Origin of the sequence: Pedobacter sp. FW305-3-2-15-E-R2A2, from assembly GCF_038446955.1 — a bacterium.
In the GTDB taxonomy this organism is placed as follows: Bacteria; Bacteroidota; Bacteroidia; order Sphingobacteriales; family Sphingobacteriaceae; genus Pedobacter.
This window is the reverse complement of the sequence record NZ_CP151803.1, coordinates 6977477-7035147: the sequence shown is the minus strand read 5'-3', so window position 1 is coordinate 7035147 and position 57671 is coordinate 6977477. Positions and strand designations below refer to the sequence as shown.

General features: G+C 42.4%; 42 protein-coding genes, 4 tRNA genes and 7 rRNA genes (2 of these 53 running past the window's edge). 36 read left to right on the top strand and 17 right to left on the bottom strand.

What is annotated here, in order from left to right; genetic code table 11:
- From AAFF35_RS28670 to AAFF35_RS28660, 3 genes are all read right to left on the bottom strand, one after another.
- Nucleotides 1-298: the 5' portion of a transcriptional repressor gene (locus AAFF35_RS28670; RefSeq protein WP_342329867.1), read on the bottom strand. 32 nt of this gene lie to the left of the window's left edge; the window shows 298 of its 330 coding nt (coding positions 1-298); its start codon is at nucleotides 296-298; the stop codon falls past the left edge of the window.
- Between the two features lie 190 nt (nucleotides 299-488).
- Complete coding sequence (locus AAFF35_RS28665) at nucleotides 489-1148, bottom strand: hypothetical protein (protein ID WP_342329866.1); 660 nt, start codon at nucleotides 1146-1148, stop codon at nucleotides 489-491.
- Nucleotides 1149-1211: 63 nt separating this feature from the next.
- Nucleotides 1212-1763, bottom strand: coding sequence for an RNA polymerase sigma-70 factor (locus tag AAFF35_RS28660; RefSeq protein ID WP_342329865.1), 552 nt, complete (start codon nucleotides 1761-1763; stop codon nucleotides 1212-1214).
- A gap of 205 nt (nucleotides 1764-1968) precedes the next feature.
- On the opposite strand from AAFF35_RS28660, the gene AAFF35_RS28655 reads away from it, so the two are divergent.
- The 13 genes from AAFF35_RS28655 to AAFF35_RS28595 all read left to right on the top strand — a co-directional run bounded on the left by AAFF35_RS28655 (nucleotide 1969) and on the right by AAFF35_RS28595 (nucleotide 20445).
- On the top strand, nucleotides 1969-3216 hold the full coding sequence (locus AAFF35_RS28655; protein WP_342329864.1) for an HlyD family efflux transporter periplasmic adaptor subunit: 1248 nt from the start codon (nucleotides 1969-1971) through the stop codon (nucleotides 3214-3216).
- A 7-nt stretch (nucleotides 3217-3223) separates the two neighbouring features.
- Nucleotides 3224-4684, top strand: a complete 1461-nt coding sequence (locus AAFF35_RS28650) for a TolC family protein (protein ID WP_342329863.1) — start codon at nucleotides 3224-3226, stop codon at nucleotides 4682-4684.
- Between the two features lie 12 nt (nucleotides 4685-4696).
- Nucleotides 4697-5362, top strand: coding sequence for an ABC transporter ATP-binding protein (locus tag AAFF35_RS28645; protein ID WP_342329862.1), 666 nt, complete (start codon nucleotides 4697-4699; stop codon nucleotides 5360-5362).
- A gap of 11 nt (nucleotides 5363-5373) precedes the next feature.
- Nucleotides 5374-6615 carry an ABC transporter permease gene (locus tag AAFF35_RS28640; protein ID WP_342329860.1) on the top strand — a complete coding sequence of 414 codons (1242 nt, stop codon included), beginning with the start codon at nucleotides 5374-5376 and terminating at the stop codon, nucleotides 6613-6615.
- Nucleotides 6616-6627: 12 nt separating this feature from the next.
- Nucleotides 6628-7803: an ABC transporter permease gene (locus tag AAFF35_RS28635; RefSeq protein ID WP_342329859.1), complete on the top strand. Its 1176-nt coding sequence runs from the start codon at nucleotides 6628-6630 to the stop codon at nucleotides 7801-7803.
- A gap of 36 nt (nucleotides 7804-7839) precedes the next feature.
- Nucleotides 7840-9213 carry a sigma-54 dependent transcriptional regulator gene (locus AAFF35_RS28630; protein WP_342329858.1) on the top strand — a complete coding sequence of 458 codons (1374 nt, stop codon included), beginning with the start codon at nucleotides 7840-7842 and terminating at the stop codon, nucleotides 9211-9213.
- Between the two features lie 130 nt (nucleotides 9214-9343).
- Nucleotides 9344-10492: an ATP-binding protein gene (locus AAFF35_RS28625; RefSeq protein ID WP_342329857.1), complete on the top strand. Its 1149-nt coding sequence runs from the start codon at nucleotides 9344-9346 to the stop codon at nucleotides 10490-10492.
- Between the two features lie 141 nt (nucleotides 10493-10633).
- Nucleotides 10634-11686 carry a FecR family protein gene (locus AAFF35_RS28620; protein WP_342329856.1) on the top strand — a complete coding sequence of 351 codons (1053 nt, stop codon included), beginning with the start codon at nucleotides 10634-10636 and terminating at the stop codon, nucleotides 11684-11686.
- A 34-nt stretch (nucleotides 11687-11720) separates the two neighbouring features.
- Nucleotides 11721-15221 carry a SusC/RagA family TonB-linked outer membrane protein gene (locus tag AAFF35_RS28615; protein ID WP_342329855.1) on the top strand — a complete coding sequence of 1167 codons (3501 nt, stop codon included), beginning with the start codon at nucleotides 11721-11723 and terminating at the stop codon, nucleotides 15219-15221.
- Between the two features lie 26 nt (nucleotides 15222-15247).
- Nucleotides 15248-16843 (top strand): SusD/RagB family nutrient-binding outer membrane lipoprotein, encoded by a 1596-nt coding sequence (locus AAFF35_RS28610; RefSeq protein ID WP_342329854.1) that lies wholly within the window; start codon nucleotides 15248-15250, stop codon nucleotides 16841-16843.
- A gap of 17 nt (nucleotides 16844-16860) precedes the next feature.
- Nucleotides 16861-17856 (top strand): glycosyl hydrolase family 18 protein, encoded by a 996-nt coding sequence (locus tag AAFF35_RS28605; RefSeq protein ID WP_342329853.1) that lies wholly within the window; start codon nucleotides 16861-16863, stop codon nucleotides 17854-17856.
- Nucleotides 17857-17902: 46 nt separating this feature from the next.
- Complete coding sequence (locus tag AAFF35_RS28600) at nucleotides 17903-19246, top strand: glycosyl hydrolase family 18 protein (RefSeq protein ID WP_342329852.1); 1344 nt, start codon at nucleotides 17903-17905, stop codon at nucleotides 19244-19246.
- A gap of 2 nt (nucleotides 19247-19248) precedes the next feature.
- Nucleotides 19249-20445, top strand: coding sequence for a DUF5009 domain-containing protein (locus AAFF35_RS28595; protein ID WP_342329851.1), 1197 nt, complete (start codon nucleotides 19249-19251; stop codon nucleotides 20443-20445).
- Here AAFF35_RS28595 and AAFF35_RS28590 read toward each other — a convergent pair whose 3' ends face one another.
- Complete coding sequence (locus AAFF35_RS28590; protein ID WP_342329850.1) at nucleotides 20446-21027, bottom strand: sigma-70 family RNA polymerase sigma factor; 582 nt, start codon at nucleotides 21025-21027, stop codon at nucleotides 20446-20448.
- 77 nt (nucleotides 21028-21104) lie between these two features.
- Here AAFF35_RS28590 and AAFF35_RS28585 point away from each other — a divergent pair, with 77 nt between their 5' ends.
- Both AAFF35_RS28585 and AAFF35_RS28580 read left to right on the top strand, forming a co-directional pair.
- Entirely contained in the window at nucleotides 21105-21668 is a 564-nt protein-coding gene (locus AAFF35_RS28585) for a thiamine pyrophosphokinase (protein ID WP_342329848.1), read from the top strand.
- Nucleotides 21665-22159 carry a GNAT family N-acetyltransferase gene (locus AAFF35_RS28580; RefSeq protein ID WP_342329847.1) on the top strand — a complete coding sequence of 165 codons (495 nt, stop codon included), beginning with the start codon at nucleotides 21665-21667 and terminating at the stop codon, nucleotides 22157-22159. Before AAFF35_RS28585 ends, AAFF35_RS28580 begins: the two co-directional genes overlap by 4 nt.
- Before the next feature lie 3 nt (nucleotides 22160-22162).
- Here the strand turns inward: AAFF35_RS28580 and AAFF35_RS28575 are convergent, their stop codons facing one another.
- From AAFF35_RS28575 to AAFF35_RS28565, 3 genes are all read right to left on the bottom strand, one after another.
- Nucleotides 22163-25477 (bottom strand): PDZ domain-containing protein, encoded by a 3315-nt coding sequence (locus AAFF35_RS28575; protein WP_342329846.1) that lies wholly within the window; start codon nucleotides 25475-25477, stop codon nucleotides 22163-22165.
- Between the two features lie 18 nt (nucleotides 25478-25495).
- Nucleotides 25496-26803, bottom strand: a complete 1308-nt coding sequence (locus AAFF35_RS28570) for a M20/M25/M40 family metallo-hydrolase (RefSeq protein ID WP_342329845.1) — start codon at nucleotides 26801-26803, stop codon at nucleotides 25496-25498.
- Between the two features lie 275 nt (nucleotides 26804-27078).
- A complete protein-coding gene (locus AAFF35_RS28565; RefSeq protein WP_342329844.1) occupies nucleotides 27079-28179 on the bottom strand; it encodes a DUF4407 domain-containing protein in 1101 nt (366 codons plus the stop codon).
- Nucleotides 28180-28348: 169 nt separating this feature from the next.
- Between AAFF35_RS28565 and AAFF35_RS28560 the strand changes: the two genes are divergently transcribed.
- Entirely contained in the window at nucleotides 28349-28666 is a 318-nt protein-coding gene (locus AAFF35_RS28560; protein ID WP_342333386.1) for a rhodanese-like domain-containing protein, read from the top strand.
- Between the two features lie 3 nt (nucleotides 28667-28669).
- Nucleotides 28670-28873 (top strand): DUF6358 family protein, encoded by a 204-nt coding sequence (locus tag AAFF35_RS28555; protein ID WP_342329843.1) that lies wholly within the window; start codon nucleotides 28670-28672, stop codon nucleotides 28871-28873.
- Here AAFF35_RS28555 and AAFF35_RS28550 read toward each other — a convergent pair.
- A complete protein-coding gene (locus AAFF35_RS28550; RefSeq protein WP_342329842.1) occupies nucleotides 28845-29882 on the bottom strand; it encodes a dipeptide epimerase in 1038 nt (345 codons plus the stop codon). The two genes, AAFF35_RS28555 and AAFF35_RS28550, sit on opposite strands and share 29 nt — an antisense overlap.
- A gap of 84 nt (nucleotides 29883-29966) precedes the next feature.
- Between AAFF35_RS28550 and AAFF35_RS28545 the strand changes: the two genes are divergently transcribed.
- Nucleotides 29967-30935, top strand: coding sequence for a hypothetical protein (locus AAFF35_RS28545; RefSeq protein ID WP_342329841.1), 969 nt, complete (start codon nucleotides 29967-29969; stop codon nucleotides 30933-30935).
- Here the strand turns inward: AAFF35_RS28545 and AAFF35_RS28540 are convergent.
- The 3 genes from AAFF35_RS28540 to AAFF35_RS28530 are packed head-to-tail and all read right to left on the bottom strand — an operon-like array spanning nucleotide 30918 to nucleotide 34025.
- The gene (locus tag AAFF35_RS28540; protein ID WP_342329840.1) at nucleotides 30918-31532 is read right to left on the bottom strand and encodes a rhomboid family intramembrane serine protease; all 615 of its coding nucleotides are present in this window, start codon (nucleotides 31530-31532) and stop codon (nucleotides 30918-30920) included. The two genes, AAFF35_RS28545 and AAFF35_RS28540, sit on opposite strands and share 18 nt — an antisense overlap.
- A 2-nt stretch (nucleotides 31533-31534) precedes the next feature.
- Complete coding sequence (locus AAFF35_RS28535) at nucleotides 31535-33274, bottom strand: M14 family metallopeptidase (protein WP_342329839.1); 1740 nt, start codon at nucleotides 33272-33274, stop codon at nucleotides 31535-31537.
- 19 nt (nucleotides 33275-33293) lie between these two features.
- Nucleotides 33294-34025: an outer membrane beta-barrel protein gene (locus tag AAFF35_RS28530; RefSeq protein WP_342329838.1), complete on the bottom strand. Its 732-nt coding sequence runs from the start codon at nucleotides 34023-34025 to the stop codon at nucleotides 33294-33296.
- Between the two features lie 28 nt (nucleotides 34026-34053).
- Between AAFF35_RS28530 and pepT the strand changes: the two genes are divergently transcribed.
- Nucleotides 34054-35307: a peptidase T gene (pepT, locus tag AAFF35_RS28525; protein WP_342329837.1), complete on the top strand. Its 1254-nt coding sequence runs from the start codon at nucleotides 34054-34056 to the stop codon at nucleotides 35305-35307.
- A 54-nt stretch (nucleotides 35308-35361) separates the two neighbouring features.
- On the opposite strand, the gene AAFF35_RS28520 is transcribed toward pepT, so the two are convergent.
- Genes AAFF35_RS28520 through AAFF35_RS28510 form a run of 3 tightly spaced genes read right to left on the bottom strand, consistent with a single transcriptional unit; the run spans nucleotide 35362 to nucleotide 37686 of the window.
- The gene (locus AAFF35_RS28520) at nucleotides 35362-36045 is read right to left on the bottom strand and encodes a class I SAM-dependent methyltransferase (protein WP_342329836.1); all 684 of its coding nucleotides are present in this window, start codon (nucleotides 36043-36045) and stop codon (nucleotides 35362-35364) included.
- Nucleotides 36046-36073: 28 nt separating this feature from the next.
- Nucleotides 36074-37471 (bottom strand): MBL fold metallo-hydrolase, encoded by a 1398-nt coding sequence (locus tag AAFF35_RS28515; RefSeq protein ID WP_342329835.1) that lies wholly within the window; start codon nucleotides 37469-37471, stop codon nucleotides 36074-36076.
- Nucleotides 37472-37479: 8 nt separating this feature from the next.
- Nucleotides 37480-37686 (bottom strand): YtxH domain-containing protein, encoded by a 207-nt coding sequence (locus AAFF35_RS28510; protein WP_074611525.1) that lies wholly within the window; start codon nucleotides 37684-37686, stop codon nucleotides 37480-37482.
- Nucleotides 37687-37840: 154 nt separating this feature from the next.
- On the opposite strand from AAFF35_RS28510, the gene AAFF35_RS28505 reads away from it, so the two are divergent.
- The 5 genes from AAFF35_RS28505 to tsf all read left to right on the top strand — a co-directional run bounded on the left by AAFF35_RS28505 (nucleotide 37841) and on the right by tsf (nucleotide 41455).
- Nucleotides 37841-38200, top strand: a complete 360-nt coding sequence (locus tag AAFF35_RS28505) for a hypothetical protein (protein ID WP_342329834.1) — start codon at nucleotides 37841-37843, stop codon at nucleotides 38198-38200.
- Between the two features lie 624 nt (nucleotides 38201-38824).
- Nucleotides 38825-39268 carry a 50S ribosomal protein L13 gene (gene rplM, locus AAFF35_RS28500; protein ID WP_073237599.1) on the top strand — a complete coding sequence of 148 codons (444 nt, stop codon included), beginning with the start codon at nucleotides 38825-38827 and terminating at the stop codon, nucleotides 39266-39268.
- Between the two features lie 16 nt (nucleotides 39269-39284).
- Nucleotides 39285-39671, top strand: coding sequence for a 30S ribosomal protein S9 (gene rpsI / locus AAFF35_RS28495; protein WP_069378174.1), 387 nt, complete (start codon nucleotides 39285-39287; stop codon nucleotides 39669-39671).
- A 19-nt stretch (nucleotides 39672-39690) separates the two neighbouring features.
- Entirely contained in the window at nucleotides 39691-40515 is an 825-nt protein-coding gene (gene rpsB, locus AAFF35_RS28490; RefSeq protein WP_069378173.1) for a 30S ribosomal protein S2, read from the top strand.
- A gap of 100 nt (nucleotides 40516-40615) precedes the next feature.
- Complete coding sequence (gene tsf / locus AAFF35_RS28485) at nucleotides 40616-41455, top strand: translation elongation factor Ts (protein WP_074613149.1); 840 nt, start codon at nucleotides 40616-40618, stop codon at nucleotides 41453-41455.
- A gap of 232 nt (nucleotides 41456-41687) precedes the next feature.
- Here tsf and AAFF35_RS28480 read toward each other — a convergent pair whose 3' ends face one another.
- Nucleotides 41688-42722, bottom strand: a complete 1035-nt coding sequence (locus AAFF35_RS28480; protein WP_342329833.1) for a COX15/CtaA family protein — start codon at nucleotides 42720-42722, stop codon at nucleotides 41688-41690.
- A complete protein-coding gene (queD, locus tag AAFF35_RS28475; protein WP_342329832.1) occupies nucleotides 42712-43065 on the bottom strand; it encodes a 6-carboxytetrahydropterin synthase QueD in 354 nt (117 codons plus the stop codon). Before queD ends, AAFF35_RS28480 begins: the two co-directional genes overlap by 11 nt.
- A gap of 1142 nt (nucleotides 43066-44207) precedes the next feature.
- Between queD and AAFF35_RS28470 the strand changes: the two genes are divergently transcribed.
- The 5 genes from AAFF35_RS28470 to rrf (AAFF35_RS28450) all read left to right on the top strand — a co-directional run bounded on the left by AAFF35_RS28470 (nucleotide 44208) and on the right by rrf (AAFF35_RS28450) (nucleotide 49373).
- Nucleotides 44208-45729 (top strand): 16S ribosomal RNA (locus AAFF35_RS28470).
- Between the two features lie 175 nt (nucleotides 45730-45904).
- Nucleotides 45905-45979: transfer RNA gene (locus AAFF35_RS28465), tRNA-Ile, on the top strand.
- Between the two features lie 14 nt (nucleotides 45980-45993).
- Nucleotides 45994-46070, top strand: a tRNA-Ala gene (locus AAFF35_RS28460).
- A gap of 215 nt (nucleotides 46071-46285) precedes the next feature.
- Nucleotides 46286-49164 (top strand): 23S ribosomal RNA (locus AAFF35_RS28455).
- A gap of 97 nt (nucleotides 49165-49261) precedes the next feature.
- Nucleotides 49262-49373 (top strand): 5S ribosomal RNA (gene rrf, locus AAFF35_RS28450).
- Together the 16S, 23S and 5S rRNA genes with 2 tRNA genes alongside form the textbook arrangement of a ribosomal RNA operon.
- Nucleotides 49374-50080: 707 nt before the next feature.
- On the opposite strand, the gene AAFF35_RS28445 is transcribed toward rrf (AAFF35_RS28450), so the two are convergent.
- A complete protein-coding gene (locus AAFF35_RS28445; protein WP_342329831.1) occupies nucleotides 50081-50638 on the bottom strand; it encodes a histidine phosphatase family protein in 558 nt (185 codons plus the stop codon).
- A 984-nt stretch (nucleotides 50639-51622) separates the two neighbouring features.
- On the opposite strand from AAFF35_RS28445, the gene AAFF35_RS28440 reads away from it, so the two are divergent.
- The 7 genes from AAFF35_RS28440 to nagA all read left to right on the top strand — a co-directional run.
- A 16S ribosomal RNA gene (locus tag AAFF35_RS28440) occupies nucleotides 51623-53144 on the top strand.
- Between the two features lie 175 nt (nucleotides 53145-53319).
- Nucleotides 53320-53394: transfer RNA gene (locus AAFF35_RS28435), tRNA-Ile, on the top strand.
- Nucleotides 53395-53408: 14 nt separating this feature from the next.
- Nucleotides 53409-53485: transfer RNA gene (locus tag AAFF35_RS28430), tRNA-Ala, on the top strand.
- Between the two features lie 214 nt (nucleotides 53486-53699).
- Nucleotides 53700-56578: ribosomal RNA gene (locus tag AAFF35_RS28425) — 23S ribosomal RNA — on the top strand.
- 97 nt (nucleotides 56579-56675) lie between these two features.
- Nucleotides 56676-56787: ribosomal RNA gene (rrf, locus tag AAFF35_RS28420) — 5S ribosomal RNA — on the top strand.
- Between the two features lie 80 nt (nucleotides 56788-56867).
- Nucleotides 56868-56979 (top strand): 5S ribosomal RNA (gene rrf, locus AAFF35_RS28415).
- A 186-nt stretch (nucleotides 56980-57165) separates the two neighbouring features.
- Nucleotides 57166-57671, top strand: partial view of an N-acetylglucosamine-6-phosphate deacetylase gene (nagA, locus tag AAFF35_RS28410; protein ID WP_342329830.1) — the 5' end (the start) only. It continues 601 nt past the right edge of the window; 506 of the gene's 1107 nt are visible here — the first part of the coding sequence; its start codon is at nucleotides 57166-57168; its stop codon lies off the right edge, out of view.

The following is a 57671-nucleotide window of genomic DNA, read 5'->3' as shown; positions in this document are numbered from 1 at the left end:
CGCCCTCCAGTCTTTGCTTCTCCAGGAGGCCACAACGGTGAAACCTATTTAGACAAAGTTGTACCGTGGCAATACTGATTTTTACGCCTTCCCTTTTAAGGGTCATCCAAAGTTCTTCGGTATTGATAACTACTTGTTCCGTATAGAGAAACTCGAGTAATAAGCGATCAAATGGAGTTAGATAGGATCCTTTTGCCTTTTCTGCTCTTAAAAATACCTGTGCTAAGGTATCGATATTGCAATCATTTTGATCAACACCTATCTCTTCTTCCGGTAAATTTAATTGTTCATTCTTCATATTCAATCCAGCTCTTATATACTATTATCATGAGCGGCGATTTTCCCCTATATTATTTATAATAAATTTAAATAATTGACCTATATGAAAAAATAATACCTGCATTGATACTATTATGTATCATAAACAAGCAGAACGATATTGTTGTTAGATCGTTTAGGAAATAATGCGCCCGGATTGAATGTATTACTTAAAGCAGATCAAAATCGTTCTTCAGGTTCACCACCAAGGCTGGGGGCATATCCATAAGTACATGGTTCTCTATGACCAGAAGTTTGTCTTTTTTTAGGGGGTAATAGGCAAGGAGGTATTTCTGTCCTTTTTTCAGACAGATCTTTTTGCTGATTTGATGTCCGTCGGGTGCGGTATATAGTAATTGAGTATATTTATCCTGAGTAGAGGTGTTGCTGAGCATCATATTGCCCGAAAGCTGGATATCGATGTCATTATCTATTTGACTTTGCATCCTTACTTTACTATTTGTTCCCAGTTTCATCAGCAGGCCTTCGAATTCTTTTTCTAAAAAAGGTTGAGCACTGTCAGATTGAAAGACCATTTGTTGATTAGAATGAAGCGTTTGCTTTTGGGAGAAAATCAGGAGTGCGCTGATCAACACTAAGCTCGCAGCCACAGATCCCCATAGTGTATGCATTTTATATTTATGGAAACGGTCCTGCTTTTTATTTTCTTGTTGAATCTGGAGCCAGATACGGGAGTCGGAACCTTCTTCGATGTTGATTTCGGCAAGATCATCATCTTCATCCGCACCCTCAAGCCACTGCTGATAAGCGATCCATTCTTCTTTCGAAGCGTCGCCTGATAAGCATTTTTTTAGTGTTTCCGGGTTCATAATTATGGATTGTTATTATAATATTATCATGATAAGGGCTTATCCCCTATGTATTTAGATCATTTAACTGATAGGATATTGTTCCAGCCCTTTGCGTATGAATTTTAAAGCTTTAGTGAGTTGATTTTCTACTGTTTTTTCAGAAATCAAGAGGTTTAAAGCAATTTCGCGATTATTAAGTCCTTCATTACGACTGAGTTCATAAACGGTTTTACAGCGCTGAGGAAGCAAGTTAACCAGCTTGTCAATTTCGGCTCTCAAAAAAGTATATAATATTTGCTCTTCCGTATGGGAATCAGTGTTGTTTTGCCTGCTTAGCAATTCATCCATTTTCTTCGTCTTTCGGATTTCATCACTATAGCTTCTTGCAATCCGGAAACGGACGGCACGGACCAGATAGTTTTCTACCGTTTCTTCTTCTAATAGAATCGTATCTTTTCGCTGCCAAATGGAGGTGAAAACTTCTTGCACAAGTCCTTCCGCACGGTAAACATCCCCCAGGTATTTATAAGCCAATTGATATAATTTCTTCCAATAGGTTTGGTAGAGATGAAAGAATGAGGTTTCATCAATTTTGATCTGTCCTTTTGAAGGAGATGTAGATTGTCCTGACACGATTTACGTTGATTAAGCAGCAAAGTTAACATAATTTAGAATGATTAAAAATTGGGTGGAAAAGAATCGAACGTAATTCTGTTCCGATACCGATCATTTTGTCCGATATCGACCGTTTTTTATTTCCTTAAAATAGTTAACAATCTGATTGTTAGTTTATTGTGAGTGGCATATCCTTTGGATACCTTCTGCTAAAATATAAGCAATGGACAGAAATATCGAACAGCAGGTTTTATCAGGAAAGAAGAGGAAAACGACGCTCTATGTACTTTTGGGAGTGATCCTGATGGTCGCTGTTATTTTTGTGATACGCTATAGTCTGGGATCTACCCTCCATCAATCGGAAATTACGACAGCGATTGTTAGTCGTGGTAATATCGAAAATACCATTAATGCCTCTGGGGAAGTCCTGCCGGAATTTGAAGAAGTAATTAGCAGTCCTATCGCCGCATCTGTTCAGAAAGTATTGTTAGATGCCGGGAGCAGGATAGCGGTAGGACAGTCCATCCTGATGCTGGATAAATCTGCTGCTCAAATGGAATATGAGAAATTGAAGTTCCAGCTGGAATCCAAACAAAATTACATCCGCAAAATAAAGCTGGACCTGGATAAGAGTTTCTACGACATTAAATCAAATAATAACATCAAACAATTACGAATCAATAGCCTGAAAGCATCGGTAGAAAATGCCAAACGATTGCTGAAGGCCGGGGGTGGTACACGTGAAGATATAGAGCAGGCCGAGTTAAATCTTAAAGTCGCACAGTTGGAAAAACAACAATTGGAGAATGAGATCAGCAGTAAGCAACAAAGTATGCGTCTGCAGATGAAAGAGGTTGAATTGGCGGCGAGTATCCAGCAAAATGACCTGGACCTGCTCAGCCGAAAACTAAAACAGGCAAATATTCAGGCTAGCCGGAATGGTGTGGTGACCTGGGTGAATAAAAATATTGGAGCTACCGTTCAGCCAGGAGAAGTGTTGGCCCGGATTGCAGACCTTTCAGGTTTTAAAGTAAAAGGAACAATATCTGATCATAATATTGATTTGTTGAAGACGGGTATGACTGCAATTATTCGGATTGGGGAAACTCAGGTCAGGGGAAAGGTGGTTAACATCTATCCATCAGTTCAGAATGCAACAGTATCATTTGATATTAAGCCTGATAGCAGTAGCAATAAGTTGTTCCGTCCAAATCTGAAAGCAGATGTATTTTTAGTGACTGATCAGCATGAGCAGGTATTAAGGGTTAACAATGGTCCTGCTTTTCAGGGGACACCGTCGCAATATATCTATGTTTTAAAGGATGGTATTGCCCGGCGGAAATTGGTGCAGATCGGCTTAAGTAATTTTGATTATGTGGAATTGAAAGATCAGCTGAAAGAAGGGGATGTGATCATTACCTCAGATTTGAAAGAATTTAAGAATAGCAGTCAGATCAATATTAAAAAATAAAGGAAAGATGAAAACACCTTATATTTTCTTTCTGATACCTTTCATTATGTTGTTTAAGCAGGTTTCAGCACAATCCACAGATACGCTCAGGCTTAATCTGACAGAGGTCGTTGCGATGGCAAAAGAGAAGTCCATTGCCTCAAAACAGGCTGCTACTTTAAAAGAAACGCGTTATTGGGAATGGATGACTTACAAATCTAACTATCAGCCTCAGCTATCCTTAAAAGGAACTTTACCAGGCTATAGCAAGTCTTCTATCTCCGTTCAGCAGCCAGACGGCACCATAGATTTCCGGCAGGTGAGGAACAATAATTCCTCATTGGACCTTTCTTTTAGTCAGCGTATTGCGCAGACAGGGGGAACAATTTTTGGGACAACCTCCTTACAACGATTTGATGATTTTGACCGGAACAGTACAATTTACAACGGCGTACCTTATGGTGTCGGATATGCACAACCGTTATTTCAGTTTAATACCTTAAAATGGGACCGTAGAATAGCGCCATTAAAGTACAATGAAAGTCAGCAGGCTTATATTGAATCAATGGAACAGATTTCAATAAACGCCAGTAATTATTTCTTTGAGCTCTTATTGGCACAGGTAGATCTGCAGATTGCAGAAACCAATAGACGGAATACTGGTTCTATTCAGCAAATAGCAAATACGAAGTTTGAGATGGGTAAGGTCTCTAAAAACGAGATACTCCAATTACAACTGGAAGCATTGAAGGCGGAGAAGGCCGTAGGAATCGCAAAGCGTGATATGGAGGTGGCTACCTATAACCTTAAAACTTATACAGGCTTGCAAAGTACGGATAAGATTAAGCTTTCTTTACCCCAGGCAACCCTAGCGATGAAGGTGGTAGTGGAACAGGCACTAAAAGAAGCTTTTCAAAACCGTTCTGATGCAATTGCCTTCGGCAGACGTTTAGAAGAAGCAAGGCGGGATGTGGCAAAGGCCAAAGGAGACAATGGGCTGAATGCTACTTTAAACGCTAAACTGGGTTTCTCAAAAAGTGGAAGGAACATTGGCAGTGTTTATCAAAATCCAAAAGACCAACAATTGCTGGAGCTGACGCTGGAAATCCCAATTCTGGATTGGGGACGGCAGAAGTCAAGAAAGAAAACAGCCTTGGCTAATCAGCAGTTTACCCAGTATTCGGTCGAGCAGGACAAGCAGAATTTTACGCAAAAGATCATCACCGAGGTAAATCTATTTGAGATGATGAAGGATCAAATTGCTTTAAACGCTAAAGCAGAAGAGATTGCTTCGGAGAAGTACCAGATTGCAAAGGAGCGGTATGTGCTTGGCAATTTGAGCATCACAGATCTGAGTATTGCCTTCCAGGAAAACGATCAGGCAAAAAGGGATTATATCAATTCTTTACGTGATTTTTGGGGCGCCTACTACCAGCTCCGCTATTTATCGCTGTTTGACTTCGAGAAAAATGAGAAAATAAAAATATAACATACATAAGATATGATACAATTGAAAAATATTGAGAAGGTCTACCGTACGGATACGGTGGAAACACAGGCGTTAAATAACATTAGTCTTCAGGTAGAGAAAGGAGAGTTTCTTTCCATCATGGGCCCATCGGGTTGCGGAAAAAGTACATTACTAAATCTGATGGGGCTATTAGATGCGCCTTCTAAAGGAGATGTGGTAATCGATAGCCAGCAGACGCTTCAGCTGAACGACCGTAAGCTTGCCCATTTCAGAAATAGTAAGATCGGTTTTATCTTTCAGAGCTATCACCTGATCAATGACCTTCAGGTGGTGGATAATGTGGAGCTGCCCCTGCTGTACCGGAATTCAAGTGCGAAAGAACGAAGGATGTTGGCGCTGGAGGCACTGGAAAAGGTGGGACTGAGCAATAGGGTAAAACATTTTCCAACACAACTTTCGGGTGGACAGAAACAAAGGGTCGCAATTGCGCGGGCCATTGTAGGCAAGCCGGAGATCATTCTTGCGGATGAACCTACAGGAAATCTGGATAGTGCCATGGGGAATGAAATCATGAACATTCTGCTGGAATTAAACAGGGTAGACGGAACGACGATCGTTATGGTCACCCACGACCCAAATATGGCTCAACGTACGCACCGTCTGCTGCGTTTATTTGATGGATCACAAGTTCAATAGGGAGAATAGATATGTTAAAGAATTACTTTAAAATCGCTATGGCCGTGTTGAAGAGAAGAAAGTTTTTCACCTTCATCAGCTTATTCGGGATCAGCTTAACGCTGACTATCCTGATTGTGCTAACTGCTTTTCTGGATGTTTTGACAAGTCCTGCCTATCCGGATGTGAACCGTTCAAGGGAGCTGTTCATTAACAAAATTGTGTTGAAGTCTAATAAGGAAAACTACACTTCTAAGAGTCCTGCCAGTTTTTATTTCGTGAATAATTTTGTGTCTAAGATGAAGACTCCTGAGAAAATTGCGATTCACACCGGACGGAATACAACAAATGCCTATCAGAATAATAAAAAAATGGAAATAGAGCTCATGTATACCAATGTTCCTTTCTGGGAGGTTTACCAATTTGAATTTGTAGAAGGAAAACCTTTCTATAGTCAGGATTTAGAAAATGCGGCTGAGGTGGCGGTAATTTCTGAAGATACCCGGAGCAAATATTTTGGTGAAGGGGCGCTTGCGCTTGGAAAGTATGTAGAAGCAAATAATATTAAATACAGGGTAATTGGGGTGGTTAAAAGTGCACCTGCGACTATGATATATGCTAATTCAGATATTTATCTTCCTTATACGTTAGCGAAATCAGGGCTTAAAGGAACCTCATTGCTGGGTGAATATATGGTCACGCTACTTGCAAAGTCAACGGCAGATTTACCTTTAATCAAAGAGGAATATAGCCAGCTATTGAAAAAGGTACCACACCCGGAGAAAAATCAGGAGATTCTTTTGAGTTATCCGGATAGCTATCTGGAAAGCTTTACCCGAGAGGTCTTTGGTAATGGAGAGGGCTCGGGTAAAGACCGCTTTTTTCTGATGATCAGTGTTTTTGTCTTTCTCTTTATGTTGTTGCCTACCATCAATCTGGTAAATATTAATGTAAGCAGAATCATGGAAAGGTCTTCGGAAATTGGTGTCAGAAAGGCATTTGGTGCTTCAAGCAGGACCTTGGTTGGACAGTTTATCGTAGAAAATATGATTCTTACGATACTTGGCGGAATATTGGGGGTGCTTTTGTCTCTTCTCATCATTTCTGTACTAAACTCCAGTAATTTGATTACTCATATGAATTTAAGTATCAACCTGACGGTATTGGGTTATAGCCTGCTGGCTTGCCTGATATTCGGCCTGATGTCTGGGGTTTATCCGGCCTGGAGAATGTCTAAACTAAATGTCGTTACGGCATTAAAAGCCAATAATTAAAATCTAAAAGATATGCTTAAGCATTTATTCAAATTGATCTGGAATAAGAAGAAGGAGAATTTCCTGTTGATTTCAGAGGTCCTGATTTCCTTTATGGTCATCTTTGCCGTATTTACACTGTTGGTTCACAATTACCGGAATTATAAACTGCCGAGAGGGTTCGACTATGAGCAGGTATGGTCTGTGAGTCTTGGAGATTTGGGAGAAAGCAAGGACAAGGATTCTGTGGGACTGATGCACGAGAATCTAAGAAATGCATTAAAAAGCCTTCCTCAGATCAAAGCGCTAAGTTTTACTTCACCCAATGTGCCGTTTTCAAGCAGTATGTACCGTACAATAGTCAGCTATAAAGGAAGAGAAGTGACTACGGATATCTATCGTGCAGAAATGTCCTATAAGGATGTACTTCATATGCAGTTACTGTCAGGAAGATGGTTTTCTGCGGAGGACAATGCTTCGGCAAAAAAATCATTAATTATTGACGTATGCGGTAAGGAGCAGTTATTTGGATCAGGAGAGGCATTAGGAAAAATGATTTCCCTGGACGGAGAAGAGCAAAAAGTGATCGGCGTGGTTCAAAGCTTTAAAGATAAAAGTGATTTTAAAGCACCTAGTCCGGCAATCTTTACCCGAATCGATACCGGTAATATAAAAGATGTGGCTAGTATTTTAATCAGAGTTGCAGCAGGAGCCGATGCGACGTTTGAAGGAAAAGTGTATAAGCTGATTGCTTCTACGATGAAAAGCTCCAATCTGGAAATTAAGCATTTATCTGATCTCCGGACCAGTAAGAACAAGGAAACCACCATTCCTATGATTATCTTTTTCATTGTGGCCGGCTTTCTGATTTTTAACGTTGCGCTCGGGATATTTGGGGTATTGTGGTATAATATCAATAAGAGAAGGGGAGAAATTGGGCTAAGAAGAGCAATCGGGGCAACGGCCTCATCGGTATCCGGACAATTGGTTGGTGAAGCTGTAGTTTTGGCTACTTTTTCTCTAATCATTGGGTCCTTTTTTGCCATTCAGTTTCCGTTATTGAATGTTTTTGATCTACCGGCATCTGTTTATCTGACGGCACAATTTCTGGCCATAGTGTTCATCTATTTGCTAGTGATTTTGTGTGCCTTGTATCCCGGAAAACAAGCGGCTGCGATCTATCCTGCTGTTGCATTGCATGAAGAATAAAGATACTTTTGAAAAGCCTTTTAAGCCCCATAGCCGATGATCCTTATAATTGATGATGATATAGCCGTTCGCACTTCCCTGCTGCTTTTACTGGAGCAGAAAAACTACGAAGTTTCTGCCGTAGCCAGTGCTGCGGAAGGCCTTGATTTACTGAAGAAAGGGAATGTCGCCTTGATTATCCTTGATCTTAATTTTTCAATTGATACTTCCGGGAAGGAAGGAATGCAGCTATTGCAACAGATCAGGGAATTGGATGCGCAAGTGCCGGTGATCCTGATTACGGGCTGGGCGAGTATAGATCTTGCAGTACAAGGTATGAAACTGGGGGCAAATGATTTTATCAATAAACCTTGGGGAAATGAGCACCTGCTGCAGTCGGTGAAGACGCTGATTACCTTAAAAGACCAGAAGCCTGGTCAGTCGGGCAGGAAGCAGCTGGATAAGGAATATGATTTTCAATCCATCATAGCTGAGGATAAGGACATGCTTGAGTTGCTGGAGATCGCGGGGCGGGTGTCAAAAACGGATGCTTCTGTATTGATTACCGGGGAAAGTGGAACTGGAAAGGAGCTCATTGCGGAGGCCATTCATCAAAATAGTCTGCGTAGAAATCGTCCTTTCATTAAAGTAAACCTGGGAGGGATTTCTACTTCTTTGTTTGAAAGTGAGATGTTCGGACATGTAAGAGGTGCTTTTACTGATGCCAGGACTGACCGTATGGGCCGCTTTGAGATGGCCAATAAGGGGACGATCTTTCTGGATGAGATTGGCGATCTTGACGCTGGTAGTCAAGTCAAGTTGCTAAGGGTGCTGCAAGACCGAAGTTATGAGGTATTGGGGAGCAGCCGGACAAAAACCGTTGATGTAAGAGTAATTTGCGCGACAAATAAAAACCTTGCAGAAATGGTAGCAAAAGGGACCTTCAGGGAAGATTTGCTGTATAGGATCAATTTGATTACGCTTAAATTGCCGCCTTTAAGAGAGCGGAATAAGGACATTCCTTTGCTGATAGATTTTATGATCAGTAACCTTCGGCAGTTATATAACCGGCCGAAATTACAGGTGACACAGGAAGCAATGAAATGGCTGAAGCAGTTGCCATTGCCGGGAAATATACGTCAGTTGAAAAATATGGTAGAACGTTCGGTATTGGTCAGCAGGGGAGATTTATTGAATGTTACCGATTTTACTACCCATATAGAAAAACAACCCACGGTTATTAACCATCCGAAATTACCTGACGTTGGCTCCATGACATTGGAAGAAACAGAAATCTTAATGATTAAACGGGCGCTTCAGTTCCATCATAACCGCATTTCCAAAGCGGCTTTGGCTTTAGGAATCACGAGGAGTGCTTTATATAGGCGGTTAGATAAATATAACATTCCATACGATGAAACTTCGGACTAAATATCTTTTATTCGTATGTACCTTACATGCAGTTGCTCTGTTTTTGAGCTTCCTTGTTTTTGAAAAGAACAAACTTTTTTTTCTGTTATCGGAGGTTTTTATTCTGGGCTCAATTTTAATTTCCTGGCAATTGTATAACCAAATGATCCGTCCGTTGAGACTGTTGGTGCAAGGGGCAGAAGCGATCAGAGACAGAGATTTTACCGTTAAATTTGTTGAAAGCGGCACTTTTGAAATGGACGAACTGATTGGTGTATATAATCAGATGATTGAAGAATTGAGAAAGGAAAGAACATTACAGCAAGAGCAGCATTTTTTTCTGGATAAGTTGATTTTTAGCTCTCCGGTGGGAATTGTGATTCTTGATCATGATCAGCGCGTTCAGCAGGTTAATCCCGCAGCGAAGAAAATTTTGCATACCATTCCCTTTGAAGGCTGGTTATTAAAAGATATTGACCATCCGATCATCGATGAAGTTCGTCTGCTGATGAAGGGAAAATCTAAAGCGGTTACCCTTAACGGTGGCGCGGAGACTTATAAGATCCAGGTCTCTGAATTTTTAGACCAGGGCTTTCCCCGGAATTTTGTCATTATTCAGGAACTGACGACTGAGCTGCTGGAAGCAGAGAAGCAAGCCTATGGAAAGGTGATCAGGATGATGGCACATGAGGTAAACAATACAATCGGACCAGTAAATTCAATTCTGGATTCTGCACTGGTTATCGAATCCGACCGCGCAGAAAACAGTCGTTTAGCAAATGCATTGCAGGTGGCGATAGACCGAAATCATAACCTCAATATATTTATGAGGAATCTGGCAGATGTTGTTCGGTTACCCGAACCGAGCAAGCAATATGTCGATCTGCATGATTTAATTTATGCCGTCACCACCTTGATGTCGGAGACGGCAAAGGCAAAAAATACGAGCTTTGAGTTTGCATTCCATAAAGTCCCTCTGGTCATCTTTGCCGATCAGTTACAGATGGAACAGGTATTGATTAATGTGGTGAAAAATGCGATTGAAGCCATTGATGTGGGAGCACAGGGGGTCATCACCTTTGTGACAGAAAACCTGCCGCAAAAACTGATCGTCAGAGACAATGGAAAGGGAATTTCGGTGGAGGCAGAATCGCAGCTGTTCCGTCCTTTTTTTAGCACCAAAGCTGATGGGCAAGGGATTGGATTGACACTTATTAAGGATATCCTGATTAAACATGGATTCTCATTTTCGCTCCATGCAAATCAAAAAGGAGAGACCGAGTTTTCTATTGTTGTTTAACCCTTTTTATACGGAATTTCAAAGAACTCAGGCTCCGCTCAGAAGGGGTTATAATGGAAACCTTTAAATATATTTTAAAATCCTTTGGTAAAAAATAGATTCTTCCTGCACTTGTAGTTATAAAATTATATAACCGCTGGAATGAAATACGATGCCTATGCCATTGAAGACTTTTTAACTGAGGAAAGCTTTGTTAATTATTGCCTGGGAGGTCCTCAGGAAGATGTTTTGTTCTGGAAAAATATCCTGAAGGAACAACCTCAGCTGAAAGAAAAGATCTATAAAGCAAAAACGCTTTTCTTTTTACTCGCTGTAAAGATTGATCCCCGGGAAAAGCAAGAGGAACTAAACAAACTTAAGCTAGTCATAGAAGGTGCGGAGCAGCAAGCAGGGCTCATAGAAGAAGTACCGCTAAGGCGCCTTATGAGTCGTAGTTCCTGGATCTCTATTGCTGCTGCAATTCTGCTTTGCATTGGCGTCTATGCCTTATTCAATAAAAAGGAATATGGAAATCAAATCCAGCCATACGCCGCTGGGGGCAAAAGTATGCTCCTAAAAACAGCTTACAATGAAAGAAAGACCCTCAGCCTCAGTGATGGAACTAAAGTAACCATCAATGGATCAACGGAACTTAAGCTGGATGGTCATTATAATCAGGAAAAGAGAATTCTTTGGTTAAATGGAGAAGCTTATTTTGAGGTTGCTCAAAATAAAGAAAAGCCTTTTATTGTCATTTCCGGTACCACAACGACAACCGCTTTAGGAACATCCTTCAAGATCAATAATTACAACAACCGGGCACATACGTTAATCATGCTCAATTCCGGAAAAGTGAGTGTCGGCTCCCTGGTTGATAAGAAAGTCGTAGATCATCTGCAACTTGTTCCGGGTGAACAGGTAGAGGTTACTTCTGACAAATTTGCCAAATCAACCTTTGACCTGGAAGAAATCGACAATTGGAAAAACCGTAAACTGGTATTCTCAATGGCTTCTTTAAAAGAGATCAAATCTGTTTTAAAAGAGATTTATGGAATTGAAGTACGGAGCAGAAACCAACCGAAAAAACCAATTGCTTTTACCGGAACATTCGTCAATGAAGGACTTAGCGAAGTGCTTAAAGCCATAGGATTTTCTAACCATTTTACTTACACCATAAAAGATGATATCGTAACGCTTGATTTCGACAAAAAGTAACCACCCACCAACCAAACTAACCAACCAAACCAGTATGAAAAAAAACTTACCCCCCTATTATTTTTTTTATGGGCTTCTGTTGAAAGCCTGTTTGTCCTTTATCCTGATTATTTCCTTATCAGGATATGCGCAGTCAAAGGACAAACGATATTCCTTTAATTGGAAAAATACAACGGTTCTAAATGCTTTTAAGCAGATCGAAGGCGAAGCAGGGGTCCACTTTTCTTACAACCCATTGGACTTGAATGTCAATGCGCGTATCGATCTTAAGATTGAAAAACAAAAGATTGATGAAATTCTGAATGCCATCTCTAAAAAAGTAAGTATTAAATACCAGATCAATGGGCAGACCATTATGATTCAGTCTTACCAACCTGTTCCGGGGACTAGTGCTGTTTTTACCTTAACAGGGAGGGTTACTGATGAAAAAAAAGTCAGCATTCCCGGTGTTGTTGTCGTTAATACGAAGAACAACAAAACGGTGGCAACCAATGCCGATGGTGCATTCTCTATCCCTGCAGATCATGGGGATGTGATTCGTTTTAGGATGCTGGGCTTTCAGGAAGCGGCAATTGTAGCGAACGAGCAGCAGAAAAGTGTAACGATTGTGCTAAAAGAAGCGACTACAGAATTACAAGAGGCGGTAGTGACTGCCTTAGGAATTAAAAGAGAGCAAAAATCTTTAGGATACGCAGTATCTGAAGTAGATGGAAAGGGGCTTAAAAAAGCCAGAGAGATCAATGTGATCAACTCTTTAGCAGGGAAAGTCCCGGGATTGATCATTACCGGAACAGCAGGAGGGCCTGCGGGGTCTTCCCGGGTCATTATTCGTGGAAGTACCACTGTGACAGGTAACAATCAGCCATTGTATGTAGTAGATGGAGTTCCGATAGACAATTCCAATTACGGAGGGACCGGTTCGGGGCAATATGCTGCTGGTCTGGATTTGGGTGATGCCATATCTGCCATCAATCCGGATGATGTGGATAAAATCAGTGTCCTTAAAGGAGCTTCAGCTTCGGCGTTATACGGTGCCAGAGCGGCCAATGGAGTGATTCTGATCACGACTAAAAAAGGAGTCGGATCGAAAGATCTGGGGATAGAATTTAACAATACCTCCTCCATTGAAAGTCAGCTGACCAGCTATGATGGCTATCAATCGCTGTATGGTCAGGGAACCAAGCAACAGTTGAATACACTTGCCATACAGGATTATAATACTTTAACAAAGAATTTTGGTGCCAGAATTGACCCTGATTTAATGGTGATTACCGGAACGGGCGAACGTAAGCCTTATGCCTATGTGAAGAATAATATCGATGGATTTTTCAGAACGGGATCAACATTTAACAATACGCTTTCGTTTACAAATGCCTCTGACGTTTCTTCCTTCCGTTTCTCTGCATCCAATCTGACGAATAAGGACATCATTCCTGCCAGCGGAATGCACCGAAACTCCTTTACCTTCAATGGAAGCTCTAAATTCGGATCTAAGATCACCCTGGAAGCAAGGGCTTTTTATATGAATGAAAAGGTAGACAACAGACCTTCGCTGGCCGATGATCCTGCAAATATTGGAAATAGCTTCCTCTCCCTGGCAAATACAGTGGATCAGGCCCGTTTTAAAAATGAATATAGAAATGCCGATGGAAGTTATTTAGATTGGAATAATGGAAACCAATATCGCCTGAATCCTTACTGGGTGATCAATGAAATGAGAAATAAAACGACCAAGGATCGTTTAATGGGGACATTGCAACTCAACTATAGCATTTTAAGCTGGTTAAATCTTCAGGGAAGAGCATCTGCTGATCAGACAGACCTTGACTTTGAAAAGTTTAGTCCAAGATCTACGCCGGGGGCGCTTACAGGAACACTGGATCAAACTAAAAGAAAATTGAAAACCATTGAGGCCGATTTATTGCTTTCTGCTGAAAGACAGGTAACTCCCTCCTTAAACTTATCTGCCCGTTTGGGGAGTAGCCTCACCCGAAGCAGAGCAGATGGAAGTATCCTGCAGTTTACAAATCAAACGGTATTGGATGTCGTTAGTCCTACCAGTTATACTTCTCAATCGGTACAGCCTACCGCTTATAGGAAATCTTTTAATTCGGTATACGGAATTATCGCCGCTGGTTATAAAGGCTATCTATATGTGGATGCCACACTTCGGCAGGATGCTTATTCTACCCTTGCTTTAGGGAAAAATAGTAAACTCTATCCCTCGCTAAGTGGAAGTTTTGTCTTCACTGAAGCACTCAAAATGGATAAAAAGATATTATCATTCGGTAAAATCAGGGCATCCATTGCACAGGTGGCATCAGATACGGATCCTTACCTGACGGATGCTTATTATGCGACAAGTCCTTTGCCTTTTAAGGGACAGACCATCGGAGGGATTTCTACGAGTATAAAACCAAATAAAGACCTGAAACCGACTACGACACGTTCTTATGAATTCGGTACTGAACTTAAATTCTTTGGTCAGCGGTTGGGGCTTGACCTTACTTATTACAATTCAAAATCAAAAGATCAGCTGAATATCGTACCTGTTCCTCCTTCGTCAGGATATAGAAATGAGATCAAAAATGCAGGGGTGATCTCAAATGAAGGCATAGAAATTGCCTTGAGTGGTACCCCCATTAGTAGCAAGGACTTTACCTGGGATCTAAACTTCAGCTTTGCCAGAAATGTCAACAAAGTAGAGTCTTTAGCACCGGGAACACCCTTTCTAAGTCTTTCTGATGCGCGTTGGATGGGCGTATCCGTGGTCGCACAGCCGGGAGCTTCTTATGGCGCAATTCTGGCATTCGACTATCAAAAGGATCCTCAGGGAAATATTATCCTGAACCCAATAGACCTTCAACCCATGTTAAGTCCTACCAGACAGATTGTAGGAAAAGGAATCTTTGACTGGACAGGAGGGTTGAGCAGTACATTCAGGTACAAGAACTTTAGTCTGGGAACAATTTTCGACTTGAAGTTTGGAGCTGATTTACTCTCTCTGACCAATTATTCTGCTGCCGGGGCGGGAAGTCTGAAAACAACATTAGGAGGAAGAGCCGAATGGATCAAATCTGAAGAAGACCGTCAGGCGGCAGGAAAAACCATTCAGGAATGGACTTCATCAGGAATGGTAAGAGGACTTGTGCCGGTTGGCGTTGTGCAAACGGGAACCAATGCGGATGGAAGTCCTGTATATAGCCAAAATACCAAGGCAGTAGACCCTTCAGTTTATTGGGGAAGAATTCTCGATGTTTCCAACTCTGTTGCCAGACCTTTTATTTATGATGCTTCTTACGTCAAAATCAGGGAGATCACTTTGAATTACCGTCTTCCTTCCACGTTGACCTCCAGATGGGGAGTGAAAGATGTTCAGGTAGGATTAGTGAGCAGAAACCCGTTTATTCTTTATAAGAATGTGCCCAATGTTGATCCCGATTCCAACTACAATAATGGAAATGGACAAGGTATTGAGTATGGCTCTCTGCCCGGTAGACGAAGCTTTGGCCTTAATTTAAATTTTAGATTTTAACAGGTAAGTATTTAAATAAGATGACAATGAAAAAGATTTTAAAGACATACCTCCTCAGTTTATTAATCATTGCAGTGGCATTTAGCGGCTGCAAAAAATTTGGGGATACAAATATTGATCCGACAAGGTCCTCTAACCTGGATCCTTCGGTACAGCTCTCTTTAATTCAGCTGCGGTTTTCCGGTGATCTGAACGTAAATGAGCGAACAACTTTTATGATGACCATGCCATTGGTTCAGCACATTGCAGGACCATATAGCAACCGTTGGGGAGGGATTTATTTCCGGGATCCCAATATTATGGGGGTGCTTTGGGAAGATTCCTATGGAACAGATCTTGTAAATGCGGTAGACGCGGTAAAAAGAACCACAAATGTTCCGGATAAAACAAACCTGAATGCCGTTTGCCGCATCATGAAGGTATACAACTTTGCCAGAATGACTGATTTATATGGTGATCTTCCTTATAGTGAAGCTGGTCTTGGAACAAAAGCCAAATTTGATACTCAGGAGGAAATATATACCAGTTTTTTCCAGGAGTTGAAAGCGGCAAGAGCGCAGCTTGATGCGGCGAAAGACATCGTGAAAGGTGATTTGTTTTATGGTGGAGACATCAATGCCTGGAAGAAATTTGCCAGCTCTCTGCATTTACGTCTGGCCATGCGGCTGGTGAAGCGTGACCCTGCAAAAGCGCAGGCGGAAGCTCAGCAAGCCTATAATGAAGGGGTATTTACCAGCAATGGAGATGTTTGTAAGTTAGATCATGAAGATGTTCAAAATCCTTATGAGGATGGGAAAGGTAATATCCGTGGAAATGCGGTTTCGGCTTCCTTCTTTAATGGAGGAGGTGTTCCCGGGCGTTTCACGACCCCTTTTCTTGATCAGCTGCGGGTAACCAACGATCCCAGAATGAAATATATGGTGAAATATTATGTGGATATTCCTGGTGGAAACCCGTTAAGCCGGATTGACCTTACAGCGCCTTTGGTCGAAAAAGTAGGATATGTTGGCGTGATTCCCGGACGTTATATCTGGGATGGCTTTTTACCGAATGTTATTGTTGACATTCCGGGAAAGGGACCTTATACGGCAGTGAATAATGACCAGAAAGCCCAACCGGCAAACTTCCTGCTTCGCTTCAATGCGCCCTTTTTGCACCTCACCTATTCGGAGGTAGAGCTGTTGCTTGCAGAAGCTACCGTTCGGTTTGGACCATCATTTGGAGGAACTGCTGCCAGCCATTATGAAAAAGGAGTGACTGCTGCTTTTCAGCAATTGAGCTTTTTCCCGGGAGGACCAACGGTGCCGGCGAACGAAATCAACACTTTTATTCAGGGAAATCAATTGGTTGCGGGTAGGGAGATAGAGACCATTAATAAACAACTTTGGATTACTTTATTCTTAAACGGACCTGAAGCCTATGCCAACTGGAGAAGATCTGGTTTTCCCAATTTAATCCCTGCAGTGGGGGATTCTGAAACAGGAGAGAGCCTGACCATTCCGAGGAGATTTGAATATCCTTTCACGGAAGAAGAACAAAATAAGGCAAACTTTGAGAAAGTCTTACCGGCATTAGGTGGGGTAGATAGCTGGATCAAAAGAGTTTGGTGGGATAAGGAGTAACCTATAAAAAGAGAATTATGAAACCTATAAAATTGTTTTGTCAGCTGATCTGTCTTTCGCTGGTGCTTACCAGCTGTGGTAAGACTCCGGTAAAAGCGGCTGAACCGGAAATTAAAAAAGAAGAATCTGGTCGTTTTAAAGTGGTAGGCTATATGTTCGCCGGAGGTGATTTACTGGCGGAGTCAGCCAAAATTGACCTGAGTAAAATTACCCATTTGAACATTGCATTTATTAATCCGGATGCCTCGGGTGTTTTTGCACCTGTAGCCGGATTGGCAGAATTGGTAAAGAAAGCACACCTGCAGCAGGTGAAGGTGATTGCCGCTATCGCTGGTGGTGATCCGCCACAGTACCTTAAAGAACTGTTAAAACCGGATAGGAGAAAAATATTGGTGGATGGATTAATGCAATTGATAAAAACCTATAACCTGGACGGAATAGATGTAGACCTGGAGGGTGATTTTGTCAATGAACATTACGAAGCCTTTGTAACCGGTTTATCTGCTGCACTTAAAAAGGAAAGTAAACTGATGACTGCTGCGGTGGCGACCTGGAACTCTGCTGCCTATTCTGATAAAGCGCTGGCTTTATTGGACCTGATCAATATCATGTCTTATGACCAGACCGGTCCATGGAGAAAGGACAAACCTGGTCCTCATTCCACTTATGAGGCTGCAGAAACTGATTTTAACCACTGGAACGTGTTACGTGGCATTCCTGCAGAAAGACTCGTTCTGGGGCTTCCTTTTTATGCCTATGGTTTTGGACCTGATATTTCGGAAAGCCTGACTTATGGAGAAATCGTACAACGGTATCCGGGAGCTGAAAAGGCCGACCTCTGGGAATTGCCCGGTAAAGGAACATTTTACTATAACGGCTGGCCTACCATAAAGAAAAAACTTTCTTATGCCTTACAAAAGAAAGCCGGAGGAGTGATGATCTGGCAGCTTTTAGGAGATGCCGATGGAGAATACTCTTTACTGAAGGCAATTGATGCGGATATTAAAAATTAATAAGATTTAAATACATATGATGAATTCATCATTAAAGACATACCACATGGGAAATATAAAATACTTAGTGCTATCCCTCCTTTTACTGGCCTGTATCGTTGGATGTAAAAAAGGAAAGGAAGCCGATTACGATGATAATTTTCATCCCAGGATTATAGACAATGGAGGGGTTTTTACCAGCCCGAGCAGAATCATATTCCAGGGGCAGTCGGCCATATATTCAGGTTTGGCTTTTTCTCCAAAACCAATGGAGAAAACCAAGATTTCCTGGAAGCTGAACAATAAGGAAGTTTCTACCGATACGGCCTTTACTTTTACGCCTGAAGCAGGAGGAGAGTATGAAATTAAAGTAGAGGCGACCTATAATGGCCAGACCTCCACCCGGATTTCAAAGGTGCTGGTGAGTCCCTCCACCTATACGCCAAAAACTTTTACAAATGTAGCAGTAGCTTACCTGACAGAAAATGCGACGGCTGCAAGTGTAGACTATGCAACGGTAACGCATATTGTGTATACAGGGGCAAGGGTAACACCTACCGGGGCTGTTGATTTTTCGAAGGGGAATCAGGCTCAGAATCTTGATGAGCAGGTGGCCCGGGCGCACATTAATAAAGTGCCATTATTATTAGGAGTAACGGGAACCCTATCAGGAGTCGATGGCTGGTCGCTTTATAACAATGCTGATTTTGGTGCTGTCATCGGTGATCCGGCGAAAAGAGCCGCGCTGGCAACAACCGTAGCTCAATATGTAACGGACCACAAAATAGATGGTGTAGATATCCTCATGACAGATCTGGGAAATGACGATGGGGCAGTGACCACAAAAAGCATGCAGTCTATAGGTCCTTTTTTAACGCTGCTTCGTGCAGCCCTGCCTACACAAATATTAACGGTTTCTGTGACGACCAATTATTTGCATTGGGATTATCCGGTAGCAGACTTCAGTAAAGCAGATTGGGTAAATGTACATGCCTATGAAGATGGCATCCATGTTGGTCCGAATGCACCGCTAGGTCAGCCTTCCGGTTTTGATTTTATGGTTGCAGGGGCTGATATCTGGAAAAATAAGATGCCTAAAGAAAAAATTGTCATCGGGATTCCTGCATTTGGTTTACGCTTCAATGAGGTCAATGCAGCAGGAAATAATCTTGGTTGGGGCTCTTATGATTATATGCCTTTTAAAGATATTATGGCGGCAGACCCCAACGCTTACAACAAAGAAAAAGCGGAGATTAAATTTGGTGTATATTACAATGGCATTCCTTTGGTGGATAAAAAAACAGCTTACATTAAGGCGAACGGGTTTAAAGGTGCTTACCTCTATGCCGGCGATTATGATGTAAAGGGCGCAAATTCCTTAATGGGTGCTATTTATAAAACACTAAACTAAGAATGACCACCATACCATTAAAAGATTCAGCACCACGTCTGGTCGCTATTGATGCCCTAAGAGCAGGAGTAATGGTGCTCATGATCTTTGTTAACGACCTCTGGACATTAACTGGGATTCCATCCTGGCTGGAACATGCGCCGGCAGATGCAAATTATATGGGACTTGCCGATGTCGTATTTCCTGCGTTTTTATTTATCGTTGGCTTATCTGTACCCTATGCGATTCAAAGCAGACGAAAAAAAGGAGACCATAACCTGCAGCTGTTTTTTCACATCTCTTCCCGAACGGTCGCTTTGTTGGTCATGGGATTCTTTCATGTAAATATGGAAAGCTATAGTGAGACGGCAAGTCTGAGCAAACCAATCTGGCAGATTTTAGTGACCATTGGCTTCTTCCTGGTTTGGTTGGATTATACTTCCTATAAACCAGCTTTAAGCAAAGCTTTAAAAGCAATAGGTATTCTCTTGCTGATTGGGATGGCCATTTTGTTTGAAAGTGATGAATCTTCTGGAATCATGGCGATGAAAGTACAATGGTGGGGTATTTTAGGCCTGATTGGCTGGGCTTATTTTATTTCCAGTTGTGTGTTTCTCTTCTCTGGCGGAAAGCTGATATTACAGGTTACGGCATTTGTGTTTTTCCTTTTTTTTAGTGCTGCCAATAATCTGGGCTGGCTGGAATTTCTTTCCGGAGTACGTCCATACCTTTGGATTGCCGGAGATGGATCTATGCCTGCATTGCCCCTCGCGGGAATTATCACGGCGTTACTTTATCGGCAATTTGGAAGTAAAAGCTCCAGGTTCTGGATCAGTGTCATCGCATTTAGTGCAATATTACTCCTGTTTGGCTATTTGAGCAATCCAGTCTGGGGAATCTCAAAAATAAGGGCTACACCATCCTGGACAAGCATCTGTGCGGGAATCACTGCGCTTACTTTTGCCCTGATTGTTTACCTGACGGAGATCTTAAACCAACGGAATTGGTATTTGCCAATTAAGGCTGCGGGAACAAGCACATTGACCTGTTATCTGTTGCCTTATATTCATTATGCATTCCTAACGCTGCTCAGCATTCCTCAACTGCCGGCCTTCTTACGAACAGGGGCAATTGGTTTGGCTAAGTCCTTAGTATATGCCTTGATTATTGTGATGATTACCGGACTGTTGGAAAAGAAAAAGATCAGGCTAAAAATTTAATTAAAAGAAAGGCCAGATAAAAAGAAGATTTTCACGCAAAGCGCTAATGGCACTATGAAGGGTATTGTAAACCGTTCTTTCCGTCAACAGCGTTTTGTGTGCAATATCTTTAAAAGAGAGGCATTCAAAATAACGCATCAGAATAATCTCCTTCTGTCGTGGGGTTAACTTCGCAAGGGCATACTTTAACCTCTTTTTAAGGTACTCATCTTCCTGACTGGCGATTAAGATGGATTCATAAGATTTTACGCTGAGCATCTCCTCCTCGACCTCTTCCAGTGGCAGCTTACGGTCAGGGTCATTGCTGAATGATTTTTGATGAGTCTTATAGATGATCCGCTTATAGATCGTAAAAACATACTGTTGAATGTTTCCTACATCAGCCAGCTTATCCCGGATTGCCCAAAGTTCTATAAACAGGTTTTGAATGCTTTCTTTAATCAATTCCGGATCCCGGTATAAGGACAGGCCAAAGCGGTATAAATCATCGTAAAAAAGGTTAAAGCAGGTATACAGCCCTTGTTTTTCCCCTTCCACTAATAGCTTCCAGTTCTTTATGATACTGCGGCGATGATCATCCATACATGAGTAATGCTTTATCGGGAAAGGCTGGTTTGAATTAGACGAAAATAAGAAAAAAAATAAGATATATTTGCCTTATGTCATCACATCATATCGTTAGAGAAAAACAGGAGCCAGCGCTGTATATCCATCATTTGGGCGCTTTTAATGAAGAATATCTGGGACAATTGCTGGAATGGAGCCCAACCTTAATTGTCAATTCCTCTCTTTATGAGAAATTGATCAGTCTCGGGTTAAAGGTCGACATTGTGGTCAATGCTACTGGTCAGGATTTCTTTCAGGAGAATACAAAAGTAATTCAGGCTTCCACAAATGAACTCGATGCGGTCCTCGACTACCTGATTGCAGAGAAATATCCTGCGGTTAATGTCATTGATGAAAAGAGCAACCTGAGAGAATTGGGAAGTTATATCTCAGAGATTAATGTCGTCGTCTTTACCGAAACGGAAAAAGCCTATGCCATTAAGTCCGGATTTAGCATTTGGAAGCCTAAAGGCAGCATCTTCCACATCGAAGTGGTCTCTTATTTTGAAACGAGTAACCTGAAACAAGATGAAAATGGTGATTTTAGTGTAATTAACGACGGCTTTGTTACGTTTAACTTTACAACACCTTATTTGTTTGTCAGTGAAAAGTTATGATCCTGCTTAGGAAAGGAAAAGAGAGAGACCTTCCGGTCATTCAGGAAATTGCCCGCTTAACCTGGGGGCCTGCTTATGGCGCAATTATAAGCCAGGAGCAGATCGATTACATGTTGGAAAAGATGTATAATAAAGGGGTTTTACTGGAGCAGCTTTTAGAAGGATGTGTATTCCTGATCGCAGAAATCAAGGCCAAAGACGTCGGTTTTGCATCTTACTCAGTTATAGATCCTATCCATAAAATCTATAAGTTACACAAACTTTATGTTTTGCCTGAATGCCATGGGAAGGGCGTGGGGAAATTTCTGATCAACGAAGTTCTGGATAAAGTAAAAGCAGAAGGTGGCTTACGACTGGAGTTGAATGTTAACCGGGAAAATAAGGCTAAAGATTTTTATGAAAGCGCAGGCTTTATCATAAAAGAAACCGTTAACCTTGATATCGGCAACGGTTTCTTTATGAATGATTATGTGATGCAAAAGACGATCTAAGGCTTAATGCCCTCTGATCGGATCTTTAGGTCTTGCTACATTTGGATATTTATAAGTTTTCATTTCTTCCTGAAGCTGTTGAACAGTGCGCTCTAACTGAGGGTCTCTTCCTTCCAGGAGGTCTTTTGGTGTTTGTTCTACAAAGATGTCAGGAGCAACACCTTCATTCTCTATGATCCATTTTCCATTGGTATCATAAATTCCAAAGTTTGGAGAAGTGATGCTTCCTCCATCTATCAGACTCGGATAACCACTGATGCCTACAAGGATGCCCATTGTCGTACGGCCAACAAGTTTACCTAATCCTTTGTTTTTAAACATATAAGGCATCATATCACCTCCTGAACCTGCATTCTCATTGATCAGCATTGCTTTTGGACCGAAAATTCCATTACCTGGAGTGGTAAAGCTTTTTCCGTCTCTGATGGCCCAATAACTAATTAACTCGCGACTCAACAGGTCGATCACATAATCTGCAACCCAACCACCTCCGTTGTTCCTTTCGTCCATTAGCAAGGCTTTTTTATCCATCTGAGAGAAGTAATAACGGTTAAAATAGGTATAGCCGTCAGAACCTGTATTGGGCATGTATACGTAAGCAATTTGTCCGTTACTCAGTTTATCCACTCTTTTGCGGTTGTTCTCCACCCAATCCATTCTCCTCAATTCCATCTCCTGAGCAACATTAACTGGTACCACTACCACTTCTCTTGCACCTTCAAGGCTTGGTTTGCTGTTGATCTTTATGGCGACCTGTTTGCCTGCTTTAAAATCAAAAAGGCTAAAGATTGATGTTTTTGTTGTTAAAGGGACTCCTTCGATCGCAACAATATAATCACCTTCCTTAATGTTTAATCCCGGCTCCGCAAGTGGCGCTTTAAATGTTGGATTCCAGTCCAGGCGAGTAAAGATCTTGCCTATCTTATAAAAGCCATTGTCGACCTCATAATCTGCACCTAACATTCCCACGCCAACTGCAGGCGCATTAGGCTCGTCACCTGGATAGATATAGTTGTGCCCAACTACCATTTCGCCCATCATCTCATTAAACAAATAGGAAAGGTCAGAACGATGGTTTACATAAGGAAGGAATTTTTCATACTTCACTTTCATCGCCGGCCAATCCGTTCCATGCATGTTCTCTACATAGAAGAGATCTTTTTCCATTTTCCAGACCTCATTGAACATTTGTTTCCACTCGGCAGCCGGATCAATCAACACTTTAATGCCATCGAGCTTTACTTTGCCAGTCTCTGATGTTGCCGGTTTTTTTGCGGCATCTACAATGTAGTAGTTCCCTCTTGAGCTGTACATCATCGATTTTCCATCCGCACTGATGCTTAGACTATTCACTCCGCTGACCAGATTCGAAGTCTCCATTTTTTTTAAATCCAGCGTAGCTAGCTCACCATTTCTGAAATATAGTACCTGTCCTTCAACACTTCCGTCTAAACCCTGAATACTACCTGCCGGAATAGGTAAGGCGATAATCCGGTTACTTAAATCAGCAAGATCTACTTCTATAGATTTTTTTTCAGGTACAGCAGCTGACTCTTTGCTTTTGTCTTCTTTTCCTTTTTTGCCTTTTTTGGGTTCTTCTTTTTTCTTCTCCGGTTGTTCATCAGGCTTTACACTTTCTTCATCGCTCTCTGTTTTATACAGGGAAGGCGTTTTTTTAGAAAGAATTAAGGCATAAGCATTGTAATTTACCGGACGCTGATAGGCTGACATATGCAGACCACTATTGGTGAGCCCTACATCTGTACTTGCGGTAAAGAAAAGATATTTGCCATCACGGCTAAAACTTGGCGAGTTTACATTGCTCATTCCATCTGTAACCTGGGTATGACTAGCTTTATCTACATTATAGAGAAAGGCCGCACTTACTGCATTTGGAAGTGTAGCCACATAAGAAATCCACTTAGAATCCGGAGACCAGGCAGGTTGCAGCGCACTATAGCTTCTGCCAGGACTCGAACCGTCCTTATCGGCTTTCACCAGTACTGGTTTCCTGTCATTAATGTCAATGTAAAAAAGATTCAGGTGGGTATCACCGTAGGCAAGTTTCTTACTATCCGGCGACCAGATTGGTTGGTAATAGAAAGGCATGTTTCCTAAAGAAATATAGATTGGTGCTTCTTTCGTTACCTGATTCAACAGTACCAATTGATAGCTGCCATTTTTATCAGAAAGGTAAGAGATGTATTTTCCATCAGGAGACCAGGCAGGGAATTTTTCGAAACTACCGGGAGAGTTGGAAACATTTCTTGCATCCCCTTTTTCTTTCGGTACAGAAAAGATTTCTCCCCGGCTTTCAAACAAAGCCCTTACTCCTTTTGGGGAAATCTCCATGTTTCCAATGGCGCTGGCCATATCAATATAACGCGGGCGTTTATAAGGCACATCAGCCTGGATATTGATCGCAATTGATTTTACTTTATTATTGGCAGTTTCCAACAGGTGAGCTTTCCCTCCTTGTTCAAAAGCCAGTGCCTCCTGACCAGCAGTTAATGTTCTGATGTCATAGTCCTTAAAGTCGGTCAGTTTCTCTGTTTTTTTGCTGGAAACATCATAACTGAACAGGTTCATGGTAAGATCTCTGTCTGAAAGGAAATAAACCTTGTTTCCCAGCCATTGTGGCTTCACATTGTTCGAGCCCGGACCAGGAATGATTTCTGTATGGTTTGTTTTAGTATCAAAGATCCAGATTTGAGGCATTCCTCCACCACGATAGCGTTTAAAGGCAACCCGGGCGCGTTCTGTCGGGTCCGTATTTTTGATATATGCCCAATAACGTCCATCTGGGGAAGGGCTTCCCTGAACGGCTTCAGGCATTGGTAAAGGCTGTTCTCCTGTACCATCCAGATTCACCTTGTGGAGCCTTGGACTTAATGCAAAGCGAAAATCCCGAGTCGAGGTGAAGTACAATTGATCGTTTCCAATCCAGCCTCTAAGGAGGTCCTCATTCGGGTGAAAGGTTACTCTTTTAGGCGCCCCACCCTCGATTGAAATCACATATACATCTGTATTTCCGTCGTAATTTCCGGTAAATGCAATTTGCTTTCCATCAGGAGAAAATAGGGGATTCTGTTCAACCGCCGGATTTACAGTCAGTCTTCTCGGATTGCTTCCATCTTTTCCAGAGATCCAGATATCACCACCGTATACAAAGGCCAGATTATTGGCACTTACAGCAGGACTGCGGATTAATAATGTTTCTTGTTGTGCCGCTGCGGTTAAAGCGACACCCATGGTCATGCAGACCGATAACGCGGTGGCTGCAAGAAAGGTGAGTTTGTTAGGTTTAATAAAAGTCATAAAGGGGGTATATGATAATTAATTACTCAATTTTGGGATTCTGGTAGGGGTATCAATTCCTTTTATAATGCTGATTGCACTCTTGGCAATTCCTTTTATGGTAGATAGGATGTTATCCGAATCGAGTGTTTCATATTCGTCTTTTACCGTATGATAGAATTTATCGCTGTCGATCTGATCAGTGCTGATCGTATGTGCAGGAACGCCTAGTGCGGCTAAGGTTGCATTGTCGCTTCTATAGAAAAGGTTTTGCTGTGGATAGGGATCCGGATGGAAAGTGAATTCTGTGCCTTCCAGATTTTTCTGAAGAATCTTACCAAAGTCAGATTTATCAAATCCTGTGATAAAAGCAGTATTCTTTCCAAACTTGCTGTCCTTTCCAATCATTTCAATATTAAACATCGCAACCACGTCGTCAGGGTTTAGCTTTTGTGAAAAATGTTTTGCACCGAAGCCGCCGATTTCTTCTGCTGTAAACGCCACAAAGATTAAAGTGCGCTCGTTATTGTTTAACTTTTTGTAATATTTTGCCAGTGCAATCATTGCAGTTGTTCCGGATGCATCATCATCGGCGCCATTGGCGATACTGTCCTGACCATCGCCTTTGATGATTCCTAAATGGTCATAATGACCAGAAAAAACAACGAGCTCTTTGGCTTTTGATTTCCCGGGAATAACCCCTGCTACGTTAAATAAGGAAAGCTTTTCCAGTTTGCTCTTTACCTCTACTTTAAAATCATTGGCAACCGTTTCTTCTCCCATGACCAATACCAATGCGGCCGAAGGTTCGTTTACTTTCTTTTCATCCAGATCTGTGCCACCGGCCAGGTAATCTCTGACACGGTTAAACGACTCGGCAAATTTGGGATCTACCAATACCAATTGGTTTTTGTTCTCTTTGCTTAGGGTTCTGATCTGGCCCATAAGAGGTTTTTCAGGATCAAGCTTTGTCCATCCGGCACTGTTGGCCTTATCAAAGACGAGGCTTTCTACCGTATTCCCGTAAACGAGCACATTTGATGCAGCGATTTCTTTCCCATCAATGGTAACCTTAGTGCTGATTGGTTTTAGTTTTTGCTGAAAGAACGATTGTCTGAAAGTTTTTCCTTCCAGTGGTTTTAAGCCTATGCTTTTAAACTCTGCCGCTATGAAGCTAGCTGCTTTGTCAATCCCCGGAGAGAAGGTTGCCCGGCCTTGCATTTCATCGCTGCTCAGCGTTTTGATTAAGCGGTCTACATAGGGCTTGGTAATGATTTTATCAATATCCTGTGCCCATGTCTGCTGGGCAAGGAACAATGCGAATAAGGTGTAAATTGTTTTTTTCATCAGAATATATTTATTTTTTTTCAATCTTTTTATTGATTTTCAATGGTTTTCAAGAACTTGTAAACTCAGCTTAGCGGTTATGAAGCGATCATGATCTTGATAAACATTTCGTTATGTGATTTGTAAGATCATGATGCTTTCATTTATATCGTATTATTGCGTTTAAAGACTGGTTATTTTATTTTAAAGGGTAGTTAATTAGCCCTAAAGGTAACCATCAGGAGGCTAACTTCCGAGCCTCTTTTTTACTTATCGAAGGTCTGCCGGATACTTTTTTATTCCTCTTCTGAAGGAGGATGAGTCAGCTGTCTTTTTCTTCTCGTGATTTCTGTCGCGACACGAGTATCATGAACGCCATCGACGACTGCAATTTCATAGTCTTTATCCTTGTCCGACTCATGAACCTGGCTGCTTTCCTGGTTTTGAACGGAATGGTCGTAAGGACCACTGCTGCTCATCAGTTTTACAAAAACGGGAAGGCATTCAAAAAAGATAAACAGCAGACCAATGAAGGTGACTGCCAGGGAGGTATTCAGATCTCTTGTTCCATCGGTATTGAAGCTCAGTTGTCCGAGGGCCCAGTTGCGGTCTGCAAAGCCGGCAATACTGGTCAGGCTGTCGAGTTGTTTTCCGGTATACAGTTTTTCCGTCATGAGTCCGTCAAATTGCTTTCTTCCGTCTACAAATTTTTCCAAAGCCCTGACATCTGCGGTTAACGTATCCAGATTCTGCTCTCTTTGCTTCAGTTCTGCTTCCTTTCGTTTCGCATAAGGACCATAGCCCATTACACCCGATGTTTCCGTGGTTTTATTCCCGAAAATTTCGAAGTTTAACTTCTGACGGTCGGCCTTTATGGCGCTTGCCAGGGAGTCCCTTTCTGCTTTTACCCCATTCAGCTTGTCCATCTCGATCTTATATTTATTCCCGAAAGCGGCATTCAGTGTATCAATCTTTGACCGTTGATTATTGAGGTAACTCACTTTAAGGCGCTCTTTGATCTCTTTGTCAAAGATTTTCAATTCCAGTGGACGGGAGATGACGATCCCGATCATAATGGCGAGTAAAATTCTGGGTGTAGCCTGTAGAATTTGCTTATTCGTACTGGAGCTCTTGTTGATGCTCGACACGATATAACGGTCCATATTAAAGATGGCGAGTCCCCAGATCAGACCAAAAAATAGGGCAAAAAGAACGGCCGCCGTATCACCTTTGAAGACGAAATACATGGCGTAACCACCTGATAGTGCTGCAAATAATCCGGTAAAGAAAATGGTAGCACCTATTCCAATATACTTATTATGCTCAGTCGGGTGTTTTTCAAGCGTAGAAATATGTGCCCCGGAGCAAAACCAAAAGAAGCGGGATATCGTGTTCATGATGCAGAAATCAATTTAAATTTAGAATACTATTAAACGCCCGACCCTGCCAGTTGTTACAGTAATCCACTTGAAATGATTCGATTATCTTCATCTTAATGTGATTTTGTGGTTTTTTTACCCTTAATAATTTCGGCATTGCTTATCTTTGAAAAAAGCAAAACATATGATTAAGGAAATAACCGTTCAGGAATTAAAAGCAAAAATCGATAATAAGGAAGATTTCCAACTGATTGATGTGAGAGAAACTTTCGAATATGAAACATCGAATCTTGATGGTCTGAATATCCCTTTAGGTGGTATCCTGATTGAAGCAGATCAGATTGCTCAGGATAAACCTGTGATTGTACAATGCAGAAGTGGCAAAAGAAGTGCAGCAGCAATCATGCAGTTGGAGCAAATGTTGGGATTTACCAACTTGTACAACCTTAAAGGTGGAATCCTTGCATGGCAGGAAGCGTTTGACCCTAACATGCCTGTTTACTAAGACATGGGAAAGAAAATTGCATTAAACGTTTTTTATAACCTGGGTCTGATTGTATCCATCTTCGGAGCGGTATGGGCTTTTAACAATACAAAGTATCTGGTAATTGTTCTTTTTGTGGCGACAGCCGCATTCTTTCTTTACCTGAAACTGCAACTCATCAAAGAGATGCGTAGCGCACTTAAGAAGAGGCAAAAAGATTTGGGTTAATCCCTTCGAGGCCCAGGCCAGGCAGGTCTTTCAATTGATATTTCCCCGCAATGATTTGCGGGGCATCAAAAGGATTGTTTTTGGTAAGCCATGGGCCATCCAGATCCGCCCAGTCGCAAAGCGGAGCAAGAGCCATTCCTGCTTGTGTGGCGCAAGAAGTTTCACTCATGCATCCGATCAGTACTTTCATCCCGAATGAACGTGCTTTTTTGATCATCTGATGCCCTTCATACATTCCTGTACTCTTCATCAGTTTAATATTTACACCATGGTAAGCCCCTTTCAGGGCATCCATATCAACCAGTCGCTGTACGGCTTCATCTGCCAGAATCGGAATCGGACTGCGACCTGTCAGCCATGCATTTCCTTCCAGATTGGCTTTATCCATTGGCTGTTCAATCAACACAACTCCCTGGTCATGCAGCCAGTAAATCATATCTATGGCCTGCTTCCTGTCCGTCCAGCCCTGATTGGCATCTACATATAGTGGCACATTGCTGATCGTCCTGATGGTATTGATCAGTTCTTTATCATTATCTCTTCCCAGCTTTACTTTCAATACTTTAAAGTCTTTGGCATCGGTTACCTTTTCTTTAATGACATCCAGGCTATCAATCCCAATGGTATAAGAGGTGACCGGCATCTTTAAAGGATTTGCGCCATAGATTTCGTAACAGGGTTTTTCCAATATCTTTCCGTTCAGGTCATTGAGCGCAATATCTATCGCTGCTTTTATGGCGGGCTGTCCTTTTTCAATGTCGTCCAGATAGGCAATGATCTCTTCGAAATTAAAGGGGTATACAAACCTTTTCCAGTCGACCTTCTTTAAAAAGGACTGGGCACTGGCTACGCTTTCCCCCATATAAGGAACCATAGAAGCCTCTCCATATCCATCCTTACCTTCATAACTCAGTTTCAGCAACATGATTGGTGTGCTGGTCCTTGAAAATTTAGCGATAGCAAAAGGGTGCTTTAATTCGAGATGATAAGAGGTGTAGGTTGCCTGCATATGAAGGGACTAATAGTAATATCAAAGTTAAAAAATCGGTGCTTCCGCGAATGTAAAAATAATATACTTAATATTGTGCCCTGTATGAATAGCACAATATACCAGCCTTTTAAAAACTTCGATTTCAAGTATAAAAATTGCTTCCTGAGCGGGGATACTTTCAAATCTCCGGTGGAGGAAATCAATATCTTACCTGCCTGGCTTTTGGAAGTGGCCAACTTTAGCGGTGAGGAACAGATTAAATTGCTGGATGAAAGTGTGCGGTCGTACAATACCTTAAAAGTACCTTGTAACACAGAAGTCTTTACTCATTTTATCCAGCCTCTGGAAGAGAAGATTGCAGATGCTTTTTCCAAAGGTTACGATGCCGTTTCTCAATTGGAAGAAGAAGATCTGTTTAAATGGATCGGTAAATTTATGTATAGCCTGATTTATGTAGAGATGAATGCTGCGGTACGTTTGCAGCAAATCAGTTCAGACGGAGTAAATATGTCGCAGGGGCTGATGCATAAATTCGGCAACCTGAACACCATGATCCAGAGCATTTACCTGGATGTCGTATATGAAGATTTCAAGCCATGGTCTATTGTTGTGGTACCTTTAGAAGAACAGGATACTGCTTTTAGCTTCCGTGATGAGATCAACACCTTAACATTTTCCTTGAAGTTGAAGAATTTTGGCATTATTGCCTGCCTTCAGGACAATGGTACAAACAAAAAATTCCATCAGGAAATCCTGGATCAGATTGGAAAAACAGCCCTTTCTCCTCAGCAATTCGAAGAAATTTGTGCCAGATTCTACTATTCTGCATATTTATTCAACAGACTCCCTGAATATGCAATTATGCCGGTTGAAGGTTCTATCTATATTGATGCGATGCCTTTAAGAGGAACGTTAAACAAAGCACTGTTTGACCACTGGCAACATAAAACATATGCCCAGGTATTACAGGATTTCTGGAAACCATGGCGGCATACGTTATTTGAGATCATTAAAGATCCGACGAATCCGATGAGTTATTTTGTGCCGGCTTCTTTACCCGTTACCCAATAACCTGGCAATAAAGTTCGGGATGATTCCGGGAACAAGGATGACAGTGATGATCATTCCGGTTAATGCACCAAAAAAATGGGCGTCATGGTTGATGTTATCCTGAGCTCTTTTCGACATCTGCCAGCAATAGGCCAGGTATAACAATCCAAACAACCAGGCCCAGATAGGAATTGGCAAAGGAAAGATCATCATCTTAGACATGGGATCGAACAGAATAAAGCTGAACAATACTGCACTGATCGCCCCTGAAGCACCAAGGCTATTGTACCACATGTCATCCTTATGCTTGATGACCGAAGGAATGTCACTTAGAATCAAGCCCAGAAAATAAAGAAGACCAAATTGCCACGAACCGATCATTGCTTCCAGCCTGAAGGCAAAGAAGAAGAAAGTCATCATGTTAAATATGAGGTGCATCCAATCCGCATGAATCAAACCACTGGTGATTAAGGTATATACTTTATGTTTTCTGGATACACTATAAGGATGAAGCATAAATTTTCCAAATAACCCATGGTCGTTGAAAGCATAAACGCTGGTAATAATCGTAAAAACAAAAATCAGGGAGGCTACAGGGGTATTATTAATATAATCCATTATTATTTTAAGGTTAAGTGTTGGTCTTTTAGCAATCTGCCAATAGGGTAACGGGTATGTGTTTTTTCGTAGTAGGCGGAATTTTTATAAATGAAATCCAGTTGGGCTTCCGCATCTTTTGCCAATTCCGGTTTTGCTGCTTTTTCTTTTTCCAGTTTTTCCCGTAGGGCTGGGTCTTTTTTTAAGAGCTCTGCCGCGGTATCTTCAAAAACATAGGACGAGAAATGTTCTTTCATTCCCAGTATGGCATCAAAGAAATTCCAGTTAAAGAAAGAGTCGATGGCCTGTGGTTCCAATGTCTCTACAATATACCGGTTTGTAGGTTGGTTTACATAGACGATATAATCACCTGCATAAAAGGGCAGGTTTTGAAGTGTTGAATTTACTTTCACCGCAGTATGCAGGTAATGCCCTTCAAAAGGACGTGTTGCAGTTTTATAATCATTGATGTAATACATTTCTACCGGAATAACGGCATCTCTGCTCAGTTGTTGTACTTTCACCTGGTTGAGTTTTAAAAGCGCGACGACTTTGGTCCAGGCCTGAGGAATGAGGTAGGCGATAGGCTTGCTGACCGTCAGAGAGGGCTCGAAAGTATTCCAGTATTTAATTTCTTTGGTATAAGGCTCATTCCGGTCGTAGTACAACCTGTCGAGACCACTCACCTCGCTTGGTTTTTGTTTGGCAGCATAACCTTTAAACATCAGGGGTGTTGACTCGTTCTTGTTGAGTTTCCATTCTATGGCAAAATCCTGCTGCAAGGCGACCGCTTCGTCTGCTTTTTTCTTATTTTCTCCAATCAGTTTTGCATCTCTTACCACCACATCGATATAGGTTTGCAGGAGTTTATAAGTGGCATCTACTCTTTTATCAAAAGCTTTCAGCATATGGGTCTCGGGCATAAAACCGATGGTATTGTGTAATGTGGCATATCCGGTAGAGTAGCGTGGTGATTCCAGAAAACCTGTGATTCCCTGATCGGGAGTTTCTCCAATGGAGTTCACATAGGGAATCATTTCATATCCTTTTTTTTCCATCTCCTGATACAGGGAAGGAACTAACGTTTTTGTGAGGTAAGTCGAAAGAAGAGGTTGTAGTTTATCTTTATGCGTAGGAATCAAGGTCATGGTATATTGATAATCTGCGCCATTACTGGTATGGGTATCTACAAATATCTCCGGTTGCCAGGTGTTAAAAATCTCCTGGAAGGACTGCGAATTTTTAGAATCCGTTTTAATGAAATCCCTGTTCAGGTCGTAATTTTTGCTATTCCCTCTAAATCCATAAGCGGTTGGGCCATTCTGATTTGCCCTTGAGGTATTCCCGCGGTTAAAGCTGCCATCTATATTATATACCGGAATAATGCAGATCACCACATTTTTAGGCAATCTGTTTTCTTTAAGCAGATCACGTGCGAGCATCATACTTGCATCAATTCCTTCAGGCTCTCCCGGATGGATGCCATTATTGATCAGCAAAATTCTTTTATCAGTTTTTCTGATGGCCACAGGATCGAATACTTTGTCTTTGGACAATACCAGCAGTTGTAAAGGCGGACCAAAATCTGTGGGACCATAAGTCATCAGTTTGGCCTGGGGATAAGTTTTTGCCAATGACTGATAATAATGAATGACTTCTGTATAAGTGGCCGTTTCCTTTTTATTGCTGCGCTCGAAAGGTGTTTGTTGCGCCAAAGCCCCGGCATTGATTAACAAAAATAAAATGAAAATTAAACGGCCCATTGATTTCCTGCTGATAAGGTTAAAAAATAGTTTTGTGGAAGAGTCCTACACTGCCAAACTGATACCTCAGTCCGACAGAGAAATAAGTGTACACGTCAGGTGCACCGCTTTTAAAGGTTCTTGAGGATTCATCATAGCCATCCAAACCTTCACCAATAGTAAGGTTACTTTGGTAATTGAAATTTAAGATATAGCGGGTATAGCCTGAACGATCCGGAAAATAAAAGTTGATGCCCACATTCAGGGGGAAAAGTAAATTTGTGGATTTGTCCTTTCCCGGCCATATTTTGGCGGGTGCCGGAGGGTCCGTTACCGGAAGGTCCGGATCAACAGGCTCTTTCCGTACCCTGTTTACATCATTCATAATCACACCAAACCCTGTTCCAACATAGAGTCCTTTTATGGTATTGGAGAATTCACCTTTTTGATAGTCGATTAAAGCTCCCAGGGCAATTTTTCCATTGATTGTAAAAGCTTTGTAGGAATTGATAAACTCGCGTTCATTCGGGTCTGTTTTTGTGCTACCTCCGTTGATCTCACCCATTTGTCCTTCTATTCCTGCACTGATAAAAGGCGTAAAATAGTAATCTACAAGACCATATCCTGCCAGTCCAAAGGAATGTTTTTTCAAATCTGCGAAAGATTGTGTGAGTCCAAAACCGCCCCCAGCGCTTATTTTATAGAAGTTCGATTGTGCAGCGGCATTAATATAGAATAGAAGTGACAGGCATGCGGTGAAAATTGTTTTCAAATTATTTAGCTTTGTTTTTTTTAAGACTATGCTAAATTATCAAAATAAAAACAATTCCCTTCAAAACCGATTTGCAAAGTATGTGCAGATTGATACGCAATCAGATCCAACGTCTGCAACGATCCCTTCCACAGAGAAGCAAAAGAACCTGGGAAAAGTTCTTGTCGTGGAATTATTAGAAATGGGTGTTACCGATGCTCATCTTGACGAATTTGGTTACGTGTATGCCACTATTCCTTCTAATACAGAGAAAAATGTTCCTGTGATTTGCTTTTGCTCACACATGGATACCTCTCCTGATTGTAGTGGAACGAATGTAAAACCGATCATTCATGCCAATTATCAGGGCCAGGACCTGGTACTTCCTGATGATGAAAGCATCGTTTTAAAGATGTCCGAACATCCTGATTTAAAAGACCAGATTGGAAATGACATCATTACTGCCAGCGGAACAACACTTCTTGGTGCAGATAATAAGGCCGGATTGGCGGAGATTATGGAAGCTGCCGCATTTTTGATGCAGAACCCGGGTTTCAAGCATGGAACAATTAAAATATTATTTACTCCGGACGAAGAAATCGGTAGAGGAGTAGATAAAGCAGACCTTAAAAAACTGGGTGCTGATTTTGCTTATACCATTGATGGGGAAACTTTAGGTTCTATTGAAGACGAAACTTTTTCTGCCGATGGAGCTGTACTGACGATAAACGGGGTAAGTACACATCCTGGATTTGCAAAAGGAAAAATGGAAAGTGCAATTAAGATCTTGTCTGATGTGATCAGTGCTTTACCTTCAGATTGCCTTTCTCCTGAATCAACAGAGTTGAAGGAAGGGTTTATCCATCCGGTAACCATTTCAGGAAGTGTAGAGCAGGCACAGGCCCGCTTTATCCTACGTGCTTTTGATGATGAACAGTTAGAAGCGAATGGTGAACTGCTGGATGCTACGGTGAGAAACATCATTGAAGACTTTCCGAACTCGACTTATGAGTTAAAGATTACAGAGCAGTACCGCAACATGAAAAAGGTGCTGGACGAATATCCACAGGTAATTGAGTATGGTGTTGAAGCGATAAAGAGAGCTGGAATTACACCAAAGAGACAAAGTATCCGCGGAGGAACAGATGGTTCACGTCTTTCCTTTATGGGCTTGCCTTGTCCTAATATTTTTGCCGGGGAGCACGCCTTCCATGGTAAACAGGAATGGGCTTCCGTTCAGGATATGGAAAAAGCGGTCGAAACGATCATTAATATCTCTGCCATCTGGGAAGAGAAAGCATAATTCATAAATGACTAAATGAAAAAGGCCTGGTTTTTTACCAGGCCTTTTTATATTTTAAAAGGTTAACCTTGCGAGATATTGATCCTGACCATCTTCGAAGATAATCTCGGTTGTCCATCCGCTCTCTTTTGCGAGATCTGTCAAAGTTTTCTGATCGACATAAATCCATTTGAACCAATTTCCTTTAATGCTTTTGTATTCATACCTGAAGCTCACTTCTCCAAAATATCCGTTGGAAGGAAAAGGAATTTCCTGGTATAGATAAGAAAGATCTGAGCTGTCGAATACCAGTTGTCCGCCGGGATTAAGCAGGCTTTTTACGTGTTTAAGGAACGCCTTTAACCCCGGTATGGAGCCTGTCAGGCCGATTCCGTTCATCATAAAAAGCAGGGTGTCGTATTTTTGGTCCTTATACTTAAGGATGTTTCCTTCGATGGCCTGTTTCAGTCCACGTTGCTTCATGATTTGAACGGCAGGAGCGGAGATGTCCATTCCTGTAACGTTAAAACCCCGCTGCTGAAGTATGAGCGCATGACTGCCAACACCGGCACCCACATCCAGTATTTTACCTTTGCAAAGGTCCAGCGCTTTCAGCTCCAGTTCCGGCATTTCGGATTCATTTCTGAAATAGATGTCGACCGGCATTTCCTCCGGTTCATCGTAAGAATTATGCACCCACAGGGTTTCTGCGGGTGGTTTAGTATATTGATCTTTTAATGCTTCACCAAAAACGTCCATCGGGCAAAGATAAAAAAACCTTTAATGGTTAGAGTTCAAATTCCTGATGATATTCGGGAATGGTTACGTTATGGAAACCTTTATCGTTAAGATGTCCTGCAAATATCTGTTGTACCTTATATTCTCCATGAACAAGGAAAATGTGCTTGACCTGGTTTGGATCTTGTCCGGAAAGAAACTGCAGTAAATCTTCATAATCACCATGTGCACTCATTGATCTGATGGAACGGACATCTGCAACGACTTCATATTCCTGTCCGAAAAGCCATACTTTAGGCTGTCCTGCAAGTAGTTTGCCGGCCAAAGATCTGGGCTCTGCATAACCCACCATTAAAATGGTGTTTTTCTGATCACTGATGTTGTTGCGAATGTGGTGTTTTACCCTGCCTCCTTCTGCCATTCCTGAAGAGGAAATGATGACACATGGGCGGAGATCACTATTTAATGCTTTAGATTCTTCTACGCTTTCAATAAACTTTAAGCCTTTAAAGCTAAAGATGTCCTTATCCACTTTCATCACCTCTTTTACGCCATTGTTATAGACTTCAGGATGACTCCTTAGCACTTCTGTCGCCTGGAGCGATAGTGGACTATCTACATAATATTGTACATCAGGAAGGATATTTTTCAGTTCCATCGCATTTAGTGCATACAGCAATTCCTGTGTACGACCCACACTAAAAGCAGGGATGATGACCTTTCCTTTTTTTAGGATGCAGGTTTGATGAATGATCTCGTTAAGGGTCTTTTCGATGGGCTCTAAATCCTGATGCAGGGAATCTCCATAGGTGGATTCCATGATGACATAATCTGCCTGGGGAAAGGACTGAGGACTTTTTAATAATAAGTCTCCATACCTTCCCACATCTCCGCTAAATGTCAGGTTCGTAGTTTTTCCTTCTTCGTTGATCTTTAAATGAACTGCCGCACTGCCAACGATATGGCCCGCGTCGGTCAGGTTTAGGGTCACATTGGCATCTATCTGAAAGTCCTCATTGTAGTTGACTACTTTAAACTGGCTCAGCGTTTGGATCACATCCTTTTCTGTATAGAGAGGAAATTCCGGGCTTTCCTCCTGTCGCTTTTTTCTATTCGCATATTCTGCATCCTGAGTTTGAATCTTTGCAGAGTCCATCATCAGTATTCTTGCCAGATCCATGGTGGCTGGTGTGCAGTAGATATTTCCTTTAAAACCTTCAGCTACCAACCTGGGCAGTAAACCACAATGATCGATATGTGCATGGGACAGGATGAGGTAACTGACCAGGGAGGGATCGAATCCAAACGATTCGTTGAGGTCATCGGTCAGATCGCCCATCCCCTGAAATAGCCCGCAGTCTAATAAAATTTGAGTATTATTTTTTAAAGTGATCAGGTGTTTACTACCTGTAACGGCACGTGCCGCCCCATGAAATGCAATCTTCATTAATTCTCTTAAGCTCTAACTTTAGCGATGGTATCTTTAACATGACCTGCAGCATCTACCAGTTTTTCTTTGGAGGAATCTAATAAATCACAAAACCAATCGGATACTTTATCTTTCATTTCTCCATCTTTATCTGATGCTAATATTAATGCGATGGCAGCTCCCAGGGCAGCTCCTGCCAATAAACCTGCAATGATTTTGGTTTCCTTTTTCATATTAATGTGTTTTTTGGTTGAATGATGGATCAGGAACAGCATACTCCCGATCGTTTCATATAATTCTTTTTTTTAATCAATTAGTTAACAAAGACGATGCCGAATAGTTTGTGGTTCTCCGTAAATTGCAGGGAGATGTTGTAAATTAGGTAAAATGTTTAGGATCCTTTCTTATGCCAATATTTTATTAGCCATCGCTTATCTGTTGATGTTTCTTTTAAATGGAGGTAATGTAGTGATTTTTGGGCTTTTGGTTGTGGTGGTTTTCAATGTTCTTGTGGTTAAAAATGGACAGGAGGGGTGGAAAAAACCGGGATTGATTCTTGGTACGCTGGGGTTAGGCTGTCTGTGTTTTGCGGCATTTCTTTTGGTCGGACTGATTCATATTGTCCGCTCATCAATAGCTTATCATTACTTCTCCAATACTTTAAACTATATAGTGCTGACCGCATTATTTGTTTCCTGTATCACCATCCACTTGGTATTCTTCTGTCTTTACCGGAATAAAGAATAGATTTCTGGCTATTTTCTATGACGAGAGTCGCATTTTAATTTGAGCTGGTTGTAAGTTGATGTCGGCCGGTAATTGTATCCGGAATGCCTGATTTTATGATCTTAAAATTATTCTTGTGATTGCTGCGCTGATCGCGGTTTGGAATTTTTGGTTTAAAGTTTTGTTGATGCTGGAGATTGGATAGGAGCAGGCTCGAAACAAGGTCTGATGAGCTTAGCATAAAGCTCGGATGAAACAGGGATCAAACACGGAATTTGTCCCTGTTCTATCCGTGTTCTATCCCTGTTTGATCCCTGTTCTATCCGGGGTTCATTAGAGGCAGTTTCGATCTGATCATGACCTTGTTTTATAGCGCTGTTATTTCGGGTCAGACCGAATGAAAAAATTGAATAAAGCCGATGTTTCAGAACAATTTGTTGGCTGCTGATTGCCATTTGTTCTGGATTTGACCTGTGATAAAGGGGGAATTCTTTGGGGTCTGAATTCGTGTTGTATTTTATGCTGATGTTAAATAAACAAATAATATCGCGTCAACTGTTTGAGATTTAAATATTTCTGTCTATCTTTGCAGTCCCTAAATTTAAGGGTGAATAAATAATTGTTTAACAAATTAAATACAAGCAAGTGAATACGTTAAGTTACAAAACTGTCTCTGCCAATGCAAAAACTGTTAACAAACAGTGGGTTGTTGTTGATGCACAAGGCGAGATTTTGGGGCGCTTGTCATCGAAGATCGCTATGATCATCCGTGGTAAAAACAAGCCTGAGTATACCCCACACGTAGACTGCGGTGATAACGTTATCGTTATTAATGCAGACAAGGTTAAATTGACAGGAAATAAATTCAGCGATAAACGCTATATTTCTTACACTGGTTACCCAGGTGGTCAGCGTTTCATTTCTCCTAAAGAGTTAATGGCGAAACATCCTAAGCGTGTTATCGAGAAAGCGGTGCGTGGTATGTTACCTAAAACTAAACTTGGTGCAAAATTATACACCAACTTATATGTTTATGCAGGTACAGAACATCCTCATGCAGCACAATCACCAACAACCATTACACTTTAATTAAAGGAAGAAAGAAATGTCAGTTACTAACACTTCAGGAAGAAGAAAAACTGCTGTTGCACGCATCTATTTAAAAGAAGGCAACGGCACAATTACCGTAAACGGTAAAGACCATAAAGTATATTTCCCAACATTGCCTTTACAATACATTGTAAACCAGTCATTCGAAGTTTCTGAATTGACAGGTCAGTATGATGTAAACGTAAATGTAGCTGGTGGTGGTATCAAAGGTCAGGCAGAAGCAGTTCGTTTAGCTATCGCTAAAGCTATTGTGGAATTGGATGCTGAGAAAAAACCAGCATTACGCGCTAAAGGGTTAATGACCCGTGATATGCGTATGGTTGAACGTAAGAAACCAGGACGTAAGAAAGCACGTAAGAAATTCCAATTCAGTAAACGTTAATCTTAAGGAGACAAACACAATGGCAAGAACTACATATCAAGACTTATTGGATGCAGGTGTACACTTCGGTCACCTTACCCGTAAATGGAACCCAAAAATGGCGCCTTACATTTTCATGGAGCGCAATGGAATCCACATCATAGATTTAAATAAAACTTTAACTAAGACTGAAGAAGCTGCTTCAGCAATCAAACAGATCGTTAAATCTGGTCGTAAGATTCTTTTCGTAGCTACTAAGAAACAAGCTAAAGAAATCGTTGCTGATCAAGCAAAAAAAGTAAACATGCCTTTCGTAACTGAGCGTTGGTTAGGTGGTATGTTAACTAACTTTGCTACTGTTCGCAAGTCAATCAAAAAGATGTCTAACATCGATAAGATGACTAAAGATGGTACTTATTCGATCCTTTCTAAGAAAGAGCGTTTAATGATCCAACGTGAGCGTATTAAATTGGAAAGCTTACTAGGTGGTATCGCGGATCTAAACCGTTTACCAGCTGCTATCTTTTTAATTGACGTTAAAAAAGAGCACATCGCTGTTAGCGAAGCGTTGAAATTAAACATTCCAACATTTGCAATGGTTGATACTAACTCTGATCCTTCTAACATCGATTTCCCAATTCCTGCGAATGATGATGCTACTAAATCTATCTCTTTAATCACTGATGTTATCATCAAAGCGATCGAAGAAGGTTTAGATGAGCGCAAACGTGAGAAAGACGAAGAAACTGAAAAAGAAGCTGTAGCTGCTAAAGCTGCTGCTGATGCTCCTGAAGCTGCTGCTCCTGGTGCAAGAAGAAAAAAAGTAAATGCTGATACTGAAGAAGGTACTAGCGAAGAAGCTTAAATAATTGAATGTGGGTTGTATGTTGTGCGTTGCAGGTTTTCCTAACAACAAACACTATACAACCCATAATTTTTTAATAAAAACTTAAAAAAGAAATAAGATGTCTACAGTACAAATTTCTGCAGCAGATGTAAACAAATTACGCCAGCAAACCGGTTCAGGTATGATGGATTGCAAAAAAGCATTAATCGAAACTAACGGTGATTTTGAAGCAGCGGTTGATTACTTACGTAAAAAAGGTGCTAAAGTAGCAGCTTCACGTCAGGACCGTGATTCTAACGAAGGTGTTGTTATCGCAAAAGCTACAGCAGACGGTAAACGTGGTGTTGTTGTTGAATTAAACTGCGAAACTGACTTCGTGGCTAAAAATGCTGATTTCGTAGCTTTAGCTAACAAATTCACTGATCTTGCTATCGATAAAAATCCTGCTTCATTAGAAGAGCTTTTATCTTTAGAAATTGATGGTCAGAAAGTTTCTGATATCATCATCGAAAACACTGGTAAAATCGGTGAAAAAATCGGTATCTCTAAATTCGAAACTGTTTCAGGTGAAAAAGTTGTTCCTTACATCCACGGTAACTACCGTTTAGGTGTATTGGTTGCTTTAAACCAGGATGTTGCAGGTGTTGATGAAGCTGGTAAAGATGTAGCTATGCAAATCGCTGCAATGAACCCGGTAGCTTTAGATAAAGCTGACGTAGATTCAACTACTATCGAGCGTGAAACTGAAATCGCTAAAGAACAAATCCGTGCTGAAGGTAAACCTGAAGAAATGGTAGAAAAAATTGCTGCTGGTAAATTGAATAAATTTTACAAAGACAGTACTTTATTAAACCAGGAATTCGTTAAAGATTCTTCTAAAGACGTTCGTAAATTCTTAAATGATACTGCTAACGGTTTAACTGTTACTGCATTCAAACGTGTACAATTAGGAGCTTAATCCTTCTTTAATAGATAAAAAAAATAGGGTGTCCAAAAGGCACCCTATTTTTTTTATGCCTGATTTTTTGATCTTGCCCGGTTTCTTGGCTTTCTCTAGTTTTAGCACGCAATCTGTCGCCTGGAGTTACGAAATAGGTTTTGATCCCGGATGTTTGATCTTCCTTGTTTGTCTTTCTGATCAACTATCTGTTAAGATGCTGAGGATTTATTGGGTATTCCGGAACGCTGGACTAGTTCTTTTTTAGGTTTAAAAATAACAACAATAAAAGTGAGATGGTCAGAAGAATTCCTGTAAACTGGTGGAACAGGGCAAAAGATGGGTAATGAGGTCCGATGCTTTTCAGTAAGGCGGTGATTCCGAAAATCACCTGAATTCCTACAAGTAGCAGTGGGAATAGCCGAATATAGGAGAGTAGGGAATTAATTTTCCAGGAGACACTTCTTAAATAAAGAATAAGAACGAGTCCGCAAATGATATAGGCAAGTGTGCGGTGGATAAATTGAATGGCCAATAAATTTCCTGTTAAATAGCTAAGGGTAATGGATTGGTTTTGTAGGGATGGAGGGATAATGAATCCATTCATGTCAGGCCATGTGGGGGCCGCAAGTGCTGCACGGGTTCCTGCCATGAATGCCCCATAAATCAGCTGAATAAAAAGAATCCCCAGAATGGTGATATTTAATGTACTAAACCTCAGCCTATGCCTCATCTTGATATGATCGAGACTTAAAGTAAAGGCAAGCCAAAGGGTGTAGCACAATAGAATTACTGCAGCTACGAAGTGTATGGCGAGCCTGATGTGGCTTACACTGATGTCTGTATCATTAAGACCACTTTGTACCATAAGCCATCCTATGACGGCTTGCAATAGCCCCAATAGAAACAATACGAGGATCTGACTGAGTAGTTTGAGGTTCATTTTTCTTTTTATAACGAAATAGAGAAATGGGAAAATGAAAGCCAGGCCAATAAACCTTGCCCAATTCCGGTGAAGCCATTCCCAGAAGTAGATGGATTTGTAATCTTCGAGTGAGAAATGCGCATTGACTACATGAAACTGAGCAATCTGTTTATATTTATCAAAACTTAACTGCCAGTCGTTTTCATTTAAGGGGGGGAGGAAGCCCATTAGTGGTTTCCATTCGGTAATAGATAATCCGGAGCCGCTCAATCTGGTGATTCCTCCAAGTAGAATCTGAAGAAAAATAGCAAATGCACCGAAGTATAACCAGATGGCAATGCCTTTGTTGGTGTTATCCTTCATATATCACACCTGAACTGGGAGTCTCATTCAATTCAATTCTCGTCAGGCCTGGAAATACCGGCTTTATTTTATCCCATAACCAGATACTGAGTTGTTCGCTGGTTGGGTTTTCCAATCCGGGGACTTCATTGAGTATTTTATGGTCGAGTATTTCGATCAGAGGACTAATTCCTTTCTTTAGATCTGTATAATCTATAACCCAACCGGAATGTGGTTCCGGATCTCCGCTAATGAATACTTTAAGTGTATAGGTGTGTCCGTGCATTCCACCGCATTTATGTCCTGCAGGAACCAGGGGTAAATAATGTGCGGAATCAAAACTGAAAGTTTTATAGATAATCATTTGATGTGTATAATGATCAAATTTCCGGTTTGATGTCAGGATAATAAATGACCGTGATCATTATTTGAAATAATAAGGGTCATTTCTGCTATTAGCGAGAACTTGGTTATGGTCACCTTGTTGCTTTATGGGGTCAGATGGCTTTGAATTTTTGAGATTTTGTTGGCGGAATCGAATATGGATTAGTGTCTATTGCCTCAAATGTAAATCCGTTGAATCGAATGCATTCGCCGTTGAGTAATCAATTAACGAATTCGGTCCTGAATTGCTGACTGCCGCAGGAATAGTGTTCTGTGTTGTTAGAGGTTGGTGTCGGCGGTTTGGTGTTGGTTTTTCTGTTCTTTGAGAGGTTCTTTTGGAAAAATTGAGAGTATACCTGCCCATTCGGGTTATAGTTTAGTTTTAAACGCAGCTTTGGAGCCTGTCGTTTTCTATTCATCTGTAGTATATATGTTAGTATATGCAGGTCAGGGATTGGCCATTTAATTTGATTTTATCCATCTTCTTAAGTGATTTTGACTTGGTGTAGAATTTACATTAAGGTCGTCTTGAGTTTTTCTTGTTGTAAATCATGTAGTTAGGGATGTGATACAATTATAATGGCTGAATTGTTTTGAGACCGGTTAAATTTTCCTACTTTTGCATCCCGCTTCGGAGGAAGAGAAACAGTGAAAGTGAAAAGAGAGAAGGATTTGAAAGATTGCAGTAGAGAGATGTCAGAGGTTGTTTTGATCGGTTTAGTAGCCAAATAAAACAAAGTAAAAAAGTTTAAGAAAAAGCTTGACAATAACAAAAAGATTTCTACCTTTGCAGTCCCAACAAAAACGGGGGTTACCAAACGGAGTTTGATAACAAAAACAAAAAGACTGAAACGATCAGAAGTTTGAAACTAACACCAGGAACATTAAGACCTGGAGGAAACAGAGAAACGAAGATTGCAACATAAAAGAAGAACCGCGAGGAGATTCGAAAAGTTCATTAAAGAGATGTCATTTATAGCGTAGCGAGGTAAGATAGTACCGTTTCAAAGTACATGAAAACCAAAGCTATTTTTTCAAGTCAGAATCTGACAGACAATACAAAAAAGAATAAAGACTATTATTAACAAGTTAAGAATGGTCAGCGTTCAAACAACACATTTTACAATGGAGAGTTTGATCCTGGCTCAGGATGAACGCTAGCGGCAGGCCTAATACATGCAAGTCGAACGATAGTGAAGGGCTTGCTCTTCACGAAAGTGGCGCACGGGTGCGTAACGCGTATGCAACCTACCTTAATCAGGGGGATAGCCCGAAGAAATTCGGATTAACACCGCATAAAATCACAGTACAGCATTGTACAATGATCAAATATTTATAGGATTAAGATGGGCATGCGTGTCATTAGTTAGTTGGCGAGGTAACGGCTCACCAAGACCACGATGACTAGGGGATCTGAGAGGATGACCCCCCACACTGGTACTGAGACACGGACCAGACTCCTACGGGAGGCAGCAGTAAGGAATATTGGTCAATGGAGGCAACTCTGAACCAGCCATGCCGCGTGCAGGAAGACAGCCCTCTGGGTCGTAAACTGCTTTTATTCGGGAATAAACCTACTTACGTGTAAGTAGCTGAATGTACCGAAGGAATAAGGATCGGCTAACTCCGTGCCAGCAGCCGCGGTAATACGGAGGATCCAAGCGTTATCCGGATTTATTGGGTTTAAAGGGTGCGTAGGCGGCTTATTAAGTCAGGGGTGAAAGACGGTGGCTCAACCATCGCAGTGCCCTTGATACTGATGAGCTTGAATACACTAGAGGTAGGCGGAATGTGACAAGTAGCGGTGAAATGCATAGATATGTCACAGAACACCGATTGCGAAGGCAGCTTACTATGGTGTCATTGACGCTGAGGCACGAAAGCGTGGGGATCAAACAGGATTAGATACCCTGGTAGTCCACGCCCTAAACGATGAATACTCGCTGTTAGCGATACACAGTTAGCGGCTAAGCGAAAGCGTTAAGTATTCCACCTGGGGAGTACGCCCGCAAGGGTGAAACTCAAAGGAATTGACGGGGGCCCGCACAAGCGGAGGAGCATGTGGTTTAATTCGATGATACGCGAGGAACCTTACCCGGGCTTGAAAGTTAGTGAATGATCTAGAGATAGGTCAGTGAGCAATCACACGAAACTAGGTGCTGCATGGCTGTCGTCAGCTCGTGCCGTGAGGTGTTGGGTTAAGTCCCGCAACGAGCGCAACCCCTATGTTTAGTTGCCAGCACGTTAAGGTGGGGACTCTAAACAGACTGCCTGTGCAAACAGAGAGGAAGGAGGGGACGACGTCAAGTCATCATGGCCCTTACGTCCGGGGCTACACACGTGCTACAATGGATGGTACAGAGGGCAGCAAGCTGGCAACAGCAAGCAAATCTCAAAAAGCCATTCACAGTTCGGATAGAGGTCTGCAACTCGACCTCTTGAAGTTGGATTCGCTAGTAATCGCGTATCAGCAATGACGCGGTGAATACGTTCCCGGGCCTTGTACACACCGCCCGTCAAGCCATGGAAGTTGGGGGTACCTAAAGTATGTAACCGCAAGGAGCGTCCTAGGGTAAAACCGATAACTGGGGCTAAGTCGTAACAAGGTAGCCGTACCGGAAGGTGCGGCTGGAATACCTCCTTTCTGGAGTAGTTCAGACTACTCGCTACGTAAATGATATAAATGACAAAAAAATCTCAAAAGAAAAACCCATAGGATGAAACATCGATATAGTGTTCCATACTGAAGGAAGGTATTAACCAGAGGAAACAAGGAATGTGTGAGACACCTCAGACAATACCGGTTTCAAAAGGTAAATAGTCCCGTAGCTCAGTTTGGTTAGAGCACTACACTGATAATGTAGGGGTCAGCAGTTCAAATCTGCTCGGGACTACAGATATATTCTAAGGGGGATTAGCTCAGCTGGCTAGAGCGCCTGCCTTGCACGCAGGAGGTCAACGGTTCGACTCCGTTATTCTCCACCATTACCCATGCCTAATACAAAAGGCTGATAAATATGATCACGGATTGTGATCAGGGGAACTAAAGTTCTTTGACATATTGGAAGAAGTTAAAAAAGAAGAGCAAACAACAATAGAGACGTTGTTAGCTTGAAGGAAGGAATAAGCAATTATTCAATCCGTAGAGATAACAATAAATCAAAAAAAGCATTTCCATAGGCGCAAAAGGCTATGGAGAGAAGAAAGTAAATAAGAGCACACAGGGGATGCCTTGGCTCTCAGAGGCGATGAAGGACGTGATAAGCTGCGATAAGCTTCGGGTATTAGCAAATATGAATTAATCCGAAGATTTCCGAATGGGGAAACCTGGCTAGTTGAAGACTAGTCGTATATAATACGCAAACCTGCCGAACTGAAACATCTAAGTAAGCAGAGGAAGAGAAAATAATAATGATTTCCTAAGTAGTGGCGAGCGAAAGGGAAAGAGCCCAAACCACTTATGTTACGGCATATGTGGGGTTGTAGGACTACGATGTGGTATTAATGAAATGAAGTGGAACAGGATGGGAAGCCTGGCAATATAGCGTGAGAGCCGCGTACACGTAAGTAACATTAGCCTAGTAGTATCCTGAGTACCGCGAGGTCGGAGACGCCTTGTGGGAATCTGCCGGCACCATCCGGTAAGGCTAAATACTCCTGAGAGACCGATAGTGAACCAGTACCGTGAGGGAAAGGTGAAAAGAACCCCGAACAGGGGAGTGAAATAGAACCTGAAACTGTGTGCTTACAAGCGGTCGGAGCGTCCAGGTGGCGTGACGGCGTGCCTTTTGCATAATGAGCCTACGAGTTACTCTTCTCTGGCAAGGTTAAGTGTTTAAGACACGCAGCCGAAGCGAAAGCGAGTCTGAATAGGGCGTATAGTCAGGGGAGGTAGACGCGAAACCTTGTGATCTACCCATGGACAGGTTGAAGGTGCGGTAACACGTACTGGAGGACCGAACCGATAAACGTTGAAAAGTTTCCGGATGATCTGTGGGTAGGGGTGAAAGGCTAATCAAACTGGGAAATAGCTCGTACTCCCCGAAATGTTTTTAGGAACAGCGTGGTGGTTAAGTTATATAGAGGTAGAGCTACTGATTGGGTGCGGGGGAGTCAAATCCTACCAAATCCAGACAAACTCCGAATGCTATATAATATACACTGCAGTGAGGCCCGGGGTGCTAAGGTCACGGGCCGAGAGGGAAAGAACCCAGACCATCAGCTAAGGTCCCCAAGTTATAGTTAAGTTGAACTAACGAGGTCCGATTGCATAGACAGCTAGGATGTTGGCTTGGAAGCAGCCATTCATTTAAAGAGTGCGTAACAGCTCACTAGTCGAGCGATCGGGCATGGATAATAAACGGGCATTAAACTATACACCGAAGCTATGGGTAATATTAATATTACGGTAGGGGAGCATTCCAGCGGCAGCGAAGTTATGACGTAAGTTGTGGTGGAGCTTCTGGAAAAGCAAATGTAGGCATAAGTAACGATAAGGCGGGAGAGAAACCCGCCCACCGAAAGGATAAGGTTTCCTGATCAACGCTAATCGGATCAGGGTTAGTCGGGGCCTAAGGAGAACCCGAAGGGGATATTCGATGGACAACTGGTTAATATTCCAGTACTTTTTATAACTGCGATGTGGGGACGGAGTAGTGACACTGCCGCGATCTGACGGAATAGATCGTTAAAGGGCGTAGGTATTAGGACTGTAGGTAAATCCGCAGACTTAGCTGAAACCCGATAGTACTGCAAACCTTCGGGGGCGTAGATAGCGCAGGTAATCAGACTTCCAAGAAAAACCGCTAAGCTTCAGGTTATAAAAACCCGTACCGCAAACCGACACAGGTATCCGGGAAGAGAATTCTAAGGTGCTCGAGTGAATCATGGCTAAGGAACTCGGCAAAATGGCCCTGTAACTTCGGGAGAAGGGGCGCTGGTAGCAATATCAGCCGCAGTGAAAAGGCCCAGGCGACTGTTTAACAAAAACACATGGCTTTGCAAAATCGAAAGATGAAGTATAAGGCCTGACACCTGCCCGGTGCTGGAAGGTTAAGAGGGGATGTCATCCGCAAGGAGAAGCATTGAATCGAAGCCCCAGTAAACGGCGGCCGTAACTATAACGGTCCTAAGGTAGCGAAATTCCTTGTCGGGTAAGTTCCGACCTGCACGAATGGTGTAACGATCTGGGCGCTGTCTCAGCCATGAGCTCGGTGAAATTGTGGTCCCGGTGAAGACGCCGGGTACCCGCAACGGGACGGAAAGACCCCATGCACCTTCACTACAATTTAACATTGACATTGGATACAAGATGTGTAGGATAGGTGGGAGACTATGAAGTGGCATCGCTAGGTGTTGTGGAGTCAACGTTGAAATACCACCCTTTTTGTATTCGGTGTCTAACCCCTCTCTGGGGGGGACATTGTTTGATGGGTAGTTTGACTGGGGTGGTCGCCTCCAAAAAGGTAACGGAGGCTTTCAAAGGTAAGCTCAATACGCTTGGTAACCGTATGAGGAGTGCAATAGCATAAGCTTGCTTGACTGTGAGGCAGACAAGCCGAGCAGGGTCGAAAGACGGATATAGTGATCCGGTGGTTCTGCATGGAAGGGCCATCGCTCAAAGGATAAAAGGTACGCTGGGGATAACAGGCTGATCTCCCCCAAGAGCTCATATCGACGGGGAGGTTTGGCACCTCGATGTCGGCTCGTCACATCCTGGGGCTGGAGAAGGTCCCAAGGGTTCGGCTGTTCGCCGATTAAAGTGGCACGCGAGCTGGGTTCAGAACGTCGCGAGACAGTTCGGTCCCTATCTGTTGTGGGCGTAGGAATTTTGAGTGGGGCTGACCTTAGTACGAGAGGACCGGGTTGGACTAACCTCTAGTGAATCTGTTGTTCCGCCAGGGGCATTGCAGAGTAGCTACGTTGGGAATAGATAAGCGCTGAAAGCATCTAAGTGCGAAACTAGCCACGAGATGAGAATTCCATATAGGACCGTAGCAGACTACTACGTTGATAGGTTACAGATGTAAAGGTGGTGACATCAAAGTCGAGTAATACTAATAATCCGAAGCTTTCAAGAGCAATAAACTGTTGTTTGTTCTTCCTAACTTAACTTCTTTCAATAATATGTCATTGTTTGACCGCACCAATAAGGAGCAAGAAAACAATAAAAATATTTAGGTGCCTATATCGGTGGTGTCTACCTCTTCCCATTCCGAACAGAGAAGTCAAGCCCACCAGAGCCGATGGTACTGCGGTAACACGTGGGAGAGTAGGTCGGTGCCAAATCTTAAAGTAAGCCTGTAGTGAAAACTACAGGCTTTTCTTGTTTATAGGGTTTTCGGGAATTTGCACGAACTGGTTCCAAAAATCATTAATGGATCTTTCTGAGATCAGCTTGATCCTATAAGCATTTTCTGTCAGGTTAAGAGCCTTTGCTGCTTCCAGAAGATGAACATGATGGTTTATAAGCTTTTCAGGGCACCTGGAAGGATTGGCTCTGGTACATCGAACTCCTGATTTCTTAATCAACAACTCCCCTGGTACGATCAGCGTTTCATATTTCTTCAGTAGAGCTCTTTTGTTTCTCCGAGTGCGGTATATATAAGCTTTCCTGATGTTAATGATCTGAACAGCATTGATAAAGAGTTATTGTGGATCAACCCTGCTTAGCAATTGAACTTCCGGCAATCATCACCTTCATTCAAAACTTATTGCTTTAATACCTGTGGTAGTTCTTGCTTCAGGAAGCGGACTAACCTCGCTGCCTTCTTTCCATTTCTTTGAATAGGTGCGCTTTCGATCCATCTGTAATTGTTTTTAATTGAAAAAGAATTTATTTTGAACCTACACTATCGGATGCTTAAATCCCTCTTTTCTGTTTTTGATGGAAGAGGCTTTGGCATAATTCTTCCCCTTTTCTTTGATGTTTTTCTAAAAGAGCAGAATAGTAAAAGTCCGTTCTCCTGAAATTAACGACCAGGTGATATGTAAAACTAGAAATTACAGTTGGAAGATGGATTTAAACCTTGCTTGTCTTTTTTCAGCACAGGTGTTCCTGTCGAAAAAGTGACCACCCATATGCTGTCATAGTCATTGGAAGCCCATTTTTGAGTTACAAATTTTACGCCCAATGCATTGATCAGTTTTTGAATCTCTTTATGCTCCCAAACAATAATGACAGTACCCTTCTCTTTTAAGAGCGCTTTGCTAATATGTTTGTGATCTCCTTCGTCATAAGCCGAGTTTATGGTTAAGTTATATTTCACCGCAAAAGGGGTAATGGTTTGAAACATCCTCGCCCTGCTGGTCTTTTTGCCAAGATTTATCGCCGGAACATAAATATCAGATGGCTTGCCGAATTTCTTATATAATACTGCAGGCAATTGTATGGAACGGTTAAATCCTTTACAGGTAAGGTTATTTCCATCTTCAGGACGTTCAGCATGTCGTATGAATACAAGTTTTAGATTTTTATCCTGGGAGCTGGCGGTAAAGCTGAGCAAAACAAAGACATAAAGAAATAGCTGGGTTAATAGGAGAGGTGCTTTCATAGTTTATCTAAAATAGAATATATGCGGCACTTAGCAAAGTTTAATCAATAGCTGGCTTTAAAAACAATATATCCCATTTGAATGTGGACAGGAATATGGATGTTGTTGCTGAAATTAAGCTCCCGGTTGCTGCTCTTGTTTATTAATCGTTAAAGGTTTCGTTAATATAATGGAGGAAAAGAAGTCTGTTTGTTTCTTTTCTTCTCAGGAATAAGAGAGAAAGGAGCCTGCCCGTTACCTGGATCGGCGCAGACCATCTGGTGATTTAATCATTTTAAGGCTTAATCCTGGTATTTAAGGGATTCCTATGAAAATAAAACTGAATCCCCGTTTCCTGGAATACATTGATCAATACAACTAAGGCTTAGTGTGTTGAGGATTGATCAGCGGGGGAATTGTTGCAGATATTTGGACTTATGTTAAGATAAATACAATTTTATGTAAATAAAGTTTGCAGGGAGCAAAAATAATCCTACTTTTGCATCCCGCTTCGGAGGAAGAGAAAGATTGAGGTTGATACAGAGAGAAGGATTTGAAAGATTGCAGTAGAGAGATGTCAGAGGTTGTTTTGACCGGTTTAATAACCAGATAAAACAAAGTAAAAAAGTTTAAGAAAAAGCTTGACAATAACAAAAAGATTTCTACCTTTGCAGTCCCAACAAAAACGGGGGTTACCAAACGGAGTTTAGTAACAAAAATAAAAAGACTGAAACGATCAGAAGTTTGAAACTGACACCAGGAACATTAAGACCTGGAGGAAACAGAGAAACGAAGATTGCAACATAAAAGAAGAACCGCGAGGAGATTCGAAAAGTTCATTAAAGAGATGTCATTTATAGCGTAGCGAGGTAAGATAGTACCGTTTCAAAGTACATGAAAACCAAAGCTATTTTTTCAAGTCAGAATCTGACAGACAATACAAAAAAAAGAATAAAGACTATTATTAACAAGTTAAGAATGGTCAGCGTTCAAACAACACATTTTACAATGGAGAGTTTGATCCTGGCTCAGGATGAACGCTAGCGGCAGGCCTAATACATGCAAGTCGAACGATAGTGAAGGGCTTGCTCTTCACGAAAGTGGCGCACGGGTGCGTAACGCGTATGCAACCTACCTTAATCAGGGGGATAGCCCGAAGAAATTCGGATTAACACCGCATAAAATCACAGTACAGCATTGTACAATGATCAAATATTTATAGGATTAAGATGGGCATGCGTGTCATTAGTTAGTTGGCGAGGTAACGGCTCACCAAGACCACGATGACTAGGGGATCTGAGAGGATGACCCCCCACACTGGTACTGAGACACGGACCAGACTCCTACGGGAGGCAGCAGTAAGGAATATTGGTCAATGGAGGCAACTCTGAACCAGCCATGCCGCGTGCAGGAAGACAGCCCTCTGGGTCGTAAACTGCTTTTATTCGGGAATAAACCTACTTACGTGTAAGTAGCTGAATGTACCGAAGGAATAAGGATCGGCTAACTCCGTGCCAGCAGCCGCGGTAATACGGAGGATCCAAGCGTTATCCGGATTTATTGGGTTTAAAGGGTGCGTAGGCGGCTTATTAAGTCAGGGGTGAAAGACGGTGGCTCAACCATCGCAGTGCCCTTGATACTGATGAGCTTGAATACACTAGAGGTAGGCGGAATGTGACAAGTAGCGGTGAAATGCATAGATATGTCACAGAACACCGATTGCGAAGGCAGCTTACTATGGTGTCATTGACGCTGAGGCACGAAAGCGTGGGGATCAAACAGGATTAGATACCCTGGTAGTCCACGCCCTAAACGATGAATACTCGCTGTTAGCGATACACAGTTAGCGGCTAAGCGAAAGCGTTAAGTATTCCACCTGGGGAGTACGCCCGCAAGGGTGAAACTCAAAGGAATTGACGGGGGCCCGCACAAGCGGAGGAGCATGTGGTTTAATTCGATGATACGCGAGGAACCTTACCCGGGCTTGAAAGTTAGTGAATGATCTAGAGATAGGTCAGTGAGCAATCACACGAAACTAGGTGCTGCATGGCTGTCGTCAGCTCGTGCCGTGAGGTGTTGGGTTAAGTCCCGCAACGAGCGCAACCCCTATGTTTAGTTGCCAGCACGTTAAGGTGGGGACTCTAAACAGACTGCCTGTGCAAACAGAGAGGAAGGAGGGGACGACGTCAAGTCATCATGGCCCTTACGTCCGGGGCTACACACGTGCTACAATGGATGGTACAGAGGGCAGCAAGCTGGCAACAGCAAGCAAATCTCAAAAAGCCATTCACAGTTCGGATAGAGGTCTGCAACTCGACCTCTTGAAGTTGGATTCGCTAGTAATCGCGTATCAGCAATGACGCGGTGAATACGTTCCCGGGCCTTGTACACACCGCCCGTCAAGCCATGGAAGTTGGGGGTACCTAAAGTATGTAACCGCAAGGAGCGTCCTAGGGTAAAACCGATAACTGGGGCTAAGTCGTAACAAGGTAGCCGTACCGGAAGGTGCGGCTGGAATACCTCCTTTCTGGAGTAGTTCAGACTACTCGCTACGTAAATGATATAAATGACAAAAAAATCTCAAAAGAAAAACCCATAGGATGAAACATCGATATAGTGTTCCATACTGAAGGAAGGTATTAACCAGAGGAAACAAGGAATGTGTGAGACACCTCAGACAATACCGGTTTCAAAAGGTAAATAGTCCCGTAGCTCAGTTTGGTTAGAGCACTACACTGATAATGTAGGGGTCAGCAGTTCAAATCTGCTCGGGACTACAGATATATTCTAAGGGGGATTAGCTCAGCTGGCTAGAGCGCCTGCCTTGCACGCAGGAGGTCAACGGTTCGACTCCGCTATTCTCCACCATTACCCATGCCTAATACAAAAGGCTGATAAATATGATTACGGATTGTGATCAGGGGAACTAAAGTTCTTTGACATATTGGAAGAAGTTAAAAAAGAAGAGCAAACAACAATAGAGACGTTGTTAGCTTGAAGGAAGGAATAAGCAATTATTCAATCCGTAGAGATAACAACAATCAAAAAAAGCATTTCCATAGGCGCAAAAGGCTATGGAGAGAAGAAAGTAAATAAGAGCACACAGGGGATGCCTTGGCTCTCAGAGGCGATGAAGGACGTGATAAGCTGCGATAAGCTTCGGGTATTAGCAAATATGAATTAATCCGGAGATTTCCGAATGGGGAAACCTGGCTAGTTGAAGACTAGTCGTACAATGTACGCAAACCTGCCGAACTGAAACATCTAAGTAAGCAGAGGAAGAGAAAATAATAATGATTTCCTAAGTAGTGGCGAGCGAAAGGGAAAGAGCCCAAACCACTTATGTTACGGCATATGTGGGGTTGTAGGACTACGATATGGTATTAATGAAATGAAGTGGAACAGGATGGGAAGCCTGGCAATATAGCGTGAGAGCCGCGTACACGTAAGTAACATTAGCCTAGTAGTATCCTGAGTACCGCGAGGTCGGAGACGCCTTGTGGGAATCTGCCGGCACCATCCGGTAAGGCTAAATACTCCTGAGAGACCGATAGTGAACCAGTACCGTGAGGGAAAGGTGAAAAGAACCCCGAACAGGGGAGTGAAATAGAACCTGAAACTGTGTGCTTACAAGCGGTCGGAGCGTCCAGGTGGCGTGACGGCGTGCCTTTTGCATAATGAGCCTACGAGTTACTCTTCTCTGGCAAGGTTAAGTGTTTAAGACACGCAGCCGAAGCGAAAGCGAGTCTGAATAGGGCGTATAGTCAGGGGAGGTAGACGCGAAACCTTGTGATCTACCCATGGACAGGTTGAAGGTGCGGTAACACGTACTGGAGGACCGAACCGATAAACGTTGAAAAGTTTCCGGATGATCTGTGGGTAGGGGTGAAAGGCTAATCAAACTGGGAAATAGCTCGTACTCCCCGAAATGTTTTTAGGAACAGCGTGGTGGTTAAGTTATATAGAGGTAGAGCTACTGATTGGGTGCGGGGGAGTCAAATCCTACCAAATCCAGACAAACTCCGAATGCTATATAATATACACTGCAGTGAGGCCCGGGGTGCTAAGGTCACGGGCCGAGAGGGAAAGAACCCAGACCATCAGCTAAGGTCCCCAAGTTATAGTTAAGTTGAACTAACGAGGTCCGATTGCATAGACAGCTAGGATGTTGGCTTGGAAGCAGCCATTCATTTAAAGAGTGCGTAACAGCTCACTAGTCGAGCGATCGGGCATGGATAATAAACGGGCATTAAACTATACACCGAAGCTATGGGTAATATTAATATTACGGTAGGGGAGCATTCCAGCGGCAGCGAAGTTATGACGTAAGTTGTGGTGGAGCTTCTGGAAAAGCAAATGTAGGCATAAGTAACGATAAGGCGGGAGAGAAACCCGCCCACCGAAAGGATAAGGTTTCCTGATCAACGCTAATCGGATCAGGGTTAGTCGGGGCCTAAGGAGAACCCGAAGGGGATATTCGATGGACAACTGGTTAATATTCCAGTACTTTTTATAACTGCGATGTGGGGACGGAGTAGTGACACTGCCGCGATCTGACGGAATAGATCGTTAAAGGGCGTAGGTATTAGGACTGTAGGTAAATCCGCAGACTTAGCTGAAACCCGATAGTACTGCAAACCTTCGGGGGCGTAGATAGCGCAGGTAATCAGACTTCCAAGAAAAACCGCTAAGCTTCAGGTTATAAAAACCCGTACCGCAAACCGACACAGGTATCCGGGAAGAGAATTCTAAGGTGCTCGAGTGAATCATGGCTAAGGAACTCGGCAAAATGGCCCTGTAACTTCGGGAGAAGGGGCGCTGGTAGCAATATCAGCCGCAGTGAAAAGGCCCAGGCGACTGTTTAACAAAAACACATGGCTTTGCAAAATCGAAAGATGAAGTATAAGGCCTGACACCTGCCCGGTGCTGGAAGGTTAAGAGGGGATGTCATCCGCAAGGAGAAGCATTGAATCGAAGCCCCAGTAAACGGCGGCCGTAACTATAACGGTCCTAAGGTAGCGAAATTCCTTGTCGGGTAAGTTCCGACCTGCACGAATGGTGTAACGATCTGGGCGCTGTCTCAGCCATGAGCTCGGTGAAATTGTGGTCCCGGTGAAGACGCCGGGTACCCGCAACGGGACGGAAAGACCCCATGCACCTTCACTACAATTTAACATTGACATTGGATACAAGATGTGTAGGATAGGTGGGAGACTATGAAGTGGCATCGCTAGGTGTTGTGGAGTCAACGTTGAAATACCACCCTTTTTGTATTCGGTGTCTAACCCCTCTCTGGGGGGGACATTGTTTGATGGGTAGTTTGACTGGGGTGGTCGCCTCCAAAAAGGTAACGGAGGCTTTCAAAGGTAAGCTCAATACGCTTGGTAACCGTATGAGGAGTGCAATAGCATAAGCTTGCTTGACTGTGAGGCAGACAAGCCGAGCAGGGTCGAAAGACGGATATAGTGATCCGGTGGTTCTGCATGGAAGGGCCATCGCTCAAAGGATAAAAGGTACGCTGGGGATAACAGGCTGATCTCCCCCAAGAGCTCATATCGACGGGGAGGTTTGGCACCTCGATGTCGGCTCGTCACATCCTGGGGCTGGAGAAGGTCCCAAGGGTTCGGCTGTTCGCCGATTAAAGTGGCACGCGAGCTGGGTTCAGAACGTCGCGAGACAGTTCGGTCCCTATCTGTTGTGGGCGTAGGAATTTTGAGTGGGGCTGACCTTAGTACGAGAGGACCGGGTTGGACTAACCTCTAGTGAATCTGTTGTTCCGCCAGGGGCATTGCAGAGTAGCTACGTTGGGAATAGATAAGCGCTGAAAGCATCTAAGTGCGAAACTAGCCACGAGATGAGAATTCCATATAGGACCGTAGCAGACTACTACGTTGATAGGTTACAGATGTAAAGGTGGTGACATCAAAGTCGAGTAATACTAATAATCCGAAGCTTTCAAGAGCAATAAACTGTTGTTTGTTCTTCCTAACTTAACTTCTTTCAATAATATGTCATTGTTTGACCGCACCAATAAGGAGCAAGAAAACAATAAAAATATTTAGGTGCCTATATCGGTGGTGTCTACCTCTTCCCATTCCGAACAGAGAAGTCAAGCCCACCAGAGCCGATGGTACTGCGGTAACACGTGGGAGAGTAGGTCGGTGCCAAATCTTAAAGAAAGCCTGTAGTGAAAACTACAGGCTTTTCTTTTCACACAACAAAGAACTCTAATAAAAGAAATTAAAAATATTTAGGTGCCTATATCGGTGGTGTCTACCTCTTCCCATTCCGAACAGAGAAGTCAAGCCCACCAGAGCCGATGGTACTGCGGTAACACGTGGGAGAGTAGGTCGGTGCCAAATCTTAAAAGAAAGCCTGTAGGAAACTGCAGGCTTTTCTTGTTTATAAGTGTTTTTGCTTGCCACTTGGGAATAGACGTCTGAATTCTGTTTTACAAAGATTTCAAAATTACCATCGCTTTTATAATAATAATTATCAACGGCTTTCATCGTACGATCTTATATTTGAGGACCCTAATAATTTAGCTTATGATTGCAATTACAAATGGCCGGTTTTTTTATGAAGATCTCCTCCTTATCGACAAAACCATTTTTATTGAAGATGGAAAGATAAGCCGAATCACAGATGAAGAAATTCCTGCAGGATATCAAATTATAGATGCTGCCGGGGATTATATCACCCCTGCTTTTATAGACCTCCAGATTTATGGAAGCGGAGCTGCACTTTTTTCGGCCTATCCTACAGCAGAAACATTAAAACAGATGGATGAAGATCTGTTGTCTAAAGGTACAACCGGATTTTTAGCCTGCGTGGCGACAAATAGCCCTGAAATAGTCTATCAGTGTCTGGATGCAGCAAAAGCTTACCGTAAGGAAGCTAAAGGCTTTCTGGGCCTACATTTGGAGGGGCCATATATTAATGCTAAACGAAAAGGAGCGCATGTAGCTGCGTATATTTATAAAGCCTCGCTCGAAGAGGTGAAACGTTTGCTGGAGTATGCCGATGGGACGGTAAAAATGATGACGATAGCAGC

Bases quoted from the DNA above. Each gene is read 5' to 3' on its own strand.
- AAFF35_RS28665 (WP_342329866.1), bottom strand. From the start codon at position 1,148: ATGAACCCGGAAACACTAAAAAAATGCTTATCAGGCGACGCTTCGAAA.
- AAFF35_RS28655 (WP_342329864.1), top strand. From the start codon at position 1,969: ATGGACAGAAATATCGAACAGCAGGTTTTATCAGGAAAGAAGAGGAAA.
- AAFF35_RS28650 (WP_342329863.1), top strand. From the start codon at position 3,224: ATGAAAACACCTTATATTTTCTTTCTGATACCTTTCATTATGTTGTTT.
- AAFF35_RS28645 (WP_342329862.1), top strand. From the start codon at position 4,697: ATGATACAATTGAAAAATATTGAGAAGGTCTACCGTACGGATACGGTG.
- AAFF35_RS28640 (WP_342329860.1), top strand. From the start codon at position 5,374: ATGTTAAAGAATTACTTTAAAATCGCTATGGCCGTGTTGAAGAGAAGA.
- AAFF35_RS28635 (WP_342329859.1), top strand. From the start codon at position 6,628: ATGCTTAAGCATTTATTCAAATTGATCTGGAATAAGAAGAAGGAGAAT.
- AAFF35_RS28630 (WP_342329858.1), top strand. From the start codon at position 7,840: ATGATCCTTATAATTGATGATGATATAGCCGTTCGCACTTCCCTGCTG.
- AAFF35_RS28620 (WP_342329856.1), top strand. From the start codon at position 10,634: ATGAAATACGATGCCTATGCCATTGAAGACTTTTTAACTGAGGAAAGC.
- AAFF35_RS28615 (WP_342329855.1), top strand. From the start codon at position 11,721: ATGAAAAAAAACTTACCCCCCTATTATTTTTTTTATGGGCTTCTGTTG.
- AAFF35_RS28610 (WP_342329854.1), top strand. From the start codon at position 15,248: ATGAAAAAGATTTTAAAGACATACCTCCTCAGTTTATTAATCATTGCA.
- AAFF35_RS28605 (WP_342329853.1), top strand. From the start codon at position 16,861: ATGAAACCTATAAAATTGTTTTGTCAGCTGATCTGTCTTTCGCTGGTG.
- AAFF35_RS28600 (WP_342329852.1), top strand. From the start codon at position 17,903: ATGGGAAATATAAAATACTTAGTGCTATCCCTCCTTTTACTGGCCTGT.
- AAFF35_RS28595 (WP_342329851.1), top strand. From the start codon at position 19,249: ATGACCACCATACCATTAAAAGATTCAGCACCACGTCTGGTCGCTATT.
- AAFF35_RS28590 (WP_342329850.1), bottom strand. From the start codon at position 21,027: ATGGATGATCATCGCCGCAGTATCATAAAGAACTGGAAGCTATTAGTG.
- AAFF35_RS28585 (WP_342329848.1), top strand. From the start codon at position 21,105: ATGTCATCACATCATATCGTTAGAGAAAAACAGGAGCCAGCGCTGTAT.
- AAFF35_RS28580 (WP_342329847.1), top strand. From the start codon at position 21,665: ATGATCCTGCTTAGGAAAGGAAAAGAGAGAGACCTTCCGGTCATTCAG.
- AAFF35_RS28575 (WP_342329846.1), bottom strand. From the start codon at position 25,477: ATGACTTTTATTAAACCTAACAAACTCACCTTTCTTGCAGCCACCGCG.
- AAFF35_RS28570 (WP_342329845.1), bottom strand. From the start codon at position 26,803: ATGAAAAAAACAATTTACACCTTATTCGCATTGTTCCTTGCCCAGCAG.
- AAFF35_RS28565 (WP_342329844.1), bottom strand. From the start codon at position 28,179: ATGAACACGATATCCCGCTTCTTTTGGTTTTGCTCCGGGGCACATATT.
- AAFF35_RS28555 (WP_342329843.1), top strand. From the start codon at position 28,670: ATGGGAAAGAAAATTGCATTAAACGTTTTTTATAACCTGGGTCTGATT.
- AAFF35_RS28550 (WP_342329842.1), bottom strand. From the start codon at position 29,882: ATGCAGGCAACCTACACCTCTTATCATCTCGAATTAAAGCACCCTTTT.
- AAFF35_RS28545 (WP_342329841.1), top strand. From the start codon at position 29,967: ATGAATAGCACAATATACCAGCCTTTTAAAAACTTCGATTTCAAGTAT.
- AAFF35_RS28540 (WP_342329840.1), bottom strand. From the start codon at position 31,532: ATGGATTATATTAATAATACCCCTGTAGCCTCCCTGATTTTTGTTTTT.
- AAFF35_RS28535 (WP_342329839.1), bottom strand. From the start codon at position 33,274: ATGGGCCGTTTAATTTTCATTTTATTTTTGTTAATCAATGCCGGGGCT.
- pepT (WP_342329837.1), top strand. From the start codon at position 34,054: ATGCTAAATTATCAAAATAAAAACAATTCCCTTCAAAACCGATTTGCA.
- AAFF35_RS28520 (WP_342329836.1), bottom strand. From the start codon at position 36,045: ATGGACGTTTTTGGTGAAGCATTAAAAGATCAATATACTAAACCACCC.
- AAFF35_RS28515 (WP_342329835.1), bottom strand. From the start codon at position 37,471: ATGAAGATTGCATTTCATGGGGCGGCACGTGCCGTTACAGGTAGTAAA.
- AAFF35_RS28510 (WP_074611525.1), bottom strand. From the start codon at position 37,686: ATGAAAAAGGAAACCAAAATCATTGCAGGTTTATTGGCAGGAGCTGCC.
- AAFF35_RS28505 (WP_342329834.1), top strand. From the start codon at position 37,841: ATGTTTAGGATCCTTTCTTATGCCAATATTTTATTAGCCATCGCTTAT.
- rpsI (WP_069378174.1), top strand. From the start codon at position 39,285: ATGTCAGTTACTAACACTTCAGGAAGAAGAAAAACTGCTGTTGCACGC.
- rpsB (WP_069378173.1), top strand. From the start codon at position 39,691: ATGGCAAGAACTACATATCAAGACTTATTGGATGCAGGTGTACACTTC.
- tsf (WP_074613149.1), top strand. From the start codon at position 40,616: ATGTCTACAGTACAAATTTCTGCAGCAGATGTAAACAAATTACGCCAG.
- AAFF35_RS28480 (WP_342329833.1), bottom strand. From the start codon at position 42,722: ATGAAGGATAACACCAACAAAGGCATTGCCATCTGGTTATACTTCGGT.
- queD (WP_342329832.1), bottom strand. From the start codon at position 43,065: ATGATTATCTATAAAACTTTCAGTTTTGATTCCGCACATTATTTACCC.
- AAFF35_RS28445 (WP_342329831.1), bottom strand. From the start codon at position 50,638: ATGAAAGCACCTCTCCTATTAACCCAGCTATTTCTTTATGTCTTTGTT.